This window comes from Gloeobacter kilaueensis JS1 (assembly GCF_000484535.1).
Lineage (GTDB): Bacteria > Cyanobacteriota > Cyanobacteriia > Gloeobacterales > Gloeobacteraceae > Gloeobacter > Gloeobacter kilaueensis.
Map to the genome: position 1 here is coordinate 685,364 of NC_022600.1, position 54,500 is coordinate 739,863.

The window sequence follows — 54,500 nt, forward strand, 5'->3', positions numbered from 1 at the left end:
CACAAATTCTACTTTGACATCGACAAAGTCGCCGGGGCCGCTGGCGCGCAGGGCGTTGTCGAGCAGGCTCTGCAGGACGTAGATGATCTGCTGCGGGTCGCCCGTTGCCAGAACCGGCAGCGGCTCGATCTGAGAGCGGATGTGCCGCAGATCGCTTTGGAAGATGGCCTGCAAGGGCTTAACCGCCTTCGCTAAAAGCATCTCCCAGCTCAGAGCTTCGCGCAAAAGCACCTGCTTTCCCGCCTCGTAGCGGGCGATCTCAAGCAAGGTCTCGACGAGCCTGAGCAGTTCCTCGTTGGCCTCGGCTGATTCATTGAGCACCTGCTCCAACTTCTGGTCAACCGGACCAAAAGCCCCCCGAATCAGCGAGCCCAGGGTCAGCCGCGAGGCAATGAGCGGCGCGCGCAATTCGTGGGTAAGTGTGTGCAAAAGCCCTTCAAGTTGCGGTTTGCGCGCGCCGGAGCACCGGGACAGTTGGGCTGGCTTGTCTGCTGCGGGTTTTGACGGAAGTGGCGCTTCTTGCCCCGGCGGCATCGACTCGTTCAGGCGGTTTAAGATCGCATTTAACTGTTGTTGTTGCGCCCGCAGCTGCTTTTCGATGCCGTGCTTATGGAGCGCAATCTGAATGGTCGCCTGCAGCTCTTTTTCGTTGTAGGGCTTGAGCAGATAGCCGTAGGGCAGAACCGTCTGCGCCTGCTGGAGAAACTGGGCATCGCTGAAGGCTGTCAAAAAGACGATCGCAATATCGTTTTTCTGACAGATTCGCTGCGCAGCCTCGATACCGTTGAGTCGCCCTTTGAGACGGACATCCATCAAAGCCAGATCGGGCAGCAGTTGCCGGCAGCGTTCGATGGCCAACTCCCCTGTGCCCACGACATCACAGACGTTATAACCAAAAGCTTCGATGCTCAGGCGGATGTCCTCCGCCACCAGCCGCTCGTCCTCGACAATCAAGATTCTGGCACTCATGCTGCTCTCCCCCCTTGACCAGTAACGAAAATGTGATCTCAAAGCGCGTGCCTCCCTCCCGGTAGACCGCCAGTTCTCCTTCTAACTGCTCTACTAAAAGGCGCACCAGCTGCAGCCCCAGCGAGGGCGTCGATCGCCAGTCCAGCGACTCCGGCAGACCAACGCCGTTGTCGCTGAAGATTAATCGGCAGATATTGTCACCGACGATGTGCAACTGGACCTGCAACTGTCCTTGTTGCTCTTCTGGAAAAGCATACTTCAAGGCGTTGCTCACCAGTTCGTTGAGAATCAAGCCGAGTGGTACAGCCACATCCAGGCTCACCGGCACCTGGGCAACGTCCTGCAACAGATGGATATGTCCAGGGCAGACACTGTAGGCTCGAAAAAGACTACCCACCAGTTCGCTCAGGTACGAACGAAACTCTACCCTGGCGAGGCTAACTGACTGGTAGAGGTGCTGATGGATAAGTGCCATCGCCTGAATGCGCTGCTGGCATTCGGCAAAGGCGCTCACCAGCTGCCCATCGGTGAACTTGTACGACTGCAGTCTCAAAAGGCTTGCAATCACCTGGAGATTGTTTTTGACCCGGTGATGAATTTCGCGCAGCAACAATTCTTTCTCTTGAAGCGACAGCAGCATCTGTCGCTCGACCTGCTTGCGCTCGGTGATGTCACGTCCTTCGGGAATAAGCAACACGATCTGCCCCACTTCGTCCGCCAGGGGCTTCAATGAAAAGTCGATCGTCGCTATCGTCCCGGCCTTACCCAGCACGTCCACTTCGTAGCGGACGAACTCCCCGGTTGCGGCTTTGGTGATCGCTTCGCGCAACCGACAGCGGGTCTGCTCCGAAAGCGCCCACCAACCGGCTTCCCAGAACGGTCGCCCGAGCACCTCCTCGCGGGTCAGTCCGCCAAAGTCGAGAGCGGTCTGGTTGGCCTCCAGGAGCGTGCCCTCCGTGTCCAGCAGACCGACGAACTGGTAGGTCTGGTTGAAGATGGCGGCGAAGCGCCGTTCGCTCTCGCGCAGTTGCCTCTGGGTGTGCTGGAGATCGGCAATCTTGTCCTGCAGGCGCTGGTTGAGGTGCTTTAACTGGACGGTTCGCTCGCGCACCTCGGTTTCGAGTGTGTCGTTCCAGGCTTGTAGCTGCTCTGCGGTTCGCTTGCGCTCGGTGATCTCGACGAAGGCTCCGACGACCCCGCATACTCTACCACTCGTGTCCAGCAAGGGAGCGGCGTTGCAGGACAGATGCACCCGGCTGCCATCCGGGCGCAGTACCTCACACTCCCAGTCCTCGATGCGGCGGTTCTGGGTGGCGGCCACCTGCATCGGCAACTCGTGGCCTTCTAGTTTCCGTCCCTCTCTAAAAAGCTGAAAAGGTGGCGGCGGAGAGCCTTCCGGGGGCGTGTAACTGGCGTTGGTCTGGGAAGTGATGCCGAGCAGGCGCTCGGTGGCCAGGTTGGTGCGCATGCGGTGGCAGAAGGGATCTTCGGCCACGCACACGCCGATCGGAATGACGTTGAAGAGGGCTTCACTTTCTTCCAGTCTGCGCACCAGATCCTTGCTGATCCGCTCCAGCTGAGCCTCGGTCTGCTTGCGGCGGTCAATGTCTTCGACGGTGGCGATGAAGTAGGACAACCGCCCCTCTCCGTCGCGCGCCGCTGAGGCGGTCAGCCGAATCCACACCTGCGTGCCGTCCTTGCGCAGGTAGCGCTTCTCCAGGCTATAGGAGTCGATCTCCCCCGCCGCCAATCGCCCCGCCTGCTCTAGATCCCCGTCGAGGTCGTCCGGGTGGGTGATCGCTTGAAAGGTGAGGGCAAGCAGTTCTTCAGGGCTGCGATCGACGATCTCGCAGAGCCTGCGGTTGACGCGCAACCAGGATCCGTCCGGCCCAACGTGGGCAATGCCTATCGCTGCCTGCTCAAAGGTGTCTCGAAAGCGCTGCTCACTCTCGCGCACCATCGCCTCGGCACAGGTACGCACGGTCAGGTCCATCCAGCTTGCAAATGCGGGTGCTTGCCTACCGGTGTTTTGGTGCGCCTCTTGCCCCAGGCTTTCTAAAAACTCCGAACCGCTCACGTATCCTTGCTTGAGCGCCAGCGCTTCTAAGCCGGCTAGGGCGGTCGGCGTCAGGGTAAAGCTCACCCTGCGCTGCGCTTCTTTGTCGTGACACCCGCCCGCTCCCGAGGGGCCGCGCTTGCGGTTCACCATCGGATACTAGAAATACTGTGTATGTACAAGATCGCCGCTTAAGTCCAGCGCTGTCTCACATCTTATCATCTCTTAATAAAAGCGCCAAGCCACATCGGGATGAATATTTTGTATTTCGCTCCGGCGATTTGAGCTTTCGATCAACCTGCAGACACGCCGAGAAGTCATAGAAGACTCCTGAAAGCATCCTGAGAAATCATCAGCACTGACCTGGCAAGCTATTCAAATAGCAAGTGCAAAGTCGAGGAAATGGAACCTGCTCCAGCCCTTTCAACCACCCAGCAGGCTGAGGGAGTCTTTGAAGATGAGCACCAGCCCCAGTCCCAGCAGCACCACCAGCCCCGTCTGGGTGACGATGCGCTGGATGCGCTCGTCGAGCGGCTTGCCGCGCACCGCTTCCACGCCCACGAACACCAGCTGTCCGCCGTCGAGGGCCGGAAAGGGCAGCAGGTTGAGGATAGCCAGGTTGAAGGAGATGAGCGCTCCGACAAAGAACAGATTGAGCCAGTCGCTCTGGGCTGCCTGGGCGGTGACAGCGACGATCCCCACCGGGCCGGAGAGCTGATCGATTCCGGCTCTGCCGCTAAATAGCTGGGCGAAGCCGCTGAAGGTCGTGCTTGCGATCCGCCCGTAGGTATTCCAGCTGCTGGTAAATATTTCGACCGGGTTTTGGGGCGGGCGGTGTTCGACCGTCGCGTTCGGCGTAAGCGAGACGCCGACTTTGCCCTCGCTGCTGGGGGTTACGGCGATGGGCACCTGTTGCCTGTCGCGGCGCACCACTAGGCGCAGGGGCCGACCGGGACTTGCCTTGAAGGCGCGGCTCGTCGCTTCCAGGGCGTTCTCGCCGCTGCCGACGGACTTGCCATCGACCGTCAGCAGCACGTCCCCCGCCTTGAGACCAGCCTGGGAGGCGGGCGATGCACCGGGGCTCACCTGCTGGATGAGCACGCCCGGCTTTTGTTCGCTCACAGGCACCCCGCCAATCGCCACCATCAGCACCAGCACCAGATAACCAAAGATCAAGTTGGCGACGATTCCGGCGGAGAGCACGATTGTCCGATCGAGCACCGGGCGGTTTTTGAGCAGATTCGGGTCGTCCTTGGCGATGTTGCTTTCTGGATCTTCGTCGGGAAAGCCGACGTAGCCGCCCAGGGGCAGGGCGCGCAGGGCGTACTCCACCTCCGGTCCCTGGTAGCGGGCGAGCACCGGCCCAAAACCGATCGAAAAGCGGCTCACCCGGATGCCGAGCAGGCGTGCGGCCATAAAGTGGCCCAACTCGTGGACGACGATGAGCAGCCCCAACAGCAAAATCGACAGCAACACGAACATCGGCGGTCCTCGGCGATCCCATTACTCCGATAGTGCGCCTTTTAGTCCGGATCGGCCAACGTCAAAACGATCTTTCCCCGGACATGGCCAGTTTCGCTGAGCCGGTGGGCCTGCTGCACCTCGCTCAAGGGCAGAACCGTGCCGACGATGGGCCTGATTTTGCCCGAGTCGATCAACTCTGTGATCTGGGCGAGTTGCCCGGCATCGGGGACGACGGCCATACTTGTGGCCTGGACATCTTCGCGGGGTGCAACAGGTCTGGGAAAAACCGTCGATACCAGCGTGCCGCCGGGGCGCAGAAGCTGCCAGGAACGCTGTTGGGTGGCACCACCCAGCAGATCCAGCACCAGATCGACGCCTGAGACGACTTGTTCAAACGGCACAGCCTTGTAGTCGATCACCTCGTCCGCCCCCAGGCTGCGCACAAATTCGACGTTGCCCGCCGAAGTGGTGCCGATCACCCGCGCCCCCCTGACCTTTGCAAGCTGAACAGCGAGCGAACCGACGCCGCCCGCCGCCGCGTGGATGAGCACGCTCTGGCCCGCCTCCAGCCCGCCTGCGCTGAACAGTCCCTGCCAGGCGGTGAGGGCAACCGCCGGCAGCGAGGCCGCCTGTACAAAATCGAGCGATCGCGGTTTGGGAGCGATGTCGGTGGCATCGACCGCCGCGTACCGGGCGTAGGTGCCGTTCTCCTGGCGGGGCATACCGTAGACCGCATCGCCCACAGCGAACCCACTCGTTTTTGGACCGACCTGCACCACCGTGCCCGCCAGGTCGCAGCCCAGGATGAGCGGAAAAGAAAAGCTCATCATTTCGCGCAGCAGACCGGCACGGATCTTCCAGTCGATCGGGTTGACCGCCGTCGCTTCAAGCTGGACCAGCACCTGGCCCTCCGCTGCTGTCGGTTGGGGCACATCCTCGTACTGCAGCACCTCCGGTCCACCGTAGGCATAGATACGAACTGCTTTCATCGCGTCACCTCCTCAAGTTGAGATCAATCGTTGCGGGTTCACTTCAGCGGGCAGTGCGCCTGCAATCCGGCCTGGCCGCCTAGGCCACCGGCGTCGGTGGCGTAAGAGTTGCCCAGCGCTCCGCCAGCTTGCCGTCCGCCAGCCGCCACATCACAAAACCTCTAAAGAGCATCGGCTGCCGGGTCTCCGCGTCCGTGCCCCGCCAGACGTTGCGCACCACCACCCGGTCCCCTTCTGCGAGGATGTCCTCGACCGTTACCTGCAAGTCGGGGTACTTCAGGTAGGTCCGCTCCATCATCTGCTTCGCCGGTTCAGGACCAACCGCTTCCCCATAGGGCTCGTCGTGGTCGAGAAAATCCGGGGCAAAGTTCCGGTAAGCGATCGCGGCGTTCTTGCGGTTGACGAACTCCTCGAAGTGGGCCCGGACGAACGCCTTGTTTTCTTCCTGGATGGACATCGGGTTGCTCCTGACTTGAAAGGTCGATGTGCTGGGCAAGCAAAGGGCGTCTTCCGGCAGTTTGCCCAGAAATCCCGCTCAAGTTGAGGGCGTCCTCGCCGCCGTTTGCAGGGAGAGCCAGCCTAAGATAAAAAAGTTCTCCGTCGCCACTCGCCATGACCCGCCTTGCCACCGGTTTTTTCTTTACCCTGCGCGAAGTGCCTGCCGAAGCGGTGGCGGTAAGCCACCAGCTGCTGCTGCGCGGCGGCTTCATCCGGCCCCTCGCGGGCACCGCCGGGCTCTACGCCTACGGCCCCCTGATGCAGCGGGTACTCCAGAAAGTAAGCCGGATCGTGCGCGAGGAGATGGACGCCATCGGTGCCCAGGAGGGGCTCTTTTGCCAGTTGCAACCGGCGGATATCTGGAGGGAATCCGGGCGCTGGGCGGTCTATACCCAGGACGGCACGATGTTCACCCTCAAGGACGGCGAGGGCGAGCACGCCCGCGAGTACGGCCTCGGCCCCACCCACGAGGAGGCGGTCTGCGACTTCGTGCGCCCCTACCTCAACTCCTATAAACAGTTGCCCTTCAGCCTCTACCAGGTGCAGACCAAGTTCCGCAACGAGAAGCGGCCCCGCTTCGGGCTGATGCGCGGGCGCGAGTTCATCATGAAGGACGCCTACTCCTTTCACGCCACCCCCGAGAGCCTGGAGGAAACCTACCGGGCGATGTACGGCGCGTATACGCGCATCTTTCAGCGGGCGGGCCTCGATTTTCGGGCGGTGGAGGCCGATTCGGGGGCGATCGGCGGCTCCGGCTCCCACGAATTTATGGCCCTCTGCGACATCGGCGAGGACACGATCCTCTACTGCGATCCGGCGGGTTACGCAGCCAACGTCGAGAAGGCCGTCTCGCTCATCGAACCGCCGGAACCGGTGGCTTCCGGCAGCTACGCTCTCAAGCCCACCCCCGGCATCCGCAGCGTCGAGGAGCAGGCCAGGATGCTCGGGGTGCCCGTAAGCCGGATCGTCAAAAATATCGTCTACATTGCCCTCTGGGCCGACGGGCGCGAGCAGCCGGTGCTCGCCTCGATTCGAGGCGACCGGCAAATCAACGAGACCAAGCTTAAAAATCACACGGGTGCTCTGGATCTCAGGCTGGCTACCGAAGCGGAACTGGCGGCCTGGACAGGACTCAAGCCCGGCTTTGTCGGTCCCAACGCCCCGATCGAGGGCGCAATCCGGATCGCAGATCGCTCAGTGGCAGAACTGACGGACTTTTCTACCGGCTGCAACCAGAACGATGTGCAGTGCGTGGGTGCCAACTGGGGCGAAGACGGTCTGGTGTTGCCGGAGGTCGTCGATATCGACACAGCCCAGGCCGGAGACCGCTGCCACCTGGCTCCCGAGTACCGGCTTGAAAGTGCGCGGGGCATCGAACTGGGCCACGTCTTCAAGCTCGGTGCCCAGTACTCCGCACCGATGCAGGTGCTCTTTACCGCCGAAAACGGCGAGCAGAAGCCCGTGCTGATGGGCTGCTACGGCATCGGCGTCTCGCGGCTACCGGCGGCGGTGGTCGAGCAGTCCCACGACGCCGACGGGATCATCTGGCCTATCGCGATTGCCCCGTACTCGGTGATTCTCGTCCCCGCGAACGTGCAATTGGAGGCCCAGAAGCAGGCGGCGGAGGAGCTGTACGCTGAATTGCAAGGTGCCGGTATCGATGTGCTGCTCGACGACCGGCTGGAGCGGGCCGGGGTCAAGTTCAAAGACGCCGACCTGCTGGGGATTCCGATCCGCGTCACCCTCGGTCGCGACCTGGAGCAGGGCGCAGTCGAGGTCAAGATCCGCAGGAGCGGCGCGGTCCAAAAAGTTCCGCTTACCGGGGTCGTCGCCTACCTGAAAGAACAGATCGCCCAATTGTCCGGTGCGGTCGAGTCGCGCTAGCGTGGAGGCGACACACTGGTGGGAAGTGCCATGCGGGAACCTTCGTACTTGCTCATCCTGGCGGGAATTTTTGCTTTGATCACCGCCGGGGCGGCGCTGCAGGAGATGATCAAACAAGCCTGGCTCAGGGAGGAGAAGCCCGATTTTGGCCGGTTGCTGGTGCCCTACCTCACCATGGGTGCGGGACTGGTGGCTCTTATGGCAAGTGGGCTCGAAATCTTTGGCATTCCCCCAGCCGGTGCCTACGGCGTCTCGATCGTCCTGGTGCTCACCGTCGCCGGGTTCGTCTGGTGGCGGTTGACGGCGGAGCTGACGGGCAAGGGCAGCAATTTCTTCTGGTAAAACGCTTTAGCTCTCGGGAGTGGGCGGGCTGTCGAGCAAATTCTCTTTCGACTCCTTGAGCTTCTTCCAGAGCCCCCGGATCTCGCGGTAAGCTTCCTGAGCGCTCAACTGGCCGCCGGTCTCAAGGGCGCAGATGAGCGAGACGCGGTTTGCGAACTCCTGCAGATTCGCGTTGAAAATAATATTACCAAGGGTTGGCTCCCCATGATAAGAAGCGCGAGGATTAAAAAATTCGTCCTTGCTGGTCATGGCAACCCCTCCGCATGGTTCTTCCTTTCAGATTATCGTCGGTGGATCGTGCGCGCCGAAACTACCGCTTTAGACGGAGAAAGCTAAGATGGGGGCGGTGCGAATCAAAGAGTCTTTCGTGTACACCTACTTTAAGTGCGGCGATCTCAAATTTCGCACGCTCGAAGAAGCTCTCGCTTACTCGGTGGCGACGGGCGAAGATATTCAGGAACTCACTGCCAAGAGTGATCCCTTCAGCGAACGGCCACCGCGCTCGAGCCGTCCGGTCTCCTGGATGCTCTCAGAGACCTGGAACAACCCCTCGGGCTATCTTTCCACACCCCAGGACAAGCTGCGGGTAGTCGAGTTCGACCGCGACAACTACGGCAAGACCCGCTCGCGCCCCCAGCGCCCTCCCCGCAAACCGACGGGCGAAGAAAAGAGTTCTTGAGCACTTCAGTTAAACGAGATGTACCAGCTACCGGCGTAGCGGTAGATCGGGTTGGGCTCGGTTCCCAAGTAGCGCGCCTGGATCTTGAAGGTGCCCGCCGAGCGGGGATTGGTGAAGTTCTGAAAGCGGATCTTGAGGGGCGTCTCCGCCGGTACCGGCTTTTTGAGGACAATGTTCATCACCCGCAGGACATCGTCGATCTTGTCGGTTTCTATCTTTTCGACCTCGACCGCCTGCCGGGTGCTCTCGTCGATCACCTGGACGTTGGAGGTGTCGAAGCTGTTGTCATAAAAGTACGAGTAGTCGAGCCGGATCTCGGCGATGGCGACATTTTTTGGTTTTAATTGCAGGTCGAGCAGGTTGAGACGGGCCTTGGAGCGGTTGTTGATCATCGAGTAGGTGAGGTTGTTGTCGGCGTCCTTCTCGCCGCCAAACAACACAAAACCCGACTGGGCCAGAACCGGCGCACTTCCACATGCCAGGATAAGGGCACAGACAGCCAACCACTTCGCTTTCATGGATCCGTTCACTCCGAACGCTTATTTCAGTATTCTGCCACGCCAGTTTGCGTGCCGGGTGCGATGCGTCCGGTCGTAATCACAGGCATCGGCGTCGCAAGCTGCCTGGGCCTGGATGCTGCGACCACCTGGAAGCGGTTGCTGACAGGCGAGCGCGGCTACTCTGCCGCTCAGCCCCTGGGCCAGGCAGGGGATCTGGCCCTAGAGAGCAGCCGGGCCATCGCCCTTATCGAGCGCGCTGCCTGTGAGGCGCTTGCGGACGCTGCCCTTTCTACAGGAGGTGCGGATCTCGCTGTGGCCATCGGTTCCAGCCGGGGTCTGCAGGCCGACTGGGAAAGCAGTGGGGGCCGACAGAATCTGGGTCTCGATGCCCCGGCCCGCGCCATTGCCCGGTTGATCGAAAGCCCAGGACCGGTAAGTGCCCTCTCCTGCGCCTGCACCTCCGGAGCCTGGGCGATCGGCACAGGCTACCGCTGGATTCGCTGGGGATTGTGCGATCGGGTCCTGGTCGGTGCCACCGACGCCGCGATCACCCCCCTCAACCTGGCGGGCTTCCGTCAGGCCGGTGCCCTCGCCAGAACGGCCTGCAGACCCTTCGAGCGCGAGCGCGAAGGCTTTGTCCTCTCCGAGGGAGCCGCCGCCCTGGTTCTGGAAGCAGAATCTGTCGCCCAGGGCCGCCCCTACGCCCGCCTCCTCGCCTTTGCTGCCACCGACGACGCCTATCACCTGAGCGCTCCCCACCCCGAAGCACTTGGCCTGGAGCGGGCCGTCCGCCGCTGCCTTCAAGACGCCGGGCTCCTGTCAGCAGATGTCATCCACGCCCACGGCACCGGCACGACGCTGGGCGACGCTGCCGAGGCAAAACTCATCGCCCGCCTTTACGGTGCCACCACACCCGTCATCGCCTTCAAAGCCAGCCTCGGCCACAGCCTGGGAGCGAGCAGCGCCATCGAAGCGGCCCTCTGCTGCCTGGCGCTGCGCGACGGCTTGCTGCCGCCGATCGTGGGTCTGGAACATCCGATTGCTCCCCTCGCCTTCGTGCGGGAGCCTACGAATCGCTCCCCCGCGACCGTGCTCCTCCACAGCCTGGGCTTTGGCGGCCAGAACGCTGCCCTGTTGCTTGAGGCTTGTCCTTCCCGGCAGGGCGCGCTAGGCTAGGTAAGCGAAATCACGGGACGTAGCGCAGCTTGGTAGCGCACTACTTTGGGGTAGTAGGGGTCGTGGGTTCAAATCCCGCCGTCCCGATAACAAAGAAACCCGCTGCTAGAGCGGGTTTCTTCTTTTGAGATTAGCATATATATTCAATCTCAAGCGTGAGAGCCAAGGCTAGTCGCTCAGGCTCGATCAGGAACTCATTACTCCTGAAAATTGCCTTAAACTTCTCCCGAGCTAGTAGGGGTCGTCAATTGCCAGGGCTATTGGGCCGATTTAGCCATAGCCATGTGCTTGCCCTCGAAGAAACCTTCAGAGCTTCAGGGTTGATTGACAATAACCCACTGTCCCGAGGGGCGGTATAGCGGTTTCTAATGCATTGCCCTCATTGAGATCAATGCCTACTGGAGATGTGCCTGCAGGTTCAGGAGTAGAAACCGACTAAAGCAGTTCTGTGATGCCCACAGCCTAACTAGCCAGACGGCTCGTCATTCTCCCCTCATTGGCTAGCCGGGCGGCTAGTTATGCGTTACGATGTTGATCCAAAGGGATGTTTCGGGTTATATATCCCATAAAAGGGATGAACATGAGCGACAGCGGCAGGGACAAGGTGCAAAAGATTAAATCTTTTCTAGAGGAAAAGACGGACAGGCAATGGCTGCCTCATGGTGCAACCAGAGAGCAGATAGGGTACCGTCTAGCTTCCCCAGGTTCTCAAAGCTGCGAGACACAGCACCCAGTCTGCAAAGAGATCCTCTTATCTAAGAGAGACTGGGATATTCTCCAGGTAGAACTGCAGGATACAACTCCATTGCCTGCAGAGCTTAGAGAGGAGGCTTTGCGCTTCATGGCTGAGCATGACTTGGATTGAAGCAGGCAGGTGTCATGGCAGTTTTTAGACATAGTAGAAGAAGGGGTCTTGATAGACCCCTCTTTTAAGTGCGGAAACAAATCAATAGACAGATATTTAACAAAGTACGCGGTCAAGAACCATAGAAACGATATATCGAGAGCTGTGGTTCTCGTGCCAGTGCTTGGCCCTAAATACGTTGTTGGTTTCTACACCCTTAGTAGTTACCACATTAGATGGGACACTCTTCTTCCAGAGGACCAAGAGGAGATTCCCAAGTATGGCTGTCCCGCAACTTTAATTGGACAATTTGCTGTACATTTAGACAAGCAGGGGGAGGGCTTGGGAAGGAAGCTGTTAATGCACGCGTTCTATGAGTGCGTAAAGGGTTCAAAAGTTATTGGAAGCAAAGCAGTAGTAGTTGAAGTGCATCCAGAGGATCCGAGAAAGGACAAAAACCTCGCGGCCTATCAGGATAAGTGGAAATTCAGACCTCTCAAGGATAAGCCTTTAACACTCATTCTTAAGATGGATAAGGTTAGAAAGCTGTTCGAGCCGTAGCAGTATAGCTAAGACCCATGGTACCGCCTGCACTTCTTGTGCTGTCCACTGTCCACAGACAAGCAGCCCTTCCTCGCCATCCATCCTCGCGGCGGTCAGTGCTGCTTGCAGCCAGAGGGTAGGATCGGCGCGCTCCAAGATGGAGAATGCGAGTAGGATAGCTTCGTACTTCCACCTGCCTAAGTTGGTGTCTATGTCTCGCGCTCTTTTTCCTTGTGCAACTGTTCTAACTACTCTCCTCGTTTCTACAGCTACCCTGTATGCTCAGGAGACTACTAAGTTTACAATCCCCAAGGCAGATGTCACTCTTGTGCCAGTCAGAACAGTCGCAGATGCGATGGGCTCTTATGTACCTTCGTTTCTGTTTTGGCCTGCTCCCGTGAGCACTCCGTCGTCCAGCCCTGCTGCTACCACTTCCCACGAGCCGACAGCAACTCCTACGCAGTCTTCAAATAGCAATGTAGGGGGTTGCTCACCGCATAGCCAATCGCCTTGATATAAGTACATTCTATGTTCAGCTTTGTATTGCCTGGGATGAAGCGTGCCGAAAAAGATTCGCGAGCTGAAGGCGATGTTATTGAAAGCAGGATTTCTTTGGGAGCCAGGCAAAGGCTCCCATACCAAATGGACTCATCCAGAACTACCTCAATTCACCATCATCCTTTCAGGTAATGATGGAGATGACGCTCGACGCTACCAGGAAAAAAGTGTTGCCTCCGCTCTACAAGCTTTGCAGCAGGACGAGGAGTCATTATTGAATGAGGAGTCCAACAATGGAGAATCTTAAATACACTATTATCATCCGTTGGTCGGATGAGGACGAAGCCTTTTTGGTAGAATTGCCGGAATTTTTTGACGGTTTGCAACGGTATCGTACCCACGGCAGCACCTATCAGGAGGCTTTCACCAATGCCCTGCAGGCGCTAGAGATGCTGGTAGAGCACCACCAGCAACAGGGGCGTCCTTTGCCGCCAGTTCCGATGTCGGAAGTTTGCGCGGGGATTTGATGTAATTATCTTAGCCCCCAGTGTGCGCCTCAGCGCTCCCGAGCCGTTCGCGGTCGTGGGGAGTCGATAATTCCTGCAGGTCGGGACCAGGGGGGATGATGCCGCCAGGGTTGAGGGGGAAGAGGTTGCCGTAGTAGTCGCAGCGGATCGTATCGAAGTCGCAGGTATCGGCAATGCCTGGTAATTGATAGAGATCGCGCAGGTAACCCCAGAGATGAGCGTAGTCGCGCACACGGCGGCGGTTGCACTTGAAGAGGCCGTGATAGACCAGATCGAAGCGGATGAGGGTCGTAAAGAGGCGCACATCGGCGAGGCTCAGCTTTTCACCACAGAGGTAGCGGCGGGTTTCAAGGGCCGCATCGATGTCATCGAGGGCTGCAAAGAGGCGATTCACCGCCTGCTCGTAGGCAGATTGGCTCTGGGCAAAACCCGTGCGATAGACGCCGTCGTTGATAGCAGCGTAGATCCGGCTGTTCCACTCATCGATCTGGGCCTTTAATCCTTCAGGATAGAGATTCTGCCCAGGCCGGGCGGCGAAGCGCTCGAAGGCAGCATCGAGCAGGACGATAATCTCAGCACTCTCGTTGTTCACGATCGTGCGCGTCTGGCTGTCCCAGAGCACCGGTACCGTGCTGCGGCCCGTGTAACCGGCCTGGGAGAGCCGATAAAATTCTGCCAGGCTGCGGCAGCCTTCGTGCGCCCGCTCGAAGACCCAGCCCCCTTCGAGCGGATCGGGAACGACGACGACAACGGGAATGGCCGCCTCCAGCCCCTTGATCGCCCGGACGACCAGGGTGCGGTGCGCCCAGGGACAGCCCATGCCGACGATCAGTCGGTAGCGCCCGGCCTGGGGCTGGTACGGGTTGTCCGGTGCGTCGCTTATCTGGTGGCGAAACTGGCTTTCAGGCCGGACGTAGGCTCCGGCGCGGTCGCGGGGAGCGAGCCTTGCCATCATCGTGTGCCAGAGAGCCGTCCAGGTAAAGCGGACGGCGGCGATCAAAAATTTGGAAGGTAACGCTTTTGGCATGGTGCGCCCGCCTCCTGACTGTGCCCAGCCTAACTGAAGCTTCCGGCAGCGTTTCTCGCCTTGCAAGTGTCAGTAACATGGAAGTACCTGAACGCGGTGCATCGATGGCGGAACCCCAGCGCTCCAAGCTCGAACTGGCCGGTTTGCCGATCGGCAACGCTACGCTCACCCGCGCCGTCCTGCAGGAAGTGTTCCAGATCCTCAAGCCCATCGCTCCAGACGGGAGCTGGACAATGCTCGAAGGCAACAAGGATATGCGGATCACCGAGCAGAAGCGCCAACTTGCCCTCGAGAACACCAAAGAAGAAATTACTGTCTGGGTGGACGCCTCGGTGCTCAACCGTGGCCTGCAGCGCTGGATTGCCCTCGACTTTCAGCAGCCCAACCTTGAGGAGGTGCCGACAGCGGAGGCGGGCAACTGGCGGGTCTTTCTGCGCGGCCAGAGTGGTTCGATCGAGCTGGGCGACGGCGAGGCGACGGTCGGACTCGGGGTGGTGCTGCTGCTTAAATATGCGACGGCGGTGGGGGAGCTGGTCTCCTCGACGATCGCGGCCCAGGTGGAGGTACGGGGCATAGCGATTCCGGACATCAACGCCGATCGGGTGCTCATCCAGCTCAACGCCGCCCGGGTGCGCTGGGAGGACCGGGTGATCGAACCGCGCCTCACCGGGATTATTCTTAAAGCCGTGCTCAACCAGATTCCGTTTTTTCCGAGCCTGCCGGTGATGACGAGCTTTCTTTTGCCGTGGTTCGACTTTCGCCGCCAGGTGGGCCAGTTCGTACTCAGCTCGGTCGAAGTCCATCCTGGCAGGTTAAAGCTGGGCATGAAGTTCTTCGAGGCGGATCTGGTGAGAAGGCCGGAACTGGGCCGGACTTAGGGGGTGACGGTCACGGTTGGCAGGGTGGCTGCCGCCTGCTCCGCCTGGACGCCGCGCTCGCGCTCGATCTGCTTGCGCGTCCCTTCGGGGAGCTGATCGCCTGCGGCCAGGGCGCGGTCGAACTGATCGACCGCCTCGGCGGCCCGTCCTTTAAGCGCAAGGATCTGGCCCTTGAGGTAGTAGAGATCGGGGTTACTCGGGGCAGCGGCAAGCGCCTGATCGACCATGCCCAGGGCGTCGTCGTAGAGTTTTTTGTCCCGAAAGGCAAGGGCCTGGCCACGCATCGAAAGATAATTTGGGGCGGCCTTGCGAAATTCGCGGATTGCCTCGTCGTGTTTGGTGAGCAGGGTGTCGATGTAGCCTACGAACAGGTTGATCTCCGGATCGTCCGGGGCAGTTTCGCGGGCCGCCTTAAATTCAAGAAACATCGACGGCACAAAGGTCAGCATCTTGGGCAGGGCGATAAATCCGTCTTTGAGGTAATAGCTCGACGCTTCCAGACCCTGGGCCAGACCGGTGTAGAGGTGCGAGCGGCTCGGATCTTTAGAAGCCATCGCCTGGGCAACATCGCGGGTCTTTTTGGCAAGGGTCAAAAGCCGATCGACCTGGCCGTTCTGGTAGGCGAGGGCCGCCTGCAGGGTAAAGACCAGCGGCTCATCAGGATTTTGCCGCTGGGCCAGCTCCAGCTTTTGAGCCGCATTTTGATAGTCGCCCCGCTTGAAGAAGTCCTCAAAAGCGCCCTGCAGCGCCGGGCCGATGGGCCGGGCAGCACCGCCTGTCCGAAAAGGATCCGCCGCCTGCGCCGGAAGTGTTCTCCAACTGCCACTGAGCATCAAGGCGGCGAGGCCCGCTAAAAAGAGCTGCTTTGCTTGTTTGCGCTTGGCTGTTTGCACCATCGTCGTTGCCGTTCGCGACACTTTGACCAATTTATCTTCAAGGGCCGCCCCGCTGTTATCCCGGCCACGGGCCGACGGGCAACCACTTTTAGCTAAGTCGTTGGAACGGCCCGATTTGTTCTCTGTCATCTTGATTACGGATTTCGCCCCATGTCAGTCGGATTACAGTACAAATTCTCTCCTTTCTCTAGCGGTCTACAGTACTATTAAGGAGATTAACTGCAAGAGATGGTACGGATGTCAGTTCTGGGTGAGCGTGAGCAGACGGCGGGGGCTTCCCGAGCAAGCTTGGAGCAATTGGCCCGGCAGTGGGAGGGTCTGGCACCCCAGGCGATTCTAGTCGAAGCGGTGCGAGCCTTCGGTCAGCAACTGGTGCTTGCGACGGCTCTCGGTCCTGAATCGATCGTGCTCGTCGATATGCTCGTGCGCATCTGGCCCCAGCCCCAGGCGTTTTTTCTGGATACCGGCCTGCATTTTCCTGAGACCCTGGCCCTCAAGGACCGGTTGCTGGAGCGCTATCCGCAGTTGCAGTTGCAGGTAGTCAAACCGCTACTGAGCGTCGAGGAGCAGCAGGTGCGCTACGGCGAGCGGCTTTTTGAGCACCGGCCCGATCAATGCTGTGCGATGCGCAAGGTCGAACCCCTCAACCGCGTACTCGCCCCCTACAAAGCCTGGATTACCGGGATGCGCCGCGAGCAGTCCCCGAGTCGAGCCGAGGCTGGCGTCGTGCAGTGGGACTCCAGCCGGGGCATGGTCAAATTCAATCCCCTTGCCTTCTGGAGCCACAAGCAGGTCTGGAGCTACATCGCCGAGCACGATCTGCCCTACAATCCCCTGCACGATCAGGGATATCCGTCGATCGGTTGCTCGCCCGCCTGCTGCACCGCCCCGGTCGCTGTGGGGGCGGACCCGCGCTCCGGTCGCTGGCAGGGCAAGAGCAAGACCGAGTGCGGCCTGCATCTATAAGAACTTTTTTGAAGGTGGCCTGTACCGCGCCGTGGACCTAGGGGACCGCCATCTGGCGAAAAGAGAAAAATTACTTGATCGTCACGACGAACGAGTAGGTGATGAGCTGATCGCTGGCCAGAGATTTCGCGCTCAAGACGACCGGCACCGACCGCCCGGTGGAACCGGTGACGGTGACTGCGACGGAGGTGGAGCCTTTGTTGATCAGATCGTTCCACTGGCTGCTACTGGCAGGAGCGGGGGTCAGTTCAGCCCCGTTACCGACTTTGAGGCGCAGTGAACCCGGATCGACGCCGCTGGTGGTAACGGCGACGTTGAGCGTCGAGCCGCTCACCACCGAAGAAGCCGAGGGCGTCGCGCTCAGGGTGGCCGGTTTGGGGTAGGGGATGAGGTAGCCCGAAAGCCAGCTCACCTGCTGCAGATTTAAGGCCGAAAGGTTAATCGGGTTGCCGTAGACGCCGGGGTAGGTGACGGTACCGTTGAAGGCTGTTCCCTGAACGACCAGCTTTGGCTCGGAGGACGGGCTGCTGCTCTGGAAGTACTGGAGGGTGCTCTGGTAGAGGCTATTTTCTGGCAGGTAGAAGCTGAGCTGGCGGCCCGGTGTGGTAGAGGCGAGCAGATTGCCCTGCAAGTAACCGCTGCTGTTGATCGTTGCCTGGTAGCGCTGGTTGTCGATGTTGATGTAGTAGTGGTTGCTAAAAAGGGTGACAGCCGTTGCCGGATAAAGCACGAGGCCACCAAATGCCCAGGGGACTATCTGCACGGGCAGCGTCCCGACACCTACGGGGTTATAGCTGTAGAAGTTGAGTCTGAGGGTGCGCACGTTCACGCCACTTGCAGAAGGATTGGTGCCGCCATAATAGGCTTGAATCTGCAGGGGCAGGCTCGTCATGTCGCTGGGGAGATCGCGGGTGACCGAGGCGAGGGTGTAGGCGCGCTGATCGACGGGGTTGCCGCCGTCTTGATTGCAATCGACATCGAGCCCACCAGGTGCGCCGGTGAAGGGCAAATACTGATAGTTGACATAGGCAAAAAGGCCAGTGCAACTGTTAGATACAGAGATCTGGGCCTCCGCCGTCACAATCACATAGTCGGGATGGGTAGGCAGGTTACTGATATCGACGGTACCGCCAGAAGGGGACCAGTACTGTCCGTTGTTGAGGTAGCCAATGCCAGTGATCTCCCGCGTGCCGACGAGATAGCCCGTGCGCTGAGCTTCGGCCAGAGCCTGCCCCGGCAGGGCAACCCAGAGTGGGCAAAGAAGAAGACTGGCTGTCAAAAATGTGAGCAGTGACTTCATGGAACGATCGCAAGGCTACAGGAGATGGCAGGGTCGGCGGGTGTGCAACCGGTGCCCGTGAGCGTTATTCGGCCCGGTTGCTCGGTGCGTTCGAGGCTGGAGGGCAGATAGTTTTGCGCCCGCTCGTAGTCCATCCCTTCGGGCAGGGTGCGCCGTGAACCGTCGGGGAGGGTGGGCGATCCCGGTGGGGTGTAGAGGGCAAGCCAGCGCTCAGCGTCGGCGCTGTCGCTCAACTGCGGCAGGCTGCCGTAGAGGCGGGCGTACTGCCTGAGGGCCTGCTCGATGAGAGCGACGGAGGTGCTATCCAGTCTGTGGTTCGCCGCTTTGCGCCACTGCAAGGCTGTAGCAGTACTGCCGACGACGAGAATCGTCGTGACCGCCAGGGCAGTCGTCCACTCGATAAAGGTCAGACCACGGGCCGAGCGCAGTGTGCGGGAGGCAAACGGCACAGACATGGTAATTTTGCCGAAAGCGACGACGCCTCAGTATAAGCGCAGGCATGGGAAATTTACAAGCGATCAGTCTTTTTCGAGTCGAACGCCGGTGGGCTGGGTGGTACAGACGAACGTTTCGAGGTGCGGATCGGCGGCGAGAGCGGCGTGGATCGCCCCGGCATGGTCAAGGTCGCGGGCCAGGCCAAAGACACTCGGCCCGGAGCCCGACATCATCGCTGCCAGTGCCCCTGCTTCGATGAGCCGTTCCCGCAGATGGGCGACCTCCGGATGGGCCGGCAGCACGGCCCGTTCGAGGTCGTTGTGCAGCGAGGCGGCGATGCGAGCGGGATCTTGACTGGCGACGGCGGCGAGGAGGGCGTTGGTGCGGCTGCGTTCCACCACGGTGCCTGGGGCCAGATGGTCCTGCCGGTAGGTGCGGTAGGCCCAGGCGGTGGACACCTGCAGATCGGCGGGCTTGGCCAGCACCAGATGCAAATTTTCTAAGGGCGGCTGGGGGGTGAGCACTTCTCCCCGGCCAGTGGCGAGGGCAGTGCCGCCCATGACACAAAAAGGGACGTCGGAGCCGAGGCTCGCTCCCAGGGTGCGCAGTTCTTTTTGCGTTAGTCCCAGATCCCAGAGCACGTTGAGGCCGGCCAGCACCGCCGCCGCGTCGGTCGAACCCCCTGCAAGGCCGGCGGCGACCGGGATGCGCTTTTTGAGGGCGATCTCGACGCCTCTGTCGATGCCCATGCTCTGCTGCAACAGTTCGGCGGCCCGGACCGCGAGGTTCGTGCGGTCAACGGGCACAAGCGGGTGCGGGCAGATGAGGCGAATCTGGTGCCCCGGAATACTGGTGAGGGTGAGCGTGTCAGAAAGATCGATGCTCTGGAGGACCATCACCAGCTCGTGATAGTCGTCGGGCCTGACACCGAGAATTTCGAGGTACAGGTTGATCTTGGCGGCGGCCCGCAGGCGGATCTGTTTCATCCGGCTTCGATCGCCTGTTTCATCTCGCGCACGGCCCGCTCAAGGCCAACGAGCACCGCCCGAGCGATGATCGAATGGCCGATATTCAGTTCTTCGATGCCGCTCAGCCGGGCAACCGGCCCGACGTTCCAGTAGGTGAGGCCGTGCCCGGCGTTGACCCTGAGGCCCAGCGCCTGTGCCTCCTCGCAGGCGGCAGCAAGCTGACGCAGTTGGGCAGCCCGGCCCGCCTCCCCTTGGGACTCGGCGTAGCGCCCGGTGTGCAGCTCGACGAACTTGGCACCGCTTCTGGCACTCGCCTGCAACTGGGCCGGCTGGGGATCGACGAACAGACTCACGGGAATGCCCGCCCCCTGCAACTGCTCGACGACAAGGCCGATGGCCACAAGCTGCCCCTCGACGTCGAGGCCGCCCTCGGTGGTCACCTCCTCGCGCCGCTCAGGGACGAGGGTCACGTAGTCGGGCCGGACAGCGAGGGCAATCTTGACCATCTCGGCGGTGGCAGCCATCTCGAGGTTGAGGTGGGTGCGCACGGTCCGCCGCAAAATTTCGACGTCGCGGTCTTGAATATGGCGGCGGTCCTCCCGCAGGTGGGCGGTGATGCCGTCGGCTCCCGCCAGCTCGACCAGCACCGCCGCTGCCACCGGGTCGGGTTCGACGGTGCGGCGGGCCTGCCGGACAGTGGCGATGTGATCGATGTTGACCCCGAGTGTGGGCACCGGTTATTCCCCCAAATTTCCCTCATTTTATCGTCCGCCCCCGCCGCCTGAGATGCCCAGACCAATAGGTAGTTATTCCTGCGGGCCGGGTGTACTCTGGGTATCAAAGTGTCTTTTTATTGCAGAGTGTGATCGATTTTTTCTTAGACAGGCTCGGTCTTACCCCGGCGGTGTGTGCCGGGTTCAGTCTGTGGGCGCTGGCTCTTTATCTGGTTTTCATTCGTTTTAACCAGCGGCTGGTGGACCTGCTCTGCAGCTGGCTCAACGACGCGGACCGCTCACTGTTTAGTGAGCAGACCCTCAACCGCAGACCCAAAGGCTGGGAGGAGCGCAACCAGCTTTTTGCCTCGATCTTGAGTGTGCTGCCCTCGCTGGGATTGGGGCTGGGGCTGTTTCTGGTGCTCAACACCACCCTAGGCAGCAGTTGGGCCATCGCCAGCGGTCTGCTCATCGCGATCGGAGCCGGGGTCTATCAGCTTGGCCGCCAGGATGCGGAGAACTCCCGCCGCGATCGCCGTCCTTGAGACAGGCTTGTATCACGAAATCCCCTACCCAAAGAGATACTTACCAGTTCAATCTTGTGGCTGACGTGCCGAGAGTTCAGGCTCTTTATCTTAGAACTATCGGTTCAAGGAGGTTCAAGTGAGTATTCTCAGTTTTCTGCTGTTCCTGGTTGTAGCTGCCGTCTGCGCCTTCATCGCCGAGGCGATCGTCCCTGGTCGCGTACCCGGCGGCTGGCTGGTCGCTGCCATCTTCGGCATCATCGGTGCCTGGCTCGGTGCGGCTCTGTTCGGCAACTTCGGTCCCGTGCTGGCCGGTGTCGCCCTGCTTCCGACGATCATCGGTTCTGCCATTCTCGTGTTCGTCGTGTCGCTGTTTTCCGGCTACGTCGTGCGCCGCTGATGGTTGTCAGGTCGCTGTCAGGGGGGCAGCAGGCTCGCAACTGCGGCATTCACCCATTGATTTTTCAGGCTTCGGACTGCACCAGGACCATCGTGGTCGAGCTGTTGCGTCCGAAGCCTAATTTTTCGTAGAAGCCCTGCTGAAAAGTCGTCATCAAATAGACGCGCTCGACTTCCTTTAGCTGCGGCTGCTCCAATAATATCTGCAACAATTGCCGTCCTATGCCAAAAGCCTGGTGCTGGGGATGAACGACGACATCCCAGATTGTCGCTCGAAAGACACCGTCACTGGTGGCACGGGCGAATCCGACCAGCTTACCGTCCGCGTGAGCTGCGACAACCGGATTGCTACAGGCGAGCATCTGCTCCAGCTTCTGGATCGATCGGTTCTGTGCCCAGAAAGCCCCTTCGTCGAACAGTTGCTGGAGCTGAAGCGGATCGACGGCCTCTCTACGGACCGAAAACGTGATCGAAAGCGTTGCAGAATTACCCACCGGCAGATGCCCACAGTCACTTTATCCACCGTAACATTTGTCGAGGTCCGATCCGGCTTTTAGATTTTAGGATAAAAAAGAATCTCTGCTGGAGCGTCGCCTGTCGTGGCTGCCCAACGTCCGCCTCAGACCGAAGTGACCATGCGCGTCAGCGCTCGCTCGCTGGCGGTGGGCTGGCTCGAAGGCAGCGTCGAGGGTGGACAGTACCAGTGGACTTTTTGCTGGCACTTCCGCGCTGGTGGCCGGCTGGACATCTACCCCTCCCTGGGCCGAGCGCTCATCAAAGAACCGCTCCAGCGCTTTCTCGAAAAGCACGACTTTCAGCTTGAGACCGGCGAGACCTACGCCTTTACCGTCCGCGCCCGCATCTAACTTTCTCCTGTACTTTCAAAAATTGCTGCTGGGCTTGAGCAGGCCGTTGAACTTCAATGCCTGGCAGGTCCTGGTCTCGCTTTGGGGAGCAAATCGGTAGGAATGGAGCATGACTTCTAGTTCGAATTGCGCTCCGGCAAGATGAGTGGTTCCTGCACCGGCTGTTTGACTTCGAGCGGGATCTGCAGCGGCTGTTTTTGCTGGATGAGCGCCTGGGCCAGGGGCAGCGTCCGCTCCAGATCGCTGAGGGGCCTCGGGATGACCATGATTGCACTCAGTTCGCCTATCTGCTCAGCAACGCTCATCCCGACATCGATAGCGGCGATCACCTCGCCCACCTTGCCCCGGATCACCGCCGTGCAGAGGGCAGCGCCGGTCTTTTCGTAGCCCACCAGGTGTACGTCCGCTGCCTTCACCATGCTGTCGCAGGAGCCGACCAGAGCCGGAAAGCCCCGCGTCTCCAACAGTCCCACCGCCTGGTCGTGGTAGGGGATGTCGTCGTAGTCGGGTTCGTCGGCGAATAGCCCGAGCCTGCTACCGATGGGCAAGATCGCCTCAAGATTGGCGAGGGGATTGGAGATGAGCGAGGAGGAGATGAGTTGTCCAAATTCTTCGGCGGTTTCTCTGCCGGTCTGCATCGCAATGCGCACATCCGCCAGGCCACCGCGAATCACCGCCGTGCAATAGCCGCTGCCGATTTTTTCGTAGCCCAAAAGATAAACCCGCGCCGCCTTGAGCATCATGTCCGCCGTGCCGACGATCGCCGGGAAACTGCGGCAGGTGATGAGTCCCAGGGCACCTCCACGGCTACGGGCAGAGGACCGGACAGTGTTTTGCATGGCGGTCTTTTAATCGTCGTCTGGGTCGGGATGAACGGGGCTGAGGGCTGTCTGGCCGTTGGAGGGAAAGAGGTTCTGGCGCAGGCGGTTGAGTTGAGCGAGGCCAGGAATGGGTCCAGTGGGGGCAGCGGGCACGATCGCTCCAGGTGAACTGGTAGAAGGAGCCCTGGCCGGTGTGGAGCCGGTAATCAGCGATCCCGGCGGCACCATCTCCCCATCGCCGACAGCCGGGTTGAGAATGGTGGTCGCCGCGCCGATGCAGGCGTTACTTCCTATTCTACCCGTCCCGACAATCAGCACCCCTGCCCCGAGATTGGCACCGGCAGCGACGACGATTTCGCCCCCGACGGCGTGGAGCACAGCGCCCATACCGATGCAGGCACCGGCGGCGATCGCCACCCGGCTGTCGGCCTCTGCGAGAATCAGCGCACCGGCAGCCACTACCGCGCTCGGATGCAGGGTGACATCGCCCCCGCTGCGGGCCTGCGATTCACTGGGTGGCTGCAGCGGTATCAGGTGCATCGTCAGCCCCGCTGGATAATCGTCTCAAGGACGCGGCGCTTGGCCTTGGGGTCGATACCAATCAGGCGCACGTACTCGCCGGTGTGCTCTGCTAGAAAGGCCGAGAGAGCAGCCAATACCTCCGGCTCGCGGCTGCCCTGCAGTGTCGTGCCGCTCAGCCAGGAGTTGGAGCGGAATCGGCGCACATCGGCGTACTCGGTGGTGATCCGGCTACCTTGAGCCAGTAACTGCCGCACCTGATCGACGACCTCCGGCTTGATCTGACTGGAACCGCCGCTCGTAGCCGGGGGAGAATAGCTGCTGCTGGAAGTGAAGGTTCCTGCTGGAGTTGCGGCACTGGGGCCGGCTGCCGGTTTGCCGCCGTCGGGCCTTTGAATGATCGTCTCAAGGACGCGGCGCTTGGCCTTGGGGTCGATACCAATCAGGCGCACGTACTCGCCGGTGTGCTCTGCTAGAAAGGCCGAGAGAGCAGCCAATACCTCCGGCTCGCGGCTGCCCTGCAGTGTCGTGCCGCTCAGCCAGGAGTTGGAGCGGAATCGGCGCACATCGGCGTACTCGGTGGTGATCCGATAGCCCTGGGACAAAAGGTGCCGCACCTGATCGAGGCTGCTGGTGTCGAGAGAAGAACTGGAATAGCCAGCGGCGCTGCTACTGGAGGAGGTGTAGGCTGCTGGGGCTGTGCCGCCTGCCGTTGGTTTGTCGTCGGGCCTTTGAATAATCGTCTCAAGGACGCGGCGCTTGGCCTTGGGGTCGATGCCAATCAGGCGCACGTACTCGCCCGCGTGCTCTGCCAGGATCGCCCCGAGGGCAGCTAGAGCCTCCGGCTCACGGGTAGCCTGAATCGAAGGACCGCCCTGCCAGGCGTTAGAGCGGAACCGGCGGGCATCGGCGTGCTCGGTGGTGATCCGATAGCCCTGGGACAAAAGTTGCCGCACCTGGTCGCTCAGGTCGGCTTTGAGGTTCGAGCTACCGCCTGTCCGTGCTCCTCCGGCAGCCGGAGCACCGTCAGTAGAGAGCACCCGGTTGATGGGTGGCGCGGTCACGGGTTTTCCGTCGGGCCTTTGAATAATCGTCTCAAGGACGCGGCGCTTGGCCTTGGGGTCGATGCCAATCAGGCGCACGTACTCGCCGGTGTGCTCCGCCAGACAGGCTTCCAATCCAGAAATCACTTCCGATTCGCGGGTCGATTGAATCGGCGCACAGCTTTGCCAGGCATTGGAGCGGAATCGGCGGGCGTCGGCGTGTTCGGTGCCGATCCGGTAGCCCTGGGACAAAAGGTGCCGCACCTGATCGAGGCTGGTGGCATCGAGATGATTGTTCCCCATAGATTTGCCGTTGGTAGGATGGACTGCTGCCGTGGGGGTGTCCTCCCCGGCAAATTCTTCGCGAATCGGCGCGATGCAGGCGATATTTTCAGCGCACTGGTAACCGGCCCGCAGGGCATCGTTGATGCCGATGATATGGCTTGCAAACTGCAGATCGATCGACAGAGCGTCGGGCAATCGATCGGCCTGCTGCTGGGTGGTGATGATGCTTCCGGCAGCGATGTACTTGCCGTCTGGAATCTCGACATCTTGAATCAGGACGTGCATCATCACAACACAGCCCTTGCCCAGGCGCGCATTGAAGACGGTCGAGCGAAAACCGATGAAGCAGTCGTCGCCGACGTAGGCCGGGCCGTGGATGAGGGCCATGTGGGTGATCGAGACGTTGTTGCCGATCCAGACCGAATAAAGAGACTTGTCGTCTCCGGCTACCCGGCCCTTTTCAAGACCGTGGATCACCACCGCGTCTTGAACGTTGCTGTTGTCGCCGATAAAAAACGGACTGCCCTCATCCGCCCGAATTGAGACGCCGGGGGCAATGTGGACGTTTTTGCCGATGCGCACGTCGCCGATGATGTCGGAGGAGGCATGGACGTAAGTGGACGGGTCAATCTGGGGTGTGGCTAACTCCTTCGACCAGGGAGTCGGGGGAGCAGCGAGGCCACGCACAGCCATGGACGGATCCTCCGCGAGTAGCAATTAGCGAGACTGGGCACTCTTGCTGTAGAGGCGGCGATTATCGACGGTGACTGTATCGATAATCGCCACCACCACAGCATCGAGGGGCCGCTTTTCGCTGCCGGATGGTTGCCTGGCAGCACTGCCACGGCTGACGAGCACCCACTCGTCTACCCCGGCCCCAATCCCGTCGGCGGCAACTTCATATCCCGGCAGCAGTTGACCTTCTTGATCGACAAACTGCAACAGGAGAAATTTGACGCCCGTAAGGCTCGGCTCCTTCTGGGTACTGACGACGGTGCCGCAAACCCTGGCAATTTGCATCCTGCTAGGGCCTGCCGTAGGGACGGATGGCGTTGACGCTATCGCGGAACTGTTCGACTTCTTCGGTGTAGCGAATCGGCAGCACGTACTCGAGGTTTTCGTGGGGCCGGGCGATGATGTGGTGCGACAACAACTGCCCACCGCTCACCCGCTTGATCGAGTCGATGCCCGCCGCCACCGAAGCCTGCACCTCGGAGACATCGCCGCGCACGATCACCGTGACGCGACCGCTGCTAATTTTTTCGTAGCCGACCAGCGTGACGCGGGCCGCCTTGACCATCGCATCTGCCGCTTCGACGACCGCAGGAAAACCCAGGGTTTCAATCATTCCAACTGCAACAGCCATGTTTCGTAGCTCCGTGTTTTTAAGGGATTCTAGTCAGGGTTCAAGTCCGGAATTGCTCGACTTCTTCGGTGTAGCGAATCGGCAACACGTACTCGAGGTTTTCGTGGGGCCGGGCGATGATGTGGGTGGACAACAATTCACCGCCATTTACACGTCTTATCGATTCGACACCAGCCGAAACAGAAGCCTGCACCTCGGAGACATCGCCTCGGACAATCACCGTTACACGGCCACTACCGATCTTCTCGTAACCGACTAGCGTGACGCGGGCCGCCTTGACCATCGCATCCGCCGCTTCGACGACCGCAGGAAAACCCTTGGTCTCGATCATTCCAACCGCTATGGGCATAGTGATACCTCTGTGCAATCCGCACGAACAAGCAAAAAGTTTGTGGCAACGCTGACGAAATATCGGGCATTTTCGGTACGAGGAAGCTCACGATATTTCCTTGACTTCAAGATTAGGACAACTCACCTCCGATTGCAATATTAGCCAGGGTTATAATTTTAGATTTAATCTATAAATCTTTCTTATATATTTGGCACTGTCCACCCGCGCCTCCTACTCATCGATTTGCCAGGGATCTTTGGCGATTTCTTCGTCGAAGATGTGTCTTGGAAGCAGAACCAGGATGATCTGGCCCAAAAGCGGTACCTGGGGTGGGCTTTCAAACCAGTCGATTACAAGCTGTCCTTCCTGCTCGAAACCAACGTAGCGCGAGGCATCCCATTGTTGCACAGCGCGGTCAATCACAACCAGAACCTGCGGTAGCCGCTCAAGGGAAGCGTCTCCCAGCTGATTGCCGCGACAGAGCACGGCCACCGGATCTGTGGCCTGCTCGATCACCTGCCAGCCGGGGACTGCCGCCCAACCGCCTGTTCCAGCCGGGGCAATCACGCCAAACGGCCCCTCCGGGCGGGCCTGGGGGGCGTCTTTGAGGGCTTCAGCAGCAAGGGGCAGCGCGCCTGCAACCGGCAGAATACGCGGCTGCAGCTCCTCGGCCTCCGGACGGTAGACTGGCAGGCGCGGCCCTGGCCGCGAGCGCTGGACGGTAAAATCAGTCAGCAACAGCTCCAGTTGCTCGCGGGCCGTCCCGCTCTGGGCGTAGCGCAGGCCACGGGCAATCAGGCCCGATCGCTCGCGCAGATCCGTGCTCTGGCGGGCCAACTTCCAGCAGCGATAGGCCACTGCGTCTCCAGCGGAGCGGGTAAAACCTTCTGGCAGCCGATTCAGGTAGCCGAGATCTTTAAGGGCGCGAGCCAGCTCGCGCACCTCCTCGATCGGCGGATTTTTAAGCGCAATGAGTTCTGCGGCTGCGAGCCGCTCCGGCTGGGTGAGGATGCGCAGTTCGTAGAGTGCCTCGCTGCCTCTGGCGGTGAACTGTTCGAGCACCGAAGCCGGGGCACCGTTGTGCGCCAGTCCCCGATACACCTGGGCAGCGGCGATCAGCTGATTTTGAATCGGTGGCTCAAAGCCCGTCTGCTCAAAGAGTGTCTGGGGGCTATAGCCCGAGCGCTGCAACTTTTGGCAGGCTTCTCCCCACTGTACCCAACCACCTTCCTTGCGCTGCAGCAAGGTGATCAACGCCTGATTGTCGGCGGCGAGATCCGCAGGTGTCTCCGTCATCTGATGCTCCTACACAAAGCAAGGGCAACCCCCTGCGGGGGCCGCCCTCGTCCACACATTTAAGGACGGCCCGGCCTCAAGGCTTGTAGACAATAAAGCTCACCGTCTGGCACTGCCGGACATTGTCGAAGCCGACGACGCGGATGAAGTTCTTCGGATAGGAATCGCGGCAGGCGCGGACCTCGGTAAGAACATCCTGCACGCTCTGGGCACCAAAAAGCGGCAACTTCCAGAGCGTCCAGTAGTACTCGGTCGGGTCGCTGGTTTCGTTGAACTCGATAGCAGGGATATAGCCCTTGTCGAGCATGTACTGGATCTGGCGACCGATCTGCGCGTCTGAGAGGGGCGGCAGATAGGACAGTGTCTCGTAGCGCCTTTGTTTGGGAAGCGTTTGCATGAGCTTGGATACTCCGTTGGATGAAAGAGGTCTTTTAGGGGTTTTCACCCCGCGACTCGGGCGACGGCAACTGCAGCATCTGTTCGATGTAACGGCCACGCCGCTGCTGGTTGGCCCGGCGGATGCCATCGCGCGTCAACTCTGGCAAAGAATCGACCACCTGCTCGGCAAGATGTTCGCGGACGGTCATCACCCGGAAAGCCAGATCCGGATTTTGAGTGGTCAGTTGTTCGAGGTACGCTTCGCCGTCCTGCAGCGTTGCCTGAGTGGAGAACTGGCTGAACCAGACCGCTCGGGGCGGGTCGGTCTCCCGCAGTTGGGCGGCAACCACACGAATCGCCTGGTAGGTGAGATAGCTCATCAGAACCTGAGCAGTGGCGTTGGTGATCGCTTTGATATCCATGCGCTGCCGGTTTCAGGCGATGGGGAAAGGGGCAGAATGCCTGCCCCTACCTCGACTAGAGGGTATCGACCGTCTCGTACTCGAACTTGATTTCCTTCCACAGCTCGCAAGCTGCCGCCAGTTCAGGGCTCCAGCGGGCTGCTTCGCGGATGATGTCGCCACCTTCGCGCATCAGGTTGCGTCCCTCGTTGCGCGCCTGCACGCAGGCTTCGAGGGCAACGCGGTTGGCCGTGGCACCAGGAGCGTTGCCCCAGGGGTGGCCAAGGGTACCGCCGCCAAACTGCAGTATCGAGTCGTCGCCGAAAATTTCGACGAGGGCCGGCATGTGCCAGACGTGAATACCGCCGGAAGCGACGGCCATTACCCCGCCCATCGAGGCGTAGTCCTGGGTAAAGTAGATGCCCCGGGACAGATCGCGCTCGATGTGATCCTCGCGCAATAGATCGACGAAGCCCAACGTCGCTGCTCGATCGCCTTCGAGTTTGCCTACGACAGTACCGGTGTGGATGTGATCGCCGCCCGACAGGCGCAGGCACTTGGCAAGCACCCGGAAATGAATGCCGTGGTTTTTTTGGCGGTCGATGACGGCGTGCATGGCCCGGTGGATGTGCAGCAACATGCCGTTGCGGCGGCACCACTTGGAGAGGGTGGTGTTGGCGGTAAAGCCACCGGTAAGGTAGTCGTGCATGACGACGGGCGAACCGATTTCTTTGGCAAACTCGGCGCGCTCCATCATGTCTTCGCAGGTACCGGCGGTGACGTTGAGGTAGTGGCCCTTGATTTCACCGGTTTCAGCCTGAGCTTTGTTGATTGCCTCTTGAACGAACAGGAAGCGGTCGCGCCAGCGCATAAAAGGCTGCGAGTTAATGTTCTCGTCGTCCTTGGTCAGATCGAGGCCACCGCGCAGGCACTCGTAGACCGCCCGGCCATAGTTTTTGGCCGATAGGCCGAGTTTGGGTTTGATTGTGCAGCCGAGCAGGGGTCTGCCGTACTTGTTGAGCTTGTCGCGCTCGACGACGATGCCGTGGGGCGGTCCGGGGTAGGTCTTGACCAGGGCGATCGGAAAGCGAATGTCTTCGAGGCGCAGCGCCTTGAGCGCCTTGAAGCCGAAGACGTTGCCCACCAGTGAAGTGAGCAGGTTGGTGATCGAACCTTCTTCGAAGAGATCGAGCGGGTAGGCCACGTAGCAGATGAACTGGTTGCTCTCGCCGGGTACCGGCTCGATGTCGTAGGCGCGCCCCTTGTAGCGGTCTAGATCGGTGAGATTGTCAGTCCAGACCGTCGTCCAGGTACCAGTCGAGGATTCGGCTGCCACCGCTGCCGCCGCTTCTTCGATCGGAACGCCCGGCTGTGGGGTGACGCGAAAAGCCGCTAAAACGTCTGTGTCCCGTGGAATGTAATCCGGCATGTAATAGGTGAGGCGGTAATCCTTCACACCTGCCTGATAACCTGTCTTGGGCTTCGTCTGCGTGTACGTCACTTCTTCCTCCTTATCAATCACTCACGGCAACCCGACGCTCGCGCGACGGCTCTCTATCCAGGCAGCAATGCGAAAAACCCCATCCTGGCCTGTAAAGCGCGACAGAAGTCTCCCAAGAGAACTCCAGCCGCCAGCCTTGAACTGCATCAGGCTGAACGCGCCCAGGTCGCCTTCCTGAGATTGAAAATGACTTCTGTGGATGCGAAAGAGGAAAGCAAACCCAACTCAAACCTGGCGACGGAAAGGGCCAGTTTCAAGTGCGCGATTGGCTTACCAAAAATTCTTTCGCCGTCTTGTTACCCAACACTCTACCACCGCACATCAATAAGCTCAACATATTGTTACTAATGTTGTTTATCAGTAAAATTTATATGAAAAAGGTAGGAAAAGCTGAGAGTCCTGTCCGGCAGGACTGAACGTTTTGTAATAGGAACGCTCGTGGATTGGCCACCGAACCCCGGCAGGTGTGCAACCATATGGTGTATTCGGCGCAGGGACTGCACCTGGAGGAGCGAGCGGCGTGGGCCCATCGAGCAGTTATCCAAGAGTCGTCGCCGTCCTCAACGGCAAAGGCGGGGTGGGCAAGACGACCACCGCCGTCAACCTTGCGGCGGCACTGGCGGCAAAAGAGCGGGTGCTCCTGGTCGATGCCGACCCCCAGGGTTCGGCGAGCTGGTGGGCAGAGCGGGGCACGGCGGCCCTCGGCTTCGACCTGGCCCAGGAGACCAACCCGCGCCTGCTCGAAAGTCTGCGGGAGGTGGGCGGCTACAGTCTGGTCGTCGTAGACACGCCCCCGGCCCTTGATTCGGCGGCGCTGGCGGCAGTTGTCCAGGCGGCGGATCAGCTGGTGCTGCCGACGCCTCCGGCCCCCCTCGATCTGGCGGTGCTCATCGAGACGGTCCACCGGGCGGTGTTGCCCAGCGGCACCAGCCACCGGGTGCTCCTTACCCGCGTCGATCCGCGCAGTCTGGGCGAAGCGGTCGAAGCGCAAAGAACCCTCAGAGAACGGGGCATCCCCGCCTTCGAGGCGTTCATCCGCGCCTACAAGGCCCACGAGCGGGCAGCGCTTGAGGGGTTGAGCATTCTGCAATGGCGGGGCAAAAATGCCCGCGAGGCTGAGGCGGACTATCGCCGGGTGGCCGAAGAACTCGATCGTGATTGGAGAAAATAATGGCAAGAAAACGTTTGACCGATCTATTGCGCGAGGGCCAGGATCCAGCCGAGGCCGAGGCTGAAGCCGAACCCTCGCCAGCTCCTGCCTCCCGGACTGGGCGCTCGCCCCTGACGGCTCTCAAAGCATCGCTAGCCGAAGCTGAGCGGCGCGTCGCGGATCTGCAGGGGCAGCTGCAGGAGCGCGACGCGGCCCACCGCGCCGAGGTGGAGCGGCTGCACACTGAGCTGGAGAAGGTGCAAAAAGAAGCGCTGCAACTGGCACTCGCCAACACTGCCTTGATCGAGGAGGTCAACGGCCTGCGCCAGTCGCCTCCGGCCAAAGAGCCAAATGCAAAGTTCCAGCCGCCCCAAAAACAACCGCTGCTGCCCACCTACAAGGTGGTGCCGCGCCCCATCCAGCGCGCCGGTGAGCCGCGCAACAACAACGACATCCCCTCCTGGTTGCTCTAGCCCATATAAGGAAGTCTGGCCGCCGTCGCCCGAATCGCTTCGATATTGGCGAGCAACTGGCCCGTCGCATCCCAGTGGCCACTTAAAAACATCTGGCGCGGAGCGGCGGCCAGCGCCAGCGGCAGGCTCTGCTGGGGCAGGCGGACCTGGAGCGCTTCGAGGTCGATAGTCAGAATCGTCTCCGGGCTCTGGACGATCGTGCGCTGCAGTTGCTCGACGGTGTCCGCGTCGGCTGTGAGGCAGGGGATACCGATGGCCAGGCAGTTGCCAAAAAAGATCTCAGCAAAGCTTTCACCTACGATCGCTTGTATACCCCAGCGCGATAGAGCCTGGGGGGCATGCTCGCGGCTGGAGCCGCAGCCGAAGTTGCGGTTGACTACCAGAATGCGCGCCCCCTGAAAGTGAGGCGCGTCGAAGGGATGGTCCGCCTGCTGGGTGCGGTCGTCGGCAAAGACCGCCTCCCCCAGGCCATCGAAGCTGATCGAGCGCAGGTAGCGCGCCGGGATGATCCGGTCGGTGTCGATGTCGTTGCCTGCCAGGGCGATGCCCCGGCCTTCGACAGTCAAGATTTTGCTCATCGCTGGGGCTCCAGCAGGGTGCGCACGTCGGTCACAGCCCCCCGGATGGCCGCCGCCGCCACCATCGCCGGGCTCATCAGCAGGGTACGACCGGTGGCGGAGCCCTGGCGGCCTTTGAAGTTGCGGTTGGAGGAGGAGGCGCTCAACTGCCGCCCCACCAGCCGGTCCGGGTTCATCGCCAGGCACATCGAGCAGCCCGGCTCGCGCCACTCAAAACCAGCGGCCAAAAAGATCTCGTGCAGGCCCTCGGCTTCGGCCTGGCGCTTGACCGCCTCGGATCCGGGCACGACGAAGGCTTTAATACCCGGTGCGACGTGGCGGCCAGAGGCGAGCTTTGCCGCTTCGCGCAGATCCGACAGGCGGCCATTGGTGCAGCTGCCGATAAAGCAGACATCGACTTTTGTGCCGGCAATCGGCGTGCCCGGCAAAAGATCCATGTAGCGGTAGGCTTCTTCGGCCAGAGGCCGCTCTTCTTCGGCCAGTTCCTCTGCCCTCGGTACCGCCTCGTCCACGGCAATGCCCTGGCCTGGCGTGATGCCCCAGGTAACGGTCGGTGCCACCTGCCGGGCGTCGAAGACGACGACATCGTCGTAGCTGGCGTCCGGATCTGATCGCAGGCTTTCCCACCAACTGGTCGCCCGCTCCCAGTCAGAATCTTTTGGGGCGAAGGGCCGGTCCTTGAGGTAGGCGTAGGTCGTCGCGTCCGGGTTGACGTAGCCGCAGCGGGCTCCGCCCTCGATCGCCATGTTGCAGACGGTCATCCGCTCCTCCATGTTCATCGCCTCGAAGGTGCTGCCCGCAAATTCGTAGGCGTAGCCGACTCCCCCCTTGACCCCGAGCTTGCGGATGATGTGCAAGATTGCATCCTTGGCGAACACACCGGCGGGCAGGCTGCCGTTCATCTCGACGCGGCGGACCTTGAGCTTGCCCAGGGCAAGAGTCTGGCTTGCGAGCACGTCGCGCACCTGGCTGGTGCCGATACCGAAGGCGATCGCCCCAAAGGCACCGTGGGTCGAAGTGTGGCTGTCGCCGCAGGCGATCGTCATCCCCGGCTGGGTCCATCCCTGCTCTGGGGCGATTACATGTACGATGCCCTGGGAGCCGGAGCCGATGTTGTAAAAGCGAATGCCGTACTCGGCGCAGTTGGTCTCAAGGGCGCGGATCATCTGCTCGGCCATCGCGTCGGCGAAGGGCCGCTCCTGACCCGCAGTCGGCACAATATGATCGACTGTCGCCACGGTTCTTTGGGGATAGCGCACCGGCAGACCGCGCTCGCGCAGCATGGCGAACGCCTGGGGACTGGTGACCTCGTGGATCAGGTGCAACCCGATAAATAGCTGCGTCTGCCCCGAGGGCAAGGTGCCCACCGTGTGCAACTGCCAGACTTTGTCAAATAACGTTCCCCGGCTCAAGGCGCTGGACTCTCAATACTGCAAGCGCCATTGTAGCCGGGAGAAACCGAAGAAAATCCAAAACTCTCTACCGGCACCGCACAGACTCGTGCTATACTTGTGAACATTGGTCCACTTCTCAACCGCGCCGAAGCCGGACTCTTTTAGCATCGGTGCTAGAATCTGGGAGCTATTTCAATGACCAAAAACGGTACCAGTGGTAGTCGTTCCTCGGCGCGGGAACTGAGCGAGCTATCATCCGACGATGCGCTGGAGATGACCATGGCCCGTACCTCCGACGAATCCAAAAAACAAACACCCCAGCCGGGGTCCGCAGAGGATCCCCAAAAGCAAAAAGCGCTCAAGATGGTCCTCACCCAGATCAAGCGCAACTTTGGCGAGGGAGCGATCATGCGGCTGGGCGAGAGCACCCGTATCAAAGTCGAGACGGTAGCCAGCGGTGCCATCACCCTCGATCTGGCTCTGGGGGGCGGTCTGCCCAAGGGTCGAGTCATCGAAATCTACGGCCCCGAATCCTCGGGCAAGACGACCCTGGCGCTGCACGCGATCGCCGAGGTTCAAAAAAATGGCGGCATCGCGGCCTTCGTCGATGCCGAGCACGCCCTCGATCCTTCCTATGCCAAGGTGTTGGGCGTCGATGTCGAAAATTTGATTATCTCCCAGCCCGACACGGGCGAGATGGCCATGGAGATCGTCGATCAGCTGGTGCGCTCGGCGGCGGTCGATATCATCGTCATCGATTCGGTGGCGGCCCTGGTGCCCCGCGCTGAGATCGAAGGTGAGATGGGCGATGCCCACGTCGGTCTGCAGGCGCGGCTGATGAGCCAGGCGCTGCGCAAGATCACAGGCAACATCGGCAAGACCGGCTGCATGGTGATCTTCCTCAACCAGTTGCGCTCCAAGATTGGCGTCATGTACGGCAACCCCGAGACAACCACCGGCGGCAACGCCCTCAAGTTCTATGCCTCGGTACGCCTCGACATCCGCAAGGCGGAAACTCTTAAAAAGGGCCAGGACGAGTACGGCAACCGGGTGCGGGTCAAAGTCGTCAAAAACAAGGTGGCTCCGCCCTTCCGCAAGGCCGAATTCGACATTATCTTCGGCAAGGGCATCTCCTCGATGGGCTGCATCCTCGATCTGGCAGTCGAGATGGAGATCGTCGATCGCAAGGGAGCCTGGTACTCCTACGGCAGCGAGCGCCTGGGCCAGGGCCGCGAAAACGTGCTCGCCCTGCTCGAAGAAAATACTGCCCTCGCCAGAGAAATTGAACTGAAGGTGCGCGAAAAGATCGCCAACGGAGCGGTCGTCTCCGCCACTGTCCCGGCCCCTGAGGAGGCCGACGCCGACTTAGACGAAGAGTAACAAACTCCACCTCAGTAGACCCCGGCTCTGCCGGGGTTTTTGCGTTCCAGCCGATCCCTAGGAAAATCTATCGTTCTGGCGGGGCGAGCCGTCAGGCCCCTTAGGATCGAGACGCGACACAAAGTGGCCTGGGATACCGTTCGATCGCCCCCAGAAGTGGGTAACTTAGAAGAAGTAGAGTGGTTGCGCAATGAACCTCAAATTTGTCAGACACCTCGCGGAATCCTTCAACTCTGTCCAGCTCGAAGCGCAGATCCACCGGATCGAAGAACAGTACTTTCAAAGCCCGCTCGATAGCCAGACCCAGCTTCTCGACACGGTGGGCGACTATCTCAAGGCGCTCGATGTGCGCATCCAGATGGAGCGCGACGGCGTCGATGAGGCGGCTGCCCTGCGGGATCTGGCGCGCCGGATGCGCCAGCTGAGTGCCAACAAGCCCTACAGCGAGTGGCTGGACGAAGCACCGACCCTCACCCAGCGCGCTTAAAACCGAGCAGCCGTCCTAGAGCGCCAGTTGTGGCTTGAGCCTGTCGAACTGCTTGGAGCTGAGCACTTTTTTGCTCACCAGTTCATCGAGGCTCTTATAGGGCCGGGCGGCGATGATCTTTTTGGCTGTCGCTGCGCCGATGCCCTTGACCTGCTGCAGTTCTTTGCTGGTGGCGGTGTTGACGTTGACGACGACGGTGGTAGATTTGGTGGATTTTTTTGACCCAGGGGTCGTTGTCGTCGTTGTCGTGCTGGTGGTCGCAGGGGTGCTGGTCTGGGCCAGCACAGGCAGAGGAGCAAGGGACACCAGCGCGAGCAGGAGTGCTGCCAAACGATGCTTCTTAAACACGGCCAACTTCTCCCAAAAAAGCATGATCTCTATAGATGCCTGAGCGATAGGAAGCGAGCGTGACAGTGCGATGAAGCTGGTTTGTCGATGCGTGTCCAGCCCCTTGCCGGAGAGCAGCCGGTTCTGTGGCAGAATAGATCGTAATCCCGATTGGGTTGGGGTGGGATTCGGCGATGACTCTCGATGTCTCGGGCGCGCAGCTTGCTGCCATCCGCGCCCACGGTGAGCGCACGTACCCGCGCGAGTGCTGCGGCCTGCTATTAGGCAGTTTTGAGAAGGGCGATAAAAAGCGTCTCGTCGAGGCGTATGCCGTCGAGAACACCTGGCAAGGAGCGGGAGAATTTGGCTTGGGCGACGGTCAGGGCGAGGAGCGGCGCTTTTTGATTACGCCGGAGGATTACCGGGCTGGTGAGCGCTACGCCCGCGAGCGGGGGCTCGAAGTGATCGGCACCTATCACTCCCACCCCGACCATCCGGCCCGCCCGTCGGAGTTTGACCGGGGAAACGCCTGGCCGGTCTACTCTTACATCATCGTCTCGGTGCAGAATGGTCGGGCGGCTGATCTGACTAGCTGGACGCTCGACGACGAGCGGCAATTTCAATCTGAAACAATTTGTCGGACCACGGAGGTCTAAGCATGGGTGTAAAAGTTTTGATTCCTGCGCCGTTGCGCCGCTACGCAGGCGATCAAGAGAGTCTGGAACTGGAGGGGGCAAGCGTCGGCGAGGTACTCGACGATCTGACGGGCCGTTACGGCGAACTCAAAAAGCACCTCTACAGCGAAGACGGCAAACTGCGCAACTTCGTCAACGTCTACGTCAACGACGAGGACATCCGGCACCTGCAGCAGCAGGGCACCGCTGTCCAATCCACCGACATCATCAGTATCGTGCCTTCGATCGCAGGAGGCGATTAGGCCATGCTCAATCCGGATACGACGACCATCGAACTTTCTAAAGACGAAATCGAGCGCTACTCGCGCCATCTCATCCTGCCGGAGGTGGGGCTGGAGGGTCAAAAAAAGCTCAAGGCCGCCTCGGTGCTCTGCGTCGGCACCGGTGGTCTTGGCGCACCGCTCACGATGTATCTGGCTGCCGCCGGCATCGGTCGCATCGGTCTGGTCGATTTTGACGTGGTCGATGCGAGCAACCTCCAGCGCCAGATCATCCACGGCACCTCCTGGATCGGCAGGCCAAAGATCGACTCGGCCACCGACCGGCTCAAGGAGATCAACCCGTACCTGCTCGTCGATCGCTGGCCAGTGCGCCTTTCAAGCGAGAACGCCCTCGACATCGGCCAGCACTACGATCTGATCATCGACGGCACCGACAACTTTCCGACCCGCTATCTGGTCAACGACGCCTGCGTGCTTTTGGGTAAACCCAACGTCTACGGCTCGATCTTCCGCTTCGAGGGCCAGGCGACGGTCTTTCACTACGAGGACGGTCCCTGCTACCGCTGCCTCTATCCGGAGCCGCCGCCGCCGGGCCTGGTTCCCAGCTGCGCCGAGGGTGGCGTGCTGGGCATTTTGCCTGGCATCATCGGCGTCATCCAGGCGACCGAGGCGGTCAAGATCATCCTGGGCATCGGCACGACGCTCAAGGGCCGACTGATGCTCTACGATGCGTTAAATATGAAGTTCCGCGAGCTAAAGCTGCGGCGGAACCCCGAGTGCCCGGTGTGCGGCGACCATCCGACCGTCACCGCCCTCATCGACTACGAAGAATTCTGCGGCATCCCGCAGGCCCGCGCCGAAGAAGAGAAAACCCAATCTGCCATGCAAGAAATCACCGCCGCCGAACTTAAAGATCTCCTCGATCACAGGGTCGATGTGGTCGTCGTCGATGTGCGCAACCCCGACGAATTTGCCGCCGCCCGCATTCCCGGCACCACCTTGATTCCGCTACCTGAGATCGAGAACGGTCCTGGCGTCGAGAAGGTGCGCGCACTGGTCAACGGCTCGCAACTGATCGTCCACTGCCGCAGCGGGATGCGTTCGGCCAAAGCCCTGCAGATTTTAGAGCGCTCCGGCATCGAGGGCAAGAACCTCAAAGGCGGCATCCACGCCTGGTCCGACGAAGTCGATCCGAGCGTGCCCAAGGTGTAAAAACCCACGCGGGTTTCGCAGTTCCCTGGGCTGTGAAACTTTCTGTCGCGGCAGGGCTCTATTCGTCGCCGCCAAAGAAGTCGGTGACGCTGTCCCAGGCGTCGCTCGCCGCATCCGATACGGTGTCGTAAGCGTCTGAAGCCGTTTCACTGACCGTGTCATAGGCGTCAGAAGCAGCGTCGCTGACCGTGTCATAGGCATCGGAAGCAGCATCACTGGCCGTGTCGTAGGCGTCCGAGGCTGTGCCACTGACGGTATCCCAGACGTCGGAAGCCGCGTCGCTGACGGTGTCGTAGGTGTCGGAAGCAGCACCACTCGCTGTATCCCAGACGTCGGAGGCGGCATCGCTGACGGTATCGTAGGTGTCAGAAGCGTAATCCTTGGCCGTATCCCAGGCGTCGGAGGCCGTGTCACTCACGCTGTCCCAGGCGTTGCTGGCTGTGTCCGAAATCGTTTCCCAGGCTCCTTTGCCCATTTCGCCCACGCCACTCAGGTAGTTGCCGTCGTCGAAGTCTTTTGCTGCCTCGTAGGAGTGTTCCTCGCCCACCAGACCCATCAATCCGTCGGAGATTGTATCGCTTATTGCTCCACCGGTTGCGTGCTCAAGGCCAACCCCGATCGCTGCCCCCGCCGCTCCTGCCACTAAGACTGCGCCACCTACCACCCCTGCAGTCGCAGCGGCGGCACCTGCAGCACCGGCTCCCATCAGGCCGGCACCCAGCGCTCCAACACCGGTGAGCGTTTCCATGACGCCCTGCTCGGTCTTGTCGTTTTGCTCAGACATTTCTTGACTCCCTGTGAGGACTGTTTGTGGATATTCAATAGTCCGCGCCCGGCCCCGCGTTTTGAAAGTGCAAGGATCTGTAATTTTTCTTCAGCAATCATCTGGCCAGGGCAACGTGGCGCTCCTGTTCGTTTGGTAGGTCGTCGCCAAACGGTTTATGCAGCGGCTGGATATTTCTAAGATCGAAGTAGTTCTCCCGTGCATCGATCGTTGCGATTGGCTGGAGACACCCGCAGCGGTCGGCACCGACGCAGACTGTTGCATTGTGTAAACAGGCAATGATGCCGGTCGGGCTTCGATGTAATGTGAACACGGCGCTCACCTGAATCAAGAAAGGTTAACTGCATGGCGATTGAGAGAGGGGCCAAGGTCCGCATCCTGCGCAAGGAATCCTACTGGTATCGCGATGTCGGTACGGTTGCATCGATCGACAAAAACGAGAAGACGATCTACCCGGTGACGGTGCGCTTCGAGAAGGTCAACTACTCGGGGCTCAACACCAACAACTTCGGCGTCAGCGAACTGGAAGAAGTCGAAGCTTAGTGCCCGAACTGCCCGAAGTCGAGACGCTCAGGCGCGATCTACTCATCTATTTACCTGGCGAGCAGATAAAAGATGTGGAGGTGTTGCGCGCCGCCTCTGTGGGCTACCCGCCGGACCCGGTGGCTTTTGCGGCTGCTCTTGTCGGTCAGATCTTTGGCGAGCGGATGGTCCGGCGCGGCAAGTACCTGCTGCTATTTTTTGAAAGTGGCGACGCGCTCGGGGTGCATCTGCGCATGTCTGGCCGGTTGCTCTGGCGCTCTGCGGACGCACCGCTTGAGGTACACACGCGGGTGCGCCTGTTCTTAAATAGCGGCCACGAGTTGCGCTTTGAAGATCTGCGCGTCTTTGGCAGGCTGTGGTTCGTTCCGGCAGCTGTAGCTTCAGAGCAGGTGGTGACAGGATTGACGCGCCTCGGGCCGGAGCCATTCTCGGCGGAATTTAGTGGCGATTATCTGATCGAACGTCTGCGCCGCCGCAAGCAGCCAATCAAGACGGCCCTGCTCGATCAGAGCCTGGTGGCGGGGGTGGGGAACATCTACGCCGACGAAGCGCTCTTTATCAGTGGCATCGACCCGACGATCTCGGCGCACAAACTGACCGGAGCGGCGATCGAGCGCCTGCGGCAGGCGGTCATCCGGGTTCTGGAGCAGGGGATTGCCCAGCGGGGCACCACCCTGCGCAACTACACCGACGCCCAGGGGGTCAACGGCAACTACGCCGGCGGTGCCTGGGTCTACGGGCGGCGGGGTGAACCCTGCCGCAACTGTGGAACACCGATCGAGCGCGTGCGCCTGGCAGGCCGCTCGACGCACTTCTGTCCAGCCTGCCAGCGCGTACAATAAAGCATCTCAGCGGCAAAGTTTCTGGCAATGACTGCGAATCTTCTGACTCGAACCCGCTCCAGCACCCGGCTGCAGATTGTCAGACCCCTGGCAAGCCTCTGGTTTCGCTTCTGTGCGGCACTGCTTGAGCAGGCGATTTTGCTTTTGGCCGCCTTTGCGATCGTGCAGTCGGTGGGTGCCTTGCTGTCGCTTCTGGGTGCAACGGTTGCAAGCCCGCTGCTCGCCTGGATCACCGTCGGCCTCTACGGCCTGCTGGTGCTCTTTAACTATCTGGTGTTGCCGCTGCGCAACAAGGGCCAGACCCTCGGAATGCAACTGGTGGGCATCCGGATCGTGCGGATGGACGACGAGAAGCTCACCGCCGGAACGCTACTTTTGCGTCACCTGTTGGGTTATCCCCTCAGTTTGCTGCCCCTGGCTCTGGGATTTATCACCGCCGCCCTCGACAGCGACAAGCAGGGCTGGCACGACAAGATCGCCGACACCAAAGTGATCGCCGACCCGCGCCGCACGGTAGCCAACCTCTATCCGGCGATCGTCTCCTCATTTTTTATCCACGTCCTGGTGATCCTCTCGGCGATCGTGCTTGCGATCATCATTCCGCTGCTGCTGCAGGCGCTGCACATCCAGTTTCCGGACCTCAAGCCCGAGGAGCCGCCGCCACCGCCGGTGGTGATCGACATCGACCAGACCGACCCGAACCTCAAGCCCCGGCCCAACGCGGTGCGGGCCAACCACAACTCGGTGGCCAAAAAGCGCAATCGTGAGCTACCCACCGACACCGGCGTGCGCGGTGCCCAGCAAAGTAAACCCACACCCCGCCCCCGCGTCGCCCAGCAACCGCCCGCCCCCGCGCCGGAGCCCGAGCCCAAGCCCGAAGTCGAGCCGCCCAAACCCAAACCGGTGCCGGTGCCAAAGCTAAAAGCCGCCCCGCCCCCATCGCCGGACCCAATCCTGCCCAAGCCGGTCGAGCCGCCGAAAGTCACCAGTCCTGAACTGTCGGCCCTCAAACCGGAACCTGCTCCCGACAATACTCCGCCCGCCCCCGCGCCCCCGACGCGCAGGAGGCGTACTAGCTCGTCGAGCGGCTCCGGTCTCGGCACGGCCAGCGCCCTCGGTGGACCGCTCTCCGCCAGCAGTCGCGGTGGTGGCAACGGTGGCCTGGGGAGCAGCGGTGCCCTCAACCCCGGCAGCGATGGTCCCGGTTCGGGCGTCGATGCGCAAGAAGACATCGACTGGGGTCCGTACATGGCTGCCCTCCAGCGCAAGGTCAAGCGCAACTGGATCACCCCGGAGGCAGGCAATTCCCGGCGCACGGTGCTGGTCTTCTCGGTGAGCAAGAGCGGCGATGTGACCAACCTGCGCGTCGCCCGCTCCTCCGGCTCGCGCTCCTCCGACGATGCGGCAATCGATGCGGTGCAGCGCGCTGCCCCCTTTGCCCGGCTGCCGGTGGGCTATAAAAACGACCGCATCGACATCCAGTTCACCTTCGACATCAACGTCTTCGGGGCGACCCAGGGAGACTTTTAACGGTGGACTACCGCTTCTACGTGGCGGGACCGCTCTTTAACGCCTACGAGCAGAGCTACCAGGCTGAAATTGCGACTAGACTCGCCCCCCTCGGGCGGGTCTTTTTGCCGCAGGCCGAGATTGCAGCCAGTGCCAGTGCTGCCGAGGTCTTCGAGCGCTGCTGCCGGGGCATCGATGAGAGTGCGATCGTCGTTGCCAACCTCTCCGGTCCCGACGCCGACTCGGGAACTGCCTTCGAGGTGGGCTACGCCTACGCCACAAACCGGCCCATCTACGCGATTCGCAGCGAACTGGCCTACGGCTATCCTGACCGGGCGCTCTATCCGAATCTGATGCTGCGCGGCGCGGCCAGGGGCGTGTTTGCCGGCATCGATGGGCTGGTGGAGCAGCTGTTGAAAGATCTGGCGGAGCGGACCTAGCCGTGCCCTCCGGACGCACCCACGACCGGATCACCTGGGCGACTGCTCCCGCCGCCGTGGTAGCTGCCTGGGCGCTTACGGGCAGCCTCCGGATCGCTGCCACCGTGGGGGTGAGCTATGTCTTTGCCGGATTGATGTTTGGCGGCGATCTCGATATCCACTCGATCCAGTACCGGCGCTGGGGACCATTGCGCTGGCTGTGGCTGCCGTACCGGCGGCTGGGCACCCACCGCTCCTGGTTCACCCACGGCCCGATCGCAGGCACGCTGGGCAGGCTCGTTTATCTTGGTATCGCCCTTGCCTGCCTCGGTCTGCCGCTCGCTTTTGTCCTCGAAGACTGGGGGGACGTTCCCCTGCACTGGCGCGCCCACCTGCTTGCTGCTTTTAGCTGGGGGAGCGCCCACTGGCCTGTTCTTGTCTGGGGGCTGTTGGGCCTGGAGTTGGGGGCGATGAGCCACAGCCTGAGCGACTGGATGGGCAGCGCCTGCCGGCGGCTTCTGCGGGCCCGCCGCCGGCGACGGCAGGGTGCATCCCCTTATCGCATCAGCGCGGCCAGAGGTAGATAGCGCCCGAAATCCAGGTGAGGGCCACCGCCAGCCAGAAAAGCGGCACCGCGTAGGGCCACTGCAAGATCAAAAAGACCACCGCCACGATCTGAACGACGGTCTTGGCCTTGCCCCAGAGGTTCGCGCCCGAGATCTGCGTCTGGTTGACGCGCCAGCCCGCCACCGCCAGTTCCCTGGCCAGGATCAAGAACACGCCCCAGCCAGGAATCTGGCCCAGCTCCACCAGCATCAGCAGCGGAGCGAGGACCAGGAGCTTATCGACGAGCGGATCGAGAAATTTGCCCAGGTCGGTGACCTGGCCCAGGCGGCGGGCCAGGTAGCCGTCCAGCCAGTCGGTGGCCGCCGCCACCAAAAAAAGCACCGCCGCCCACAGCCGCTGCTCAGGCGTCGGCACCGGCACCAGCAGCACCAGCAGCGCCGGTACGGCGAGCAGACGACTGAACGTGATCCAGGTGGGGAGATTCACCGACAAACCAGCGGCATCTTCCCGTAGGATAATCTGGGCAGGGGGGTGCGTGCTCTGCTGCAAGACAGGTTCGAGCCAGTGGAAAAGTCTTTTTTGCAAAGTCCTGCCTACAAGCAATTCCAGAACCAGCTTTCTCAGGTGCGGGGTGAACTGTCTTCACCCCTTTATCGGGGGGTGGCGCAGGCGGTGGGAGCGATTGCCGGGCTGGCACTCCTGACGGTCTGGTTGATCCAGCCGCCGCCGTCGCCAGTGGCCTCCAGCCCGCTGCCTGTGGCTTCACCGGCCCCTGTGCGTCCCGACAATGCAGCGGCTTCCCGGCAACTGCAGTCGGAGGTGAGCGAAGCACCGGAGGAAGCAGCGAGCGACGAGAACATCGCTGCTCCAGCCCGCCCGTCAACCGCCTTCGAGCAACCTGATACAACTGCCCCGACTGCCCCGCCGCCCCAGGCCGCTCCCGTTCCCCAGCCGGCCCCCGCTGCTGCCCTGCCCACCGTGCCCGTGCTCAAGCCCGTGCCTCCGGCACCGCAACTGGTGAGTATCGCCGCCGCCGATCAATCTCGCTTTGCGGTGATTCGTCTGGGCAGCCAGAGTCAGACCGTAAGCGTCGCCGACCGCGTCGGCACCTGGCAGGTGGTCCAGATTCTTGCCGACCGCGTCATCCTGGCCCAGGGCACCAAAAAACTGGTGCTCAGTTTCAGCCGCACCGGCAACCCGCCGGTAGACAACCCGGCGCTTGCCAATCCTGGCGGTGGCCGGGGACCAATCACACCGCGCGCTTTTCCGCCGGGGGTGCCGCCCCCGCCCAATCCGAACGAAGAGTTGCAGAACCAGCCGGTTATCCCGCCCCAGCAGCCCCAGGACGCCGAGCAGCCCCAGGATGTCGATCAGCCCGATGCGGTGCGGCCCAACGACCGCTAGCGGTAGTGTCATAGCCGGCGAAATGGCCCTAATATAAGCATGTCGAGCCGCTCGGGTCCGCCGCTGTGACCACTGTTCTCTCGAAGTCCGTCCTGGTTGCCCGCCGCCAGCAATTTCGCCGCCGCCGCTGGCTGTGGCGATTGTTGGGCCTGTGGCGCGTGCTGCTGGCCGCCGGTATCGCTGCCGGTCTGGTCTGGCTGGCGCGCACCCCCCTGTGGCAGGTACGCTCCGCCGAAGCGATCAAGATTACCGGTGCCCAGCGGCTGGAGGCTGAGCAGATCCAGCAGGTGCTTGCCCTGCGCTACCCTCTGCCAGTGCTTGCCATTCGGCCCGAACAACTCGAAGCGCGGTTGCTCACCGAGCTACCGGTGGTGAGCGCACGGGTGCAGCGGCAGCTCTGGCCACCCTCCCTCAGCATCGACCTCGAAGAGCGCGAGCCGGTGGCAGGTGCGCCCTTACCTGGCAAGCCCGGCGCGATCGATGCCACTGGAGTCTGGATCGACCTCAAGCGCTTTGGCCGCTTTCGTCATCCCCAATTAACTGTTTGGGGATATACCGCCGATAAAGCTGGTAGCTGGAAAACGCTCTACCCACAAGTAGCCCGTTCGCCCCTGACAATCCGGGTGATCGACTTGCGCGATCCGAGTGATATCGTCCTGCGCACCGAGTTAGGGGAAGTCCATCTCGGTGCCTTCAGCGCTCAATTTTCAACACAATTGCAGCAGCTCGATCGAATGCGCGATCTGATCCGCCGCTATCCGCCTGCCCAGGTTGCCTTCATCGACCTGCGCAGTTCGCAACTGCCGGTGCTGCGTTTGCGCGCTCCTGTTCCTTAAGGAAAGCACTACCCTTTTTGCTACGGGCAGTTTAGGATGGGGCCAATTATTTTGGCCGCCACTACCTGCAGGACAACAAAGCATGGCGATATTCGACAGCAATCCCGATGAAAAAATTCAGGCATCCGCCTACTTCCAATCGAAAAGTCATGTAAGATTAAACGAAACTTCCGTGGGTTCCTACCGGACGATGGCACCACAACCAGGCATGGGTATGCGAATGGATGAAATTGTGCCCAGTAGCGTTGCACTCATCAAAGTCGTCGGTGTCGGTGGCGGCGGTGGCAACGCCGTCAATCGCATGATCGCAAGCAACGTCGTCGGCGTCGAATTCTGGGCGATCAACACCGATGCCCAGTCGCTGACCCAGTCCAGTGCTCCCCAGAGGTTGCAGATCGGTCAAAAGCTGACGCGCGGTCTGGGAGCGGGGGGCAACCCGTCGATTGGCCAGAAGGCCGCCGAGGAGTCGCGAGAAGAGATCATGGCTGCCCTCGAAGGGGCCGACCTTGTCTTTATCACCGCCGGTATGGGCGGCGGCACCGGCACAGGGGCGGCGGCAATCGTCGCCGAGGCGGCCAAAGAAGTGGGGGCGCTCACGGTGGCGGTGGTCACCCGGCCCTTCACCTTTGAAGGGCGGCGGCGGATGCAGCAGGCCGAATCGGGCATCGAGGCGCTGCAGGGCCGGGTCGATACGCTGATCGTCATTCCCAACGACAAGTTGCTCACGGTCATCTCCGAGCAGACGCCGGTTCAAGAGGCGTTCCGGATCGCCGACGACATCCTGCGCCAGGGCGTGCAGGGCATCTCCGACATCATCACCATTCCTGGGCTCATCAACGTCGATTTTGCCGACGTGCGGGCGATCATGGCCGATGCCGGTTCGGCTTTGATGGGCATCGGCATGGGCTCGGGCAAATCCCGCGCCCGCGAGGCGGCGATGACCGCTATTTCTTCGCCCTTGCTCGAATCGTCGATCGAAGGGGCCAACGGCGTCGTGCTCAACGTCACCGGCGGCCACGACCTGACGCTGCACGAGGTCAACGAGGCGGCGGCGGTGATCTACGAAGTCGTCGATCCCAACGCCAACATCATCTTTGGAGCGGTGATCGACGAAAAGCTGCAGGGTGAGCTGCGGATCACCGTGATCGCCACCGGCTTCAACGGCGTTCTGCCCGCCGTCAAAGCGGGCAAAGTCCGCCTCACAGAGCCGGGCGACGTACCCACCGCCAAGCCGACCATCGGGCCCCCTCCCACTGCCGCCAACCCGGCGCGGGCGACCGGCGACGAGGTGCTCGACATTCCCGAATTTTTGCGCCGCCGCCGCCCCCTGGTTTAGTCGTCGGGTCGCGCCCAGGACGTTTGTTGTGAGGAGGAATCTAGATGCGCATCGCGGTGCTCTCGGGGGGCGACTCGCCCGAGCGCGAGGTTTCCCTCGCCAGTGGCCGGGCAGTCCAGGCGGCCCTTGAGAAACTGGGCCACACCGTCCGTCCCATCGATCCAGGCCCGGATCTGCCGCTACGCCTGGCCGAAGAAGCGCCCGATTTTGTCTGGATTGCCCTGCACGGCGACAAGGGCGAGAACGGCTCGCTGCAGGGGTTGCTCGACTGGATGGGCCTGCCCTACAACGGTTCGGGGGTGACGGCGAGTGCGCTCGCGATGGACAAGGTGGCAGCCAAGCGGCTATTCGTCTCAGAAAACATTCCCACCCCCGCTTACCGGGTGGCGACCGCCGTTCCTGACCTGGCATTAAGTGAAGCCTGGAGCCGCGATCTGGGTCTGCCCCTGGTCATCAAGCCGGCGGACGGTGGCTCGACTGTCGGTGTGACGATCGCCCGTTCGATCGAAGGGATTCCCGAGGCGGTGCGGCTGGCGCTCGAGTACTGTCGGCAGGTGCTCATCGAGCAGTACATTCCGGGGCAGGAGATTACCGTCGCCCTGCTGGACGGACTGGTGTTGCCGGCGATCGAGATTGTCCCCCAGGGGCGCGAATTTTATGATTACGAAGCGAAGTACGCCCCCGGCGGTTCCCGCCACCTCATCCCGCCCAGACTCGACGCCGACGTGCTCAAAGCGAGCATCGACGCTGCCTACCGCGCCTGCCAGGTCGTGGGCAGCACCGGATTGGTCCGCGCCGACGTGCGCGTCGATCCGCAGGGACGGCCCTGGGTGCTGGAGGTCAACACCCTGCCCGGCATGACCAGCACCTCCCTCGCCCCCGAAGCGGCCCAGGCGGCAGGCATCGATTTCGAGCACCTCGTTCAGCGCATCATCGATCGATCCCTCGATTAGCCTTTTTCATATTCAATGGTTTTTATGCATCTGAAAGGCTACTTGTGACTCTTGCTCCGGGGCAGGTCGTGCGCGTCAGGTCGAGGCAGTATCTGGTGGAGAATATCCAACAGGGACGCTCAGCAGCAGAAGCTACGCTTGTTGCCCTCTCCTGCCTGGAAGACGACGCTTTGGGAGAGCGCCTGGAGGTGCTCTGGGAGCGGGAGGCCGACGCTCAGGAGGTAAGTGGGACGGCGTGGGGGACCGTAGCCGGGTCCGGATTCGACCAGCCACAAAAATTTTCTGCCTACCTGCACACGTTGCGCTGGCACTGTGTCACCGCTACTGACCCAAAACTCTTCCAGGCTCCTTACCGGGCAGGTATCGAGGTCAAAGCTTACCAGCTTGCGCCGCTGCGCAAAGCTCTGCTGTTGCCTCGGGTAAATTTGTTTATCGCCGACGATGTGGGACTCGGCAAGACGATCGAGGCCGGATTGATCCTCCGCGAGATGCTGATGCGCCAGAAGGTGCGCCGGGTGGTGATCGGCTGCCCGCCGTCGGTGGTGCGCCAGTGGGCGGAGGAGATGGAAAGTCGCTTTGGCCTGCTCTTTCAGATCTTCGATCGCCAGTTCGTCTCCCAGTGCCGTCAGGAGCGCGGCTGGGGAATCAACCCCTGGACAACCCACAGCCGCTTTATCATCTCTCAGGCTCTACTGAGAGACGAAGCGTATGCCGAGCCGTTGCGCGCCTGGCTGGGAGACTTTGCTCCAGGGGCGATGCTCATCCTCGACGAAGCCCACAACGCTGCCCCTGCCAGCGGTACGAAGTACGCCATCGATTCGCAGCTCACGCGGGTCGTGCGCGACCTCGCCCCGCGCTTCGAGCACAAGCTCTTTCTCTCGGCCACTCCGCACAACGGGCATTCCAACAGTTTCGCCGCCCTGCTGGAGATGCTCGATCCCCAGCGCTTCTGTCGGGGAGTGCCGATCAAGAATGCGAAGCAACTGGACGCAGTAATGGTCAGGCGGCTCAAAAGCGACCTCCGCGAAGTGGGCGAAGAGTTTCCGAGGCGCGAGGTGATCGCCCTGCGCCTGGCGGGGCTGGACGAGGATGCGCCGGAGTTGCTCCTTTCGCGCCTATTGGCCGATTATCGCAGGCTACGAGAAACCAAACTCAAAGATGCCCCCCGCGCCCAGGCAACGGCGGCAATGCTGGTGCTCACCTCTCTCCAGAAGCGACTGCTCTCATCGATCGAAGCGTTCTACCGCACGCTCGGTGTGCATAAAAAAGCGCTCGGGCGGCAGGCCGAACGGCGTCCGTTTATCACCCGGAACCTGTCGCTTCTAGTGACAGGGGTTGGCCCCGACGATGAGCGGGCCGATCTTAGCGAGGAGGATGTCGTCCTGGAAGAAGAAGCGCAGATCGAGCGGGCAAGCGCTGCCGGTGCTGCCGAAGATCTAAGCGAAGAAATCGCCCTCGTAGAGCGGATGCTGCAGGTGGCAGGCAGTGTCCGCTACGACCCCGACGTTAAAGTGCTGGCACTGGCGGACTGGCTGCGGGAGAACCTCTGCCCGGATCTGGGCCAGCCCGGTGCGCGCTGGTTAGATCGGCGAGTACTGATCTTTACAGAGTACATCGACACCAAGCGCTACTTGGTGGAGCAGTTAGAGAGCCTCATCGTCCGTTCTGACCGGGCCGAAGAGCGAATCGCTGCTTTTCATGGCGGCATGAGCGACGAGCGGCGCGAAGAGCTGAAAAGCGCCTTCAATGCGGCTCCAGCCGATTCTCCCCTGCGGATTCTGGTCGCCACCGACGCTGCCCGCGAAGGGGTCAACCTCCAAAATCACTGCGCCGACCTGTTCCACTTCGATATTCCCTGGAACCCAGGCCGGATGGAGCAGCGCAATGGCCGCATCGATCGCAAGTTGCAGCGTTCAGCGGCGATCCGCTGCTACTACTTCGTGTTGCCCCAGCGCAGCGAGGACCGCGTGCTGGATGTGCTGGTGCGCAAGACCCAGACGATTCAACAGGAACTGGGCAGTCTCTCGCCGGTACTGGAACAGCGGGTCGAGCGGCTGCTCGAAGCGGGCATTCGCCCGGAGCAAGTGGCCCAGATCGAAGCGGCAATCGAGGGAGCCGACGAGGCGGGAGACGATGGGCCGGGCCTCGCCGCAGTGCGCGAAGAATTAGAAAGTTCGCGGGTGCGCCTTGAGCCGCTGCAAAAGGAACTGGCCGATCTGCAGGAATTGCTCAAGATCTCCCGCGACTGGTTGGGTCTGAGCGACAATCACTTTCGCGAGGCGCTGAATGCGTCGCTTGCCATCCTCGGTGCCGGTGACCTGGTGCCCGTGAGTGAAGCGGAGGCCCGCCACGATCCGGCGCGGGCACGGTGGGTATTTCCAGCCATAGACGAGCGCTTTGGAGCGGACCCGAGTTGGGCTGCGACCCTCGATACCCTGCGCGGAGCGCGGCAACCCGGTCAGAAGCCCTGGCAGTGGCGCAAGGAATCACCGATCCGGCCCGTGATCTTTCGCGATCCGGGCAACCTCGATGGCAAAGTCGTCCACCTGCACCTGGAGCAGCGGGTGGTCAAGCGCCTGTTGGGCCGCTTTCTCTCCCAGGGCTTTGTCCACGACGAACTCAGCCGCGCCTGCGTCGTTCTCACCGATGATCCCAGGCCAAAGGTCGTCGTCCTCGGGCGGCTGTCGCTCTACGGCGAACTGGCGGCCCGCCTGCACGACGAGGTGATTGCGGTGGCAGCCGAATGGATACCGCCTGAAAGGCGCGGACGCAGCAGGCTCCAGCCCCTCACCCTTGCCGGGCAGGGGGACGTGCTCGCTCTGGTCGAAGCGTCCCTGGCAACCCCGCGCCTCTGGGAGGTGGGTGAGAGTGCAAGGGCACTGCTCAAAAATGCCGCCGCCCAGGATGTCGAGGAACTGGAACCGCACCTGAAACGGCGCTCCGACATTTTGGCGGAACGGGCAACGAAGAAGTTGAGTGAGCGCGGCCTCAAGGAAGCAGCCGAGATGCGCAAGTTGCTCGAAGAGCAGCGCAGGCTCATCGAAAAGCGCTTTCAAGACACCGGGGGCGACCGACAACTCGAACTGCGCTTCGCTGCGGACGAGCGGCGGCAATTAGAGGCGGATCGGCGGCACTGGCAACGGCGGCTCACCGACCTCGAAGCGGAGCTGACAACTGAACCCGCCCGCATCGAAGCCAACTACCAGATCAAGGCGGTGCGGATCGAACCGGTGGGCATCGTCTACCTCTGGCCTGTTTCGGGGTGAGATCGTAAAGAGCAGAACATGGCGGACAACACGGTACTACAAGCGCACAGGCAATGGCTGGGACTCCTGCAGCCGGTTGGTCTGGTTGTCTCGCCTCTGGCCCTTGTGCGCGCCGGGGCGATCGTCAATCACAACGTCTTTGCCCTGCAACAGGAATTACAGGATCTGCTCGCCGAAGCCAGAGAAACAGCGGACGGAATCGACAATTATCCTATCGACTTCGAGCGCTTCGCCGGACGCCTTTTGGGCTGGGAAGCTGACGATCTGGCCGGTAGCGCGGACGGGCCAGAATTGCCGGAAGATCTGAGCGTCGCCCTGCCGGATCTAGGAGAACTGCTCACCCCCCGCTACGCAGTCTTTGATCTTGACGCAGAGCGCAAGGGGCTGCTTCTGGTCCAGGTTCTCCCACCGGGAGCGGACCTCGACGCCGCCACCCACGACAGCGCCTGGACGGCCAGTGCCCAGGCCCGGATGGAGCGCTTGCTGCGCGAGAACGAGATCTCCATCGGCATTCTCTGGAATTCTCGAACGCTGCGCCTCATCTACTATCCAAAGGGCGAATCGTCGGGGCACCTCGATTTTCCGGTAGAGACGATGGCCACCGTGGGCGGACGGCCCATTCTCGGTGCGCTACAGATGCTTCTCGGAGCCGATCGCCTCTTTAACCTGCCCGCCGACCGCCGACTGGAAGCACTGCTGGCCGCCAGCCGCAAGTACCAGAACGAAGTCTCAAACCGGCTGGCAGACCAGGTTCTCGACGCTCTATGGGAGTTATTGCGCGGTTTTCAGATGGCCGACGAGGCTGCCGATGGGCGGCTATTGGGCGAGGTGGCCCGGAGCGCGCCCAGCCACATCTACGGCGGGCTGATTGCGGTCCTGATGCGGCTGGTGTTTTTGCTCTACGCCGAGGACCGGGGCTTGATGCCCCAAGATCCGATTTACGAGCGCGGTTACTCGCTCACCGGCCTCTTCGAGCGGTTGCGCATCGACTGGGGCAACTACCCCGATACGATGGACCAGCGCTTCGGAGCCTGGGCCGCACTGCTGAGTTTGTTTCGCCTGGCCTTCGAGGGGGCGGCCCACGGCGAATTTTCGCTACCGGCCCGCCAGGGCCAGTTGTTCAACCCCGACGAGTACCCCTTTTTAGAGGGCCGCCCCTGGCAGACGAACCGGGTAATGGGCGAGCGCATCCAGCCGCCCCGCGTGCCGGACGGAGTGATCTACCGGGTGCTCGACAAGCTGCTCGTACTGGGGGGCGAACGGCTCTCCTACCGTTCCCTCGATGTCGAGCAAATTGGTTCAGTTTACGAGGCGGTGATGGGTTTTGCCGTCGAGCGGGCCGGTGGTCGGTCCATTGGCCTGACGAGCAAGCCCAAAGGCTCGAAGGTCTCGGTGACGGTCGTCGTCGATCTCGATCGCTTGCTTGCGACGAAGCCGGGCGAGCGGGCGAAGTGGCTCAAGGACAACGCCGGGTGCGAAGTGACGGGCAACGCCCTGAACGAACTCAAAAAAGCGACCACCCCCGAGCAACTGAATGCCGCCCTCGAAAAGCGGATCTCGAAGCGCACCGCCGGGCTTTTACCGGCGGGTTCTCTCTACCTGCAGCCAGGCGAAGAGCGGCGGCGAACCGGTTCGCACTACACCCCGCGCACCCTGACCGAACCTATCGTCCGCCACACCCTGGAGCCGGTGATCGCCAACCTGGGAGCCCAGCCCACCGCCGACCAGATTCTAAATCTCAAAATCTGCGACCCGGCGATGGGTTCCGGAGCCTTTCTGGTCGAAGCCTGCCGCCAGTTGGCCGAGCATCTGGTGGAAGCCTGGAACGTGCATCGATCCCAGCCTGCCATCCCCGCCGACGAAGATCCCCTGCTGCACGCCCGCCGCCTGGTCGCCCAGCGCTGCCTCTACGGCGTGGACAAAAACCCCTTCGCCGTCAACCTGGCCAAACTCTCACTGTGGCTGGTCACCCTCGCCAAAGAACATCCTTTTACTTTCCTCGACCACGCCCTCAAACACGGCGACTCGCTGGTGGGCCTGGGCCGCGAAAACATCGGTGCCTTCAGTTGGATACCCCAAGCTCCCCACTACGGGCCGCTCTTCCAGAACATCAGCCGCCAGATCGATGATGCCCGCCACTACCGCGAACAGATTGCCGACCTGGGCGACGACGGTGACACCCAAAAGCGACAACTGCACAAAGAAACCGAGGACGCCCTCGCCGAAGCCCGTCTGGCCGGAGATCTGATCGTCGCCGCCTACTTTTCATCTGAGAAAGACGCAGCGCGAGAAGCCTATCGTAAGGCGGTGCGCCAAAAATTCGAGGACTGGCAAAGTGGCAGCGATTATATCAATGACTTGTTGTCCATTGCCCAAAGTTTGCGCGAACAGGAAAAACCGCTCCCGCCCTTCCACTGGGAGATTGAATTTCCAGAAGTCTTTGGACGCACCAATCCAGGCTTCGACTGTTTCATCGGCAACCCACCGTTCGCCGGGAAGAACACAACGATCAACTCTAATCCAGAGGGTTATCTCGACTGGCTGAAAGTGCTGCATCCAGGCTCCCACGGCAACGCCGATATCGTTGCCCACTTCTTCCGTCGCACTTTCAACCTCCTGAACCAGGGAGGAACCATAGGTTTAATCGCCACCAACACGATTGCTCAGGGTGACACGCGCAGTACCGGCCTGCGCTGGATCTGCTTGAACGAGGGAACGATCTACCGCACTCAAAAGCGCCTGAAGTGGCCTGGCCTGGCTGCGGTCGTCGTCAGCGTGGTCAACATCCATAAGGGAATGTACAGCGGACAGAAAACTCTAGATGGAATTGCAGTTCCAGAAATTACAGCGTTCTTGTTCCATACAGGTGGCAGCGATGATCCTGTTACTTTAGAAGCGAATGCGGGCAAAAGCTTTCAAGGCAGTATCCTTCTTGGCATGGGCTTCACCTTTGACGACACCAATGCTGAAGCCAGCCCGGTTGCCGAGATGGAACGCCTGATCCAAAAAGATCCTCGCAACGCCGAGAGAATCTTTCCCTACATCGGCGGTGATGAGGTCAATAACAGCCCGACCCATGCGCACCGCCGCTACGTGATCAACTTCGCTGACTTTCCTTTGCAAAGAGAAAATTTAGGCAAATCCTGGTTCGTAGCGACAGAACGAGAGCAGGAAACGTGGTTGCGCTCGGGCATCGTACCGGCTGATTATCCTGGGCCAGTTGCAGTTGATTGGCCGGATCTATTGCATATTGTGGAAGAGAAGGTGAAGCCAAGACGATTGCTTGATAATCGAGCTTCATATAGGAAGTTTTGGTGGCAGTTCGCCGAGAAGAGGACCGACTTGTTTCAGGCGATTCAAAGTTTGACACGGGTGTTAGTGATTAATTGCGGGGCATCAAAATTCATATCCTTTACTTGGCTTCAGTCCAACACGATATATGCAAATACGCTCGATATAATTGTTGTAGAAACCGATAACGGTTTTGGTATTCTTCAATCTCGCATACACGAAATCTGGGCTCGCTTCTTTGGATCATCAATGAAGGACGATCTCCGTTACACGCCCTCCGACTGCTTCGAGACGTTTCCGTTCCCAGAAAGTTGGGGGTCGAATCTCATGCTCGAAGCAGCAGGCCAGGAATATTACGGGTTTCGGGCTGCTCTGATGATCCGCAACAATCAGGGCTTGACCGATACCTATAACCGCTTTCACGATCCTAATGAGTTCAATCCCGATATTCTCGAACTGCGGGAGCTGCACGCTGCGATGGACCGGGCCGTGCTCAATGCTTACGGTTGGACGGATATTCCAACAGGTTGTGAGTTTTTGCTCGATTACGAGGACGAGGAATCCGAGGAGGAGAGTAGCAGTCGGCAGAAGAAGAAGCCCTGGCGATATCGGTGGCCCGATGAGGTGCGCGACGAGGTGCTGGCACGGTTGCTGGAGCTGAATCGGCAACGGGCGGAGGAGGAGCAGTTTGCGGGGCTGGCTGCGCAACAGGCACCGGCTAAGCGCAAGGGCGGGCCAAGAGCCAGGAAGCCGGAACAGGAACCACCTGCACTGCCAGGCTTGTAGGCACCTGGGTAGCGGTCGAATAGAGCCAGTGGTTGCCAACTATTGAAGCAGTGTTGATCCGTCTACGAGTGCGTACTCTACCTTGCTTTTGATCTTTGCCTGGGTGCAACGGATTTCAAGAAAGAGACTACTTCCTGGAACAAGCGATGCTGCGACATTTTGGTG

61 protein-coding genes and 1 tRNA gene (2 of these 62 running past the window's edge) are annotated in these 54,500 nt (G+C 61.0%); 31 read left to right on the top strand and 31 right to left on the bottom strand.

Going from position 1 to position 54,500, the window contains the following annotated elements; translation table 11 throughout:
• The 5 genes from GKIL_RS22235 to GKIL_RS03065 all read right to left on the bottom strand — a co-directional run.
• Positions 1-969 carry the 5' portion of a hybrid sensor histidine kinase/response regulator gene (locus GKIL_RS22235; protein WP_071824780.1) on the bottom strand. 231 nt of this gene lie to the left of the window's left edge, so the window shows 969 of its 1,200 coding nt (coding positions 1-969); the start codon lies at positions 967-969; its stop codon lies beyond the left edge, outside the window.
• Positions 887-3,178 (bottom strand): PAS domain S-box protein, encoded by a 2,292-nt coding sequence (locus GKIL_RS03050; RefSeq protein ID WP_023171922.1) that lies wholly within the window; start codon positions 3,176-3,178, stop codon positions 887-889. Before GKIL_RS03050 ends, GKIL_RS22235 begins: the two co-directional genes overlap by 83 nt.
• Positions 3,179-3,448: 270 nt before the next feature.
• Positions 3,449-4,507: an RIP metalloprotease RseP gene (gene rseP / locus GKIL_RS03055; RefSeq protein WP_023171923.1), complete on the bottom strand. Its 1,059-nt coding sequence runs from the start codon at positions 4,505-4,507 to the stop codon at positions 3,449-3,451.
• 41 nt (positions 4,508-4,548) lie between these two features.
• Entirely contained in the window at positions 4,549-5,478 is a 930-nt protein-coding gene (locus GKIL_RS03060) for an NADP-dependent oxidoreductase (protein WP_023171924.1), read from the bottom strand.
• A gap of 79 nt (positions 5,479-5,557) precedes the next feature.
• Complete coding sequence (locus tag GKIL_RS03065) at positions 5,558-5,935, bottom strand: ester cyclase (RefSeq protein ID WP_023171925.1); 378 nt, start codon at positions 5,933-5,935, stop codon at positions 5,558-5,560.
• A 155-nt stretch (positions 5,936-6,090) separates the two neighbouring features.
• On the opposite strand from GKIL_RS03065, the gene GKIL_RS03070 reads away from it, so the two are divergent.
• Positions 6,091-7,860 (top strand): proline--tRNA ligase, encoded by a 1,770-nt coding sequence (locus GKIL_RS03070; protein WP_023171926.1) that lies wholly within the window; start codon positions 6,091-6,093, stop codon positions 7,858-7,860.
• Positions 7,861-7,890: 30 nt separating this feature from the next.
• Positions 7,891-8,202, top strand: coding sequence for a hypothetical protein (locus GKIL_RS03075; protein ID WP_023171927.1), 312 nt, complete (start codon positions 7,891-7,893; stop codon positions 8,200-8,202).
• Positions 8,203-8,208: 6 nt separating this feature from the next.
• Here the strand turns inward: GKIL_RS03075 and GKIL_RS03080 are convergent, their stop codons facing one another.
• Positions 8,209-8,451: a DUF7219 family protein gene (locus GKIL_RS03080; protein ID WP_023171928.1), complete on the bottom strand. Its 243-nt coding sequence runs from the start codon at positions 8,449-8,451 to the stop codon at positions 8,209-8,211.
• A 118-nt stretch (positions 8,452-8,569) separates the two neighbouring features.
• Between GKIL_RS03080 and GKIL_RS03085 the strand changes: the two genes are divergently transcribed.
• On the top strand, positions 8,570-8,881 hold the full coding sequence (locus tag GKIL_RS03085; protein WP_144080305.1) for a hypothetical protein: 312 nt from the start codon (positions 8,570-8,572) through the stop codon (positions 8,879-8,881).
• A 5-nt stretch (positions 8,882-8,886) separates the two neighbouring features.
• On the opposite strand, the gene GKIL_RS22240 is transcribed toward GKIL_RS03085, so the two are convergent.
• Positions 8,887-9,399, bottom strand: a complete 513-nt coding sequence (locus GKIL_RS22240) for a DUF2808 domain-containing protein (RefSeq protein WP_023171930.1) — start codon at positions 9,397-9,399, stop codon at positions 8,887-8,889.
• Between the two features lie 63 nt (positions 9,400-9,462).
• On the opposite strand from GKIL_RS22240, the gene GKIL_RS03095 reads away from it, so the two are divergent.
• The 5 genes from GKIL_RS03095 (at position 9,463) to GKIL_RS03115 (ending at position 12,969) form a co-directional block, all read left to right on the top strand.
• The gene (locus tag GKIL_RS03095) at positions 9,463-10,557 is read left to right on the top strand and encodes a beta-ketoacyl synthase N-terminal-like domain-containing protein (protein ID WP_023171931.1); all 1,095 of its coding nucleotides are present in this window, start codon (positions 9,463-9,465) and stop codon (positions 10,555-10,557) included.
• A 13-nt stretch (positions 10,558-10,570) separates the two neighbouring features.
• Positions 10,571-10,644, top strand: a tRNA-Pro gene (locus tag GKIL_RS03100).
• A gap of 787 nt (positions 10,645-11,431) precedes the next feature.
• Positions 11,432-11,962 (top strand): hypothetical protein, encoded by a 531-nt coding sequence (locus GKIL_RS03110; RefSeq protein ID WP_023171932.1) that lies wholly within the window; start codon positions 11,432-11,434, stop codon positions 11,960-11,962.
• 541 nt (positions 11,963-12,503) lie between these two features.
• A complete protein-coding gene (locus GKIL_RS23275) occupies positions 12,504-12,749 on the top strand; it encodes a type II toxin-antitoxin system HicA family toxin (protein WP_023171933.1) in 246 nt (81 codons plus the stop codon).
• Positions 12,736-12,969, top strand: a complete 234-nt coding sequence (locus GKIL_RS03115; protein WP_041243689.1) for a type II toxin-antitoxin system HicB family antitoxin — start codon at positions 12,736-12,738, stop codon at positions 12,967-12,969. Before GKIL_RS23275 ends, GKIL_RS03115 begins: the two co-directional genes overlap by 14 nt.
• A 10-nt stretch (positions 12,970-12,979) precedes the next feature.
• Here GKIL_RS03115 and GKIL_RS03120 read toward each other — a convergent pair whose 3' ends face one another.
• Positions 12,980-13,996: a glutathione S-transferase family protein gene (locus GKIL_RS03120; protein WP_023171935.1), complete on the bottom strand. Its 1,017-nt coding sequence runs from the start codon at positions 13,994-13,996 to the stop codon at positions 12,980-12,982.
• 77 nt (positions 13,997-14,073) lie between these two features.
• On the opposite strand from GKIL_RS03120, the gene GKIL_RS03125 reads away from it, so the two are divergent.
• The gene (locus GKIL_RS03125; protein WP_144080307.1) at positions 14,074-14,874 is read left to right on the top strand and encodes a hypothetical protein; all 801 of its coding nucleotides are present in this window, start codon (positions 14,074-14,076) and stop codon (positions 14,872-14,874) included.
• Here GKIL_RS03125 and GKIL_RS03130 read toward each other — a convergent pair.
• Positions 14,871-15,899: a Sll0314/Alr1548 family TPR repeat-containing protein gene (locus GKIL_RS03130; protein ID WP_081705156.1), complete on the bottom strand. Its 1,029-nt coding sequence runs from the start codon at positions 15,897-15,899 to the stop codon at positions 14,871-14,873. The two genes, GKIL_RS03125 and GKIL_RS03130, sit on opposite strands and share 4 nt — an antisense overlap.
• Before the next feature lie 108 nt (positions 15,900-16,007).
• Between GKIL_RS03130 and GKIL_RS03135 the strand changes: the two genes are divergently transcribed.
• Entirely contained in the window at positions 16,008-16,736 is a 729-nt protein-coding gene (locus GKIL_RS03135) for a phosphoadenylyl-sulfate reductase (protein WP_041243690.1), read from the top strand.
• A 70-nt stretch (positions 16,737-16,806) separates the two neighbouring features.
• Here the strand turns inward: GKIL_RS03135 and GKIL_RS03140 are convergent, their stop codons facing one another.
• From GKIL_RS03140 to GKIL_RS03155, 4 genes are all read right to left on the bottom strand, one after another.
• A complete protein-coding gene (locus GKIL_RS03140) occupies positions 16,807-18,036 on the bottom strand; it encodes a hypothetical protein (RefSeq protein WP_023171939.1) in 1,230 nt (409 codons plus the stop codon).
• Positions 18,033-18,491: a hypothetical protein gene (locus GKIL_RS03145; RefSeq protein ID WP_023171940.1), complete on the bottom strand. Its 459-nt coding sequence runs from the start codon at positions 18,489-18,491 to the stop codon at positions 18,033-18,035. The genes GKIL_RS03140 and GKIL_RS03145 overlap by 4 nt, the downstream gene beginning before the upstream one ends.
• A 63-nt stretch (positions 18,492-18,554) precedes the next feature.
• A complete protein-coding gene (gene ispE, locus GKIL_RS03150; RefSeq protein ID WP_023171941.1) occupies positions 18,555-19,457 on the bottom strand; it encodes a 4-(cytidine 5'-diphospho)-2-C-methyl-D-erythritol kinase in 903 nt (300 codons plus the stop codon).
• Complete coding sequence (locus GKIL_RS03155) at positions 19,454-20,173, bottom strand: pyridoxine 5'-phosphate synthase (RefSeq protein WP_023171942.1); 720 nt, start codon at positions 20,171-20,173, stop codon at positions 19,454-19,456. Before GKIL_RS03155 ends, ispE begins: the two co-directional genes overlap by 4 nt.
• Positions 20,174-20,301: 128 nt before the next feature.
• Here GKIL_RS03155 and GKIL_RS03160 point away from each other — a divergent pair, with 128 nt between their 5' ends.
• Both GKIL_RS03160 and GKIL_RS03165 read left to right on the top strand, forming a co-directional pair.
• Complete coding sequence (locus tag GKIL_RS03160; protein WP_041243691.1) at positions 20,302-20,697, top strand: hypothetical protein; 396 nt, start codon at positions 20,302-20,304, stop codon at positions 20,695-20,697.
• Between the two features lie 118 nt (positions 20,698-20,815).
• On the top strand, positions 20,816-21,076 hold the full coding sequence (locus GKIL_RS03165) for a GlsB/YeaQ/YmgE family stress response membrane protein (RefSeq protein WP_023171944.1): 261 nt from the start codon (positions 20,816-20,818) through the stop codon (positions 21,074-21,076).
• Between the two features lie 64 nt (positions 21,077-21,140).
• Here GKIL_RS03165 and GKIL_RS25175 read toward each other — a convergent pair whose 3' ends face one another.
• Positions 21,141-21,569 carry a GNAT family N-acetyltransferase gene (locus GKIL_RS25175; RefSeq protein ID WP_023171945.1) on the bottom strand — a complete coding sequence of 143 codons (429 nt, stop codon included), beginning with the start codon at positions 21,567-21,569 and terminating at the stop codon, positions 21,141-21,143.
• Between the two features lie 141 nt (positions 21,570-21,710).
• Between GKIL_RS25175 and GKIL_RS03175 the strand changes: the two genes are divergently transcribed.
• On the top strand, positions 21,711-21,941 hold the full coding sequence (locus GKIL_RS03175; RefSeq protein WP_420841395.1) for a DUF3146 family protein: 231 nt from the start codon (positions 21,711-21,713) through the stop codon (positions 21,939-21,941).
• Between the two features lie 116 nt (positions 21,942-22,057).
• Here the strand turns inward: GKIL_RS03175 and GKIL_RS03180 are convergent, their stop codons facing one another.
• The 10 genes from GKIL_RS03180 to GKIL_RS03225 form a co-directional block, all read right to left on the bottom strand.
• On the bottom strand, positions 22,058-22,780 hold the full coding sequence (locus GKIL_RS03180) for a beta-carboxysome assembly protein CcmO (RefSeq protein WP_023171947.1): 723 nt from the start codon (positions 22,778-22,780) through the stop codon (positions 22,058-22,060).
• A 9-nt stretch (positions 22,781-22,789) separates the two neighbouring features.
• Positions 22,790-23,302: a beta-carboxysome scaffolding protein CcmN gene (locus GKIL_RS03185; RefSeq protein ID WP_023171948.1), complete on the bottom strand. Its 513-nt coding sequence runs from the start codon at positions 23,300-23,302 to the stop codon at positions 22,790-22,792.
• A gap of 2 nt (positions 23,303-23,304) precedes the next feature.
• On the bottom strand, positions 23,305-25,302 hold the full coding sequence (locus tag GKIL_RS03190) for a beta-carboxysome scaffolding protein CcmM (RefSeq protein WP_023171949.1): 1,998 nt from the start codon (positions 25,300-25,302) through the stop codon (positions 23,305-23,307).
• 24 nt (positions 25,303-25,326) lie between these two features.
• Positions 25,327-25,629: a beta-carboxysome shell vertex protein CcmL gene (locus GKIL_RS03195; protein WP_023171950.1), complete on the bottom strand. Its 303-nt coding sequence runs from the start codon at positions 25,627-25,629 to the stop codon at positions 25,327-25,329.
• Between the two features lie 4 nt (positions 25,630-25,633).
• Positions 25,634-25,975, bottom strand: a complete 342-nt coding sequence (locus tag GKIL_RS03200; RefSeq protein ID WP_023171951.1) for a carbon dioxide-concentrating mechanism protein CcmK — start codon at positions 25,973-25,975, stop codon at positions 25,634-25,636.
• Positions 25,976-26,015: 40 nt separating this feature from the next.
• The gene (locus tag GKIL_RS03205) at positions 26,016-26,324 is read right to left on the bottom strand and encodes a carbon dioxide-concentrating mechanism protein CcmK (RefSeq protein WP_023171952.1); all 309 of its coding nucleotides are present in this window, start codon (positions 26,322-26,324) and stop codon (positions 26,016-26,018) included.
• A gap of 213 nt (positions 26,325-26,537) precedes the next feature.
• Positions 26,538-27,602, bottom strand: coding sequence for a RuBisCO accumulation factor 1 (locus GKIL_RS03210; RefSeq protein WP_023171953.1), 1,065 nt, complete (start codon positions 27,600-27,602; stop codon positions 26,538-26,540).
• Between the two features lie 76 nt (positions 27,603-27,678).
• Positions 27,679-27,999, bottom strand: coding sequence for a ribulose bisphosphate carboxylase small subunit (locus GKIL_RS03215; RefSeq protein ID WP_023171954.1), 321 nt, complete (start codon positions 27,997-27,999; stop codon positions 27,679-27,681).
• Positions 28,000-28,033: 34 nt separating this feature from the next.
• Positions 28,034-28,402 carry a RuBisCO chaperone RbcX gene (rcbX, locus tag GKIL_RS03220; RefSeq protein WP_023171955.1) on the bottom strand — a complete coding sequence of 123 codons (369 nt, stop codon included), beginning with the start codon at positions 28,400-28,402 and terminating at the stop codon, positions 28,034-28,036.
• A gap of 55 nt (positions 28,403-28,457) precedes the next feature.
• The gene (locus tag GKIL_RS03225; RefSeq protein ID WP_023171956.1) at positions 28,458-29,882 is read right to left on the bottom strand and encodes a form I ribulose bisphosphate carboxylase large subunit; all 1,425 of its coding nucleotides are present in this window, start codon (positions 29,880-29,882) and stop codon (positions 28,458-28,460) included.
• A gap of 520 nt (positions 29,883-30,402) precedes the next feature.
• On the opposite strand from GKIL_RS03225, the gene GKIL_RS03230 reads away from it, so the two are divergent.
• Together GKIL_RS03230 and GKIL_RS03235 are read left to right on the top strand one after the other, a co-directional pair.
• Positions 30,403-31,053, top strand: a complete 651-nt coding sequence (locus tag GKIL_RS03230) for a ParA family protein (protein WP_023171957.1) — start codon at positions 30,403-30,405, stop codon at positions 31,051-31,053.
• On the top strand, positions 31,053-31,505 hold the full coding sequence (locus GKIL_RS03235) for a hypothetical protein (RefSeq protein ID WP_023171958.1): 453 nt from the start codon (positions 31,053-31,055) through the stop codon (positions 31,503-31,505). Before GKIL_RS03230 ends, GKIL_RS03235 begins: the two co-directional genes overlap by 1 nt.
• Here GKIL_RS03235 and leuD read toward each other — a convergent pair.
• Positions 31,502-32,083 (bottom strand): 3-isopropylmalate dehydratase small subunit, encoded by a 582-nt coding sequence (gene leuD, locus GKIL_RS03240; protein ID WP_023171959.1) that lies wholly within the window; start codon positions 32,081-32,083, stop codon positions 31,502-31,504. The genes GKIL_RS03235 and leuD overlap by 4 nt on opposite strands.
• On the bottom strand, positions 32,080-33,495 hold the full coding sequence (gene leuC, locus GKIL_RS03245; RefSeq protein ID WP_023171960.1) for a 3-isopropylmalate dehydratase large subunit: 1,416 nt from the start codon (positions 33,493-33,495) through the stop codon (positions 32,080-32,082). Before leuC ends, leuD begins: the two co-directional genes overlap by 4 nt.
• A 261-nt stretch (positions 33,496-33,756) precedes the next feature.
• Between leuC and recA the strand changes: the two genes are divergently transcribed.
• Both recA and GKIL_RS03255 read left to right on the top strand, forming a co-directional pair.
• Positions 33,757-34,857, top strand: coding sequence for a recombinase RecA (gene recA, locus GKIL_RS03250; RefSeq protein WP_041243692.1), 1,101 nt, complete (start codon positions 33,757-33,759; stop codon positions 34,855-34,857).
• 190 nt (positions 34,858-35,047) lie between these two features.
• A complete protein-coding gene (locus GKIL_RS03255) occupies positions 35,048-35,344 on the top strand; it encodes a hypothetical protein (protein ID WP_023171963.1) in 297 nt (98 codons plus the stop codon).
• A gap of 15 nt (positions 35,345-35,359) precedes the next feature.
• Here GKIL_RS03255 and GKIL_RS03260 read toward each other — a convergent pair whose 3' ends face one another.
• Positions 35,360-35,674: a ComEA family DNA-binding protein gene (locus tag GKIL_RS03260; RefSeq protein ID WP_187293875.1), complete on the bottom strand. Its 315-nt coding sequence runs from the start codon at positions 35,672-35,674 to the stop codon at positions 35,360-35,362.
• 191 nt (positions 35,675-35,865) lie between these two features.
• Between GKIL_RS03260 and GKIL_RS03265 the strand changes: the two genes are divergently transcribed.
• From GKIL_RS03265 to moeB, 3 genes are read left to right on the top strand one after another with little or no spacing between them, the layout of a single operon-like run.
• Positions 35,866-36,327, top strand: a complete 462-nt coding sequence (locus GKIL_RS03265; RefSeq protein WP_023171965.1) for a M67 family metallopeptidase — start codon at positions 35,866-35,868, stop codon at positions 36,325-36,327.
• A 2-nt stretch (positions 36,328-36,329) separates the two neighbouring features.
• On the top strand, positions 36,330-36,608 hold the full coding sequence (locus GKIL_RS03270) for a ubiquitin-like small modifier protein 1 (RefSeq protein ID WP_023171967.1): 279 nt from the start codon (positions 36,330-36,332) through the stop codon (positions 36,606-36,608).
• 3 nt (positions 36,609-36,611) lie between these two features.
• Positions 36,612-37,799, top strand: coding sequence for a molybdopterin-synthase adenylyltransferase MoeB (gene moeB, locus GKIL_RS03275; protein ID WP_023171968.1), 1,188 nt, complete (start codon positions 36,612-36,614; stop codon positions 37,797-37,799).
• Between the two features lie 58 nt (positions 37,800-37,857).
• Here moeB and GKIL_RS03280 read toward each other — a convergent pair whose 3' ends face one another.
• Together GKIL_RS03280 and GKIL_RS24490 are read right to left on the bottom strand one after the other, a co-directional pair.
• The gene (locus GKIL_RS03280; RefSeq protein WP_023171970.1) at positions 37,858-38,583 is read right to left on the bottom strand and encodes a hypothetical protein; all 726 of its coding nucleotides are present in this window, start codon (positions 38,581-38,583) and stop codon (positions 37,858-37,860) included.
• 97 nt (positions 38,584-38,680) lie between these two features.
• A complete protein-coding gene (locus GKIL_RS24490; protein WP_144080308.1) occupies positions 38,681-38,896 on the bottom strand; it encodes a hypothetical protein in 216 nt (71 codons plus the stop codon).
• Between the two features lie 32 nt (positions 38,897-38,928).
• Here GKIL_RS24490 and GKIL_RS03285 point away from each other — a divergent pair, with 32 nt between their 5' ends.
• From GKIL_RS03285 to GKIL_RS03305, 5 genes are read left to right on the top strand one after another with little or no spacing between them, the layout of a single operon-like run.
• Positions 38,929-39,126, top strand: coding sequence for a photosystem I reaction center subunit IV (locus tag GKIL_RS03285; RefSeq protein ID WP_023171971.1), 198 nt, complete (start codon positions 38,929-38,931; stop codon positions 39,124-39,126).
• On the top strand, positions 39,126-39,968 hold the full coding sequence (locus tag GKIL_RS03290) for a DNA-formamidopyrimidine glycosylase (RefSeq protein WP_023171973.1): 843 nt from the start codon (positions 39,126-39,128) through the stop codon (positions 39,966-39,968). The genes GKIL_RS03285 and GKIL_RS03290 overlap by 1 nt, the downstream gene beginning before the upstream one ends.
• Before the next feature lie 27 nt (positions 39,969-39,995).
• Complete coding sequence (locus tag GKIL_RS22245) at positions 39,996-41,498, top strand: TonB family protein (RefSeq protein ID WP_023171974.1); 1,503 nt, start codon at positions 39,996-39,998, stop codon at positions 41,496-41,498.
• Positions 41,499-41,500: 2 nt separating this feature from the next.
• On the top strand, positions 41,501-41,917 hold the full coding sequence (locus GKIL_RS03300; RefSeq protein ID WP_023171975.1) for a nucleoside 2-deoxyribosyltransferase: 417 nt from the start codon (positions 41,501-41,503) through the stop codon (positions 41,915-41,917).
• Between the two features lie 56 nt (positions 41,918-41,973).
• Positions 41,974-42,483 (top strand): metal-binding protein, encoded by a 510-nt coding sequence (locus GKIL_RS03305; protein ID WP_420841396.1) that lies wholly within the window; start codon positions 41,974-41,976, stop codon positions 42,481-42,483.
• Here GKIL_RS03305 and pgsA read toward each other — a convergent pair.
• Positions 42,461-42,949, bottom strand: coding sequence for a CDP-diacylglycerol--glycerol-3-phosphate 3-phosphatidyltransferase (gene pgsA, locus GKIL_RS03310; RefSeq protein ID WP_023171977.1), 489 nt, complete (start codon positions 42,947-42,949; stop codon positions 42,461-42,463). The genes GKIL_RS03305 and pgsA overlap by 23 nt on opposite strands.
• A gap of 93 nt (positions 42,950-43,042) precedes the next feature.
• Here pgsA and GKIL_RS03315 point away from each other — a divergent pair, with 93 nt between their 5' ends.
• From GKIL_RS03315 to GKIL_RS03340, 6 genes are all read left to right on the top strand, one after another.
• Positions 43,043-43,867 (top strand): hypothetical protein, encoded by an 825-nt coding sequence (locus tag GKIL_RS03315; RefSeq protein ID WP_041243694.1) that lies wholly within the window; start codon positions 43,043-43,045, stop codon positions 43,865-43,867.
• A 65-nt stretch (positions 43,868-43,932) separates the two neighbouring features.
• Positions 43,933-44,703 (top strand): cell division protein FtsQ/DivIB, encoded by a 771-nt coding sequence (locus GKIL_RS03320; RefSeq protein WP_023171979.1) that lies wholly within the window; start codon positions 43,933-43,935, stop codon positions 44,701-44,703.
• A gap of 190 nt (positions 44,704-44,893) precedes the next feature.
• Positions 44,894-46,039, top strand: a complete 1,146-nt coding sequence (gene ftsZ, locus GKIL_RS03325) for a cell division protein FtsZ (RefSeq protein ID WP_420841387.1) — start codon at positions 44,894-44,896, stop codon at positions 46,037-46,039.
• A gap of 44 nt (positions 46,040-46,083) precedes the next feature.
• A complete protein-coding gene (locus GKIL_RS03330) occupies positions 46,084-46,992 on the top strand; it encodes a D-alanine--D-alanine ligase (protein ID WP_023171981.1) in 909 nt (302 codons plus the stop codon).
• A 44-nt stretch (positions 46,993-47,036) separates the two neighbouring features.
• Entirely contained in the window at positions 47,037-50,258 is a 3,222-nt protein-coding gene (gene drmD, locus GKIL_RS03335) for a DISARM system SNF2-like helicase DrmD (RefSeq protein WP_023171982.1), read from the top strand.
• Between the two features lie 18 nt (positions 50,259-50,276).
• On the top strand, positions 50,277-54,335 hold the full coding sequence (locus tag GKIL_RS03340) for an Eco57I restriction-modification methylase domain-containing protein (protein ID WP_023171983.1): 4,059 nt from the start codon (positions 50,277-50,279) through the stop codon (positions 54,333-54,335).
• Between the two features lie 77 nt (positions 54,336-54,412).
• Here GKIL_RS03340 and GKIL_RS03345 read toward each other — a convergent pair whose 3' ends face one another.
• Positions 54,413-54,500: the 3' end of a hypothetical protein gene (locus tag GKIL_RS03345; RefSeq protein ID WP_023171984.1), read on the bottom strand. The gene runs 482 nt beyond the window's last position; 88 of the gene's 570 nt are visible here — the last part of the coding sequence; the start codon falls outside the window, past its right edge; the stop codon is at positions 54,413-54,415.

Excerpts from the sequence above, each read along its gene's own strand:
- GKIL_RS03080 (WP_023171928.1), bottom strand. The coding sequence starts at position 8,451 with ATGACCAGCAAGGACGAATTTTTTAATCCTCGCGCTTCTTATCATGGG.
- GKIL_RS03210 (WP_023171953.1), bottom strand. The coding sequence starts at position 27,602 with ATGACGGAGACACCTGCGGATCTCGCCGCCGACAATCAGGCGTTGATC.
- GKIL_RS03215 (WP_023171954.1), bottom strand. The coding sequence starts at position 27,999 with ATGCAAACGCTTCCCAAACAAAGGCGCTACGAGACACTGTCCTATCTG.
- GKIL_RS22245 (WP_023171974.1), top strand. The coding sequence starts at position 39,996 with ATGACTGCGAATCTTCTGACTCGAACCCGCTCCAGCACCCGGCTGCAG.
- GKIL_RS03195 (WP_023171950.1), bottom strand. The coding sequence starts at position 25,629 with ATGCAAATTGCCAGGGTTTGCGGCACCGTCGTCAGTACCCAGAAGGAG.
- GKIL_RS03205 (WP_023171952.1), bottom strand. The coding sequence starts at position 26,324 with ATGCCCATAGCGGTTGGAATGATCGAGACCAAGGGTTTTCCTGCGGTC.
- GKIL_RS03280 (WP_023171970.1), bottom strand. The coding sequence starts at position 38,583 with ATGTCTGAGCAAAACGACAAGACCGAGCAGGGCGTCATGGAAACGCTC.
- GKIL_RS22240 (WP_023171930.1), bottom strand. The coding sequence starts at position 9,399 with ATGAAAGCGAAGTGGTTGGCTGTCTGTGCCCTTATCCTGGCATGTGGA.
- GKIL_RS03285 (WP_023171971.1), top strand. The coding sequence starts at position 38,929 with ATGGCGATTGAGAGAGGGGCCAAGGTCCGCATCCTGCGCAAGGAATCC.
- GKIL_RS03265 (WP_023171965.1), top strand. The coding sequence starts at position 35,866 with ATGACTCTCGATGTCTCGGGCGCGCAGCTTGCTGCCATCCGCGCCCAC.
- GKIL_RS03185 (WP_023171948.1), bottom strand. The coding sequence starts at position 23,302 with ATGCACCTGATACCGCTGCAGCCACCCAGTGAATCGCAGGCCCGCAGC.
- GKIL_RS03330 (WP_023171981.1), top strand. The coding sequence starts at position 46,084 with ATGCGCATCGCGGTGCTCTCGGGGGGCGACTCGCCCGAGCGCGAGGTT.
- GKIL_RS03270 (WP_023171967.1), top strand. The coding sequence starts at position 36,330 with ATGGGTGTAAAAGTTTTGATTCCTGCGCCGTTGCGCCGCTACGCAGGC.
- GKIL_RS03145 (WP_023171940.1), bottom strand. The coding sequence starts at position 18,491 with ATGTCTGTGCCGTTTGCCTCCCGCACACTGCGCTCGGCCCGTGGTCTG.
- GKIL_RS03130 (WP_081705156.1), bottom strand. The coding sequence starts at position 15,899 with ATGACAGAGAACAAATCGGGCCGTTCCAACGACTTAGCTAAAAGTGGT.
- GKIL_RS03235 (WP_023171958.1), top strand. The coding sequence starts at position 31,053 with ATGGCAAGAAAACGTTTGACCGATCTATTGCGCGAGGGCCAGGATCCA.
- GKIL_RS03255 (WP_023171963.1), top strand. The coding sequence starts at position 35,048 with ATGAACCTCAAATTTGTCAGACACCTCGCGGAATCCTTCAACTCTGTC.
- moeB (WP_023171968.1), top strand. The coding sequence starts at position 36,612 with ATGCTCAATCCGGATACGACGACCATCGAACTTTCTAAAGACGAAATC.
- ispE (WP_023171941.1), bottom strand. The coding sequence starts at position 19,457 with ATGAAACAGATCCGCCTGCGGGCCGCCGCCAAGATCAACCTGTACCTC.
- GKIL_RS03095 (WP_023171931.1), top strand. The coding sequence starts at position 9,463 with ATGCGTCCGGTCGTAATCACAGGCATCGGCGTCGCAAGCTGCCTGGGC.
- GKIL_RS03075 (WP_023171927.1), top strand. The coding sequence starts at position 7,891 with ATGCGGGAACCTTCGTACTTGCTCATCCTGGCGGGAATTTTTGCTTTG.
- GKIL_RS03200 (WP_023171951.1), bottom strand. The coding sequence starts at position 25,975 with ATGGCTGTTGCAGTTGGAATGATTGAAACCCTGGGTTTTCCTGCGGTC.
- GKIL_RS03190 (WP_023171949.1), bottom strand. The coding sequence starts at position 25,302 with ATGGCTGTGCGTGGCCTCGCTGCTCCCCCGACTCCCTGGTCGAAGGAG.
- GKIL_RS03125 (WP_144080307.1), top strand. The coding sequence starts at position 14,074 with ATGGAAGTACCTGAACGCGGTGCATCGATGGCGGAACCCCAGCGCTCC.
- GKIL_RS03050 (WP_023171922.1), bottom strand. The coding sequence starts at position 3,178 with ATGGTGAACCGCAAGCGCGGCCCCTCGGGAGCGGGCGGGTGTCACGAC.
- leuD (WP_023171959.1), bottom strand. The coding sequence starts at position 32,083 with ATGAGCAAAATCTTGACTGTCGAAGGCCGGGGCATCGCCCTGGCAGGC.
- GKIL_RS03340 (WP_023171983.1), top strand. The coding sequence starts at position 50,277 with ATGGCGGACAACACGGTACTACAAGCGCACAGGCAATGGCTGGGACTC.
- GKIL_RS03180 (WP_023171947.1), bottom strand. The coding sequence starts at position 22,780 with ATGCAAAACACTGTCCGGTCCTCTGCCCGTAGCCGTGGAGGTGCCCTG.
- GKIL_RS03135 (WP_041243690.1), top strand. The coding sequence starts at position 16,008 with ATGTCAGTTCTGGGTGAGCGTGAGCAGACGGCGGGGGCTTCCCGAGCA.
- GKIL_RS03115 (WP_041243689.1), top strand. The coding sequence starts at position 12,736 with ATGGAGAATCTTAAATACACTATTATCATCCGTTGGTCGGATGAGGAC.
- rcbX (WP_023171955.1), bottom strand. The coding sequence starts at position 28,402 with ATGGATATCAAAGCGATCACCAACGCCACTGCTCAGGTTCTGATGAGC.
- GKIL_RS03120 (WP_023171935.1), bottom strand. The coding sequence starts at position 13,996 with ATGCCAAAAGCGTTACCTTCCAAATTTTTGATCGCCGCCGTCCGCTTT.
- ftsZ (WP_420841387.1), top strand. The coding sequence starts at position 44,894 with ATGGCACCACAACCAGGCATGGGTATGCGAATGGATGAAATTGTGCCC.
- GKIL_RS03070 (WP_023171926.1), top strand. The coding sequence starts at position 6,091 with ATGACCCGCCTTGCCACCGGTTTTTTCTTTACCCTGCGCGAAGTGCCT.
- rseP (WP_023171923.1), bottom strand. The coding sequence starts at position 4,507 with ATGTTCGTGTTGCTGTCGATTTTGCTGTTGGGGCTGCTCATCGTCGTC.
- GKIL_RS03060 (WP_023171924.1), bottom strand. The coding sequence starts at position 5,478 with ATGAAAGCAGTTCGTATCTATGCCTACGGTGGACCGGAGGTGCTGCAG.
- GKIL_RS03175 (WP_420841395.1), top strand. The coding sequence starts at position 21,711 with ATGCGCGTCAGCGCTCGCTCGCTGGCGGTGGGCTGGCTCGAAGGCAGC.
- GKIL_RS03140 (WP_023171939.1), bottom strand. The coding sequence starts at position 18,036 with ATGAAGTCACTGCTCACATTTTTGACAGCCAGTCTTCTTCTTTGCCCA.
- GKIL_RS03065 (WP_023171925.1), bottom strand. The coding sequence starts at position 5,935 with ATGTCCATCCAGGAAGAAAACAAGGCGTTCGTCCGGGCCCACTTCGAG.
- recA (WP_041243692.1), top strand. The coding sequence starts at position 33,757 with ATGGCCCGTACCTCCGACGAATCCAAAAAACAAACACCCCAGCCGGGG.